This is a genomic window from Streptomyces sp. NPDC031379 (assembly GCF_055569615.1).
This window is the reverse complement of sequence record NZ_JBVIIT010000040.1, coordinates 1-56,838: the sequence shown is the minus strand read 5'-3', so window position 1 is coordinate 56,838 and position 56,838 is coordinate 1. Positions and strand designations below refer to the sequence as shown.

Annotated in this window: 49 protein-coding genes and 2 pseudogenes; 28 read left to right on the top strand and 23 right to left on the bottom strand. The window is 72.5% G+C overall.

Annotated elements, in window-relative coordinates:
- The first annotated feature begins 4 nt into the window (after window positions 1–4).
- The 5 genes and pseudogenes from ACZ5CW_RS38740 (at window position 5) to ACZ5CW_RS38720 (ending at window position 4,199) form a co-directional block, all read left to right on the top strand.
- Window positions 5–391 carry a hypothetical protein gene (locus ACZ5CW_RS38740; RefSeq protein ID WP_468610083.1) on the top strand — a complete coding sequence of 129 codons (387 nt, stop codon included), beginning with the start codon at window positions 5–7 and terminating at the stop codon, window positions 389–391.
- 266 nt (window positions 392–657) lie between these two features.
- A complete protein-coding gene (locus ACZ5CW_RS38735) occupies window positions 658–1,065 on the top strand; it encodes a hypothetical protein (RefSeq protein ID WP_468610081.1) in 408 nt (135 codons plus the stop codon).
- 203 nt (window positions 1,066–1,268) lie between these two features.
- A pseudogene (locus ACZ5CW_RS38730) lies at window positions 1,269–1,678 on the top strand (YciI family protein).
- 8 nt (window positions 1,679–1,686) lie between these two features.
- Window positions 1,687–2,833 (top strand): annotated as a pseudogene (locus ACZ5CW_RS38725) (RNA polymerase sigma factor).
- Window positions 2,834–2,972: 139 nt separating this feature from the next.
- On the top strand, window positions 2,973–4,199 hold the full coding sequence (locus tag ACZ5CW_RS38720) for a glycoside hydrolase family protein (RefSeq protein WP_468610079.1): 1,227 nt from the start codon (window positions 2,973–2,975) through the stop codon (window positions 4,197–4,199).
- 114 nt (window positions 4,200–4,313) lie between these two features.
- Here ACZ5CW_RS38720 and ACZ5CW_RS38715 read toward each other — a convergent pair whose 3' ends face one another.
- Window positions 4,314–4,823: a GNAT family N-acetyltransferase gene (locus ACZ5CW_RS38715; RefSeq protein ID WP_468610078.1), complete on the bottom strand. Its 510-nt coding sequence runs from the start codon at window positions 4,821–4,823 to the stop codon at window positions 4,314–4,316.
- Window positions 4,824–5,182: 359 nt separating this feature from the next.
- Here ACZ5CW_RS38715 and ACZ5CW_RS38710 point away from each other — a divergent pair, with 359 nt between their 5' ends.
- Entirely contained in the window at window positions 5,183–5,923 is a 741-nt protein-coding gene (locus ACZ5CW_RS38710; RefSeq protein ID WP_468610077.1) for an SDR family oxidoreductase, read from the top strand.
- 198 nt (window positions 5,924–6,121) lie between these two features.
- Here ACZ5CW_RS38710 and ACZ5CW_RS38705 read toward each other — a convergent pair whose 3' ends face one another.
- Window positions 6,122–8,587, bottom strand: coding sequence for a tetratricopeptide repeat protein (locus ACZ5CW_RS38705; RefSeq protein WP_468610076.1), 2,466 nt, complete (start codon window positions 8,585–8,587; stop codon window positions 6,122–6,124).
- 179 nt (window positions 8,588–8,766) lie between these two features.
- On the opposite strand from ACZ5CW_RS38705, the gene ACZ5CW_RS38700 reads away from it, so the two are divergent.
- From ACZ5CW_RS38700 to ACZ5CW_RS38670, 7 genes are all read left to right on the top strand, one after another.
- Window positions 8,767–9,222, top strand: coding sequence for a carboxymuconolactone decarboxylase family protein (locus tag ACZ5CW_RS38700; RefSeq protein ID WP_468610074.1), 456 nt, complete (start codon window positions 8,767–8,769; stop codon window positions 9,220–9,222).
- Between the two features lie 63 nt (window positions 9,223–9,285).
- A complete protein-coding gene (locus ACZ5CW_RS38695) occupies window positions 9,286–9,765 on the top strand; it encodes an iron chaperone (protein WP_468610072.1) in 480 nt (159 codons plus the stop codon).
- 356 nt (window positions 9,766–10,121) lie between these two features.
- Window positions 10,122–10,376, top strand: coding sequence for a hypothetical protein (locus tag ACZ5CW_RS38690; protein WP_468610070.1), 255 nt, complete (start codon window positions 10,122–10,124; stop codon window positions 10,374–10,376).
- Between the two features lie 209 nt (window positions 10,377–10,585).
- Window positions 10,586–11,407, top strand: coding sequence for a hypothetical protein (locus tag ACZ5CW_RS38685; protein WP_468610068.1), 822 nt, complete (start codon window positions 10,586–10,588; stop codon window positions 11,405–11,407).
- Between the two features lie 130 nt (window positions 11,408–11,537).
- A complete protein-coding gene (locus tag ACZ5CW_RS38680) occupies window positions 11,538–13,094 on the top strand; it encodes a glycoside hydrolase family 30 protein (RefSeq protein ID WP_468610066.1) in 1,557 nt (518 codons plus the stop codon).
- A gap of 72 nt (window positions 13,095–13,166) precedes the next feature.
- Window positions 13,167–14,474 (top strand): ThuA domain-containing protein, encoded by a 1,308-nt coding sequence (locus tag ACZ5CW_RS38675; protein ID WP_468610064.1) that lies wholly within the window; start codon window positions 13,167–13,169, stop codon window positions 14,472–14,474.
- A gap of 43 nt (window positions 14,475–14,517) precedes the next feature.
- On the top strand, window positions 14,518–15,597 hold the full coding sequence (locus tag ACZ5CW_RS38670; RefSeq protein WP_468610062.1) for a protein kinase family protein: 1,080 nt from the start codon (window positions 14,518–14,520) through the stop codon (window positions 15,595–15,597).
- Between the two features lie 82 nt (window positions 15,598–15,679).
- Here the strand turns inward: ACZ5CW_RS38670 and ACZ5CW_RS38665 are convergent, their stop codons facing one another.
- On the bottom strand, window positions 15,680–16,690 hold the full coding sequence (locus tag ACZ5CW_RS38665; protein WP_468610060.1) for a questin oxidase family protein: 1,011 nt from the start codon (window positions 16,688–16,690) through the stop codon (window positions 15,680–15,682).
- 299 nt (window positions 16,691–16,989) lie between these two features.
- Here ACZ5CW_RS38665 and ACZ5CW_RS38660 point away from each other — a divergent pair, with 299 nt between their 5' ends.
- From ACZ5CW_RS38660 to ACZ5CW_RS38640, 5 genes are all read left to right on the top strand, one after another.
- A complete protein-coding gene (locus ACZ5CW_RS38660; RefSeq protein ID WP_468610058.1) occupies window positions 16,990–17,613 on the top strand; it encodes a LuxR C-terminal-related transcriptional regulator in 624 nt (207 codons plus the stop codon).
- A gap of 105 nt (window positions 17,614–17,718) precedes the next feature.
- Entirely contained in the window at window positions 17,719–19,617 is a 1,899-nt protein-coding gene (locus ACZ5CW_RS38655) for a M6 family metalloprotease domain-containing protein (protein WP_468610056.1), read from the top strand.
- Window positions 19,618–19,665: 48 nt separating this feature from the next.
- Window positions 19,666–21,468 (top strand): S8 family serine peptidase, encoded by a 1,803-nt coding sequence (locus tag ACZ5CW_RS38650; protein WP_468610054.1) that lies wholly within the window; start codon window positions 19,666–19,668, stop codon window positions 21,466–21,468.
- A gap of 29 nt (window positions 21,469–21,497) precedes the next feature.
- Window positions 21,498–22,577 carry a ComEC/Rec2 family competence protein gene (locus ACZ5CW_RS38645; RefSeq protein ID WP_468610052.1) on the top strand — a complete coding sequence of 360 codons (1,080 nt, stop codon included), beginning with the start codon at window positions 21,498–21,500 and terminating at the stop codon, window positions 22,575–22,577.
- A gap of 35 nt (window positions 22,578–22,612) precedes the next feature.
- On the top strand, window positions 22,613–23,812 hold the full coding sequence (locus ACZ5CW_RS38640; protein ID WP_468610050.1) for a patatin-like phospholipase family protein: 1,200 nt from the start codon (window positions 22,613–22,615) through the stop codon (window positions 23,810–23,812).
- Window positions 23,813–23,908: 96 nt separating this feature from the next.
- Here the strand turns inward: ACZ5CW_RS38640 and ACZ5CW_RS38635 are convergent, their stop codons facing one another.
- The gene (locus tag ACZ5CW_RS38635) at window positions 23,909–26,032 is read right to left on the bottom strand and encodes a SpoIIE family protein phosphatase (RefSeq protein WP_468610048.1); all 2,124 of its coding nucleotides are present in this window, start codon (window positions 26,030–26,032) and stop codon (window positions 23,909–23,911) included.
- A gap of 213 nt (window positions 26,033–26,245) precedes the next feature.
- Here ACZ5CW_RS38635 and ACZ5CW_RS38630 point away from each other — a divergent pair, with 213 nt between their 5' ends.
- Window positions 26,246–27,034: a DUF427 domain-containing protein gene (locus ACZ5CW_RS38630; protein WP_468610046.1), complete on the top strand. Its 789-nt coding sequence runs from the start codon at window positions 26,246–26,248 to the stop codon at window positions 27,032–27,034.
- A 51-nt stretch (window positions 27,035–27,085) separates the two neighbouring features.
- On the opposite strand, the gene ACZ5CW_RS38625 is transcribed toward ACZ5CW_RS38630, so the two are convergent.
- Window positions 27,086–27,685: a TetR/AcrR family transcriptional regulator gene (locus ACZ5CW_RS38625; protein ID WP_468610044.1), complete on the bottom strand. Its 600-nt coding sequence runs from the start codon at window positions 27,683–27,685 to the stop codon at window positions 27,086–27,088.
- A gap of 116 nt (window positions 27,686–27,801) precedes the next feature.
- On the opposite strand from ACZ5CW_RS38625, the gene ACZ5CW_RS38620 reads away from it, so the two are divergent.
- The 3 genes from ACZ5CW_RS38620 (at window position 27,802) to ACZ5CW_RS38610 (ending at window position 33,671) form a co-directional block, all read left to right on the top strand.
- Window positions 27,802–28,593: an SDR family NAD(P)-dependent oxidoreductase gene (locus tag ACZ5CW_RS38620; RefSeq protein ID WP_468610042.1), complete on the top strand. Its 792-nt coding sequence runs from the start codon at window positions 27,802–27,804 to the stop codon at window positions 28,591–28,593.
- Window positions 28,594–28,713: 120 nt separating this feature from the next.
- Window positions 28,714–32,430 (top strand): WD40 repeat domain-containing serine/threonine protein kinase, encoded by a 3,717-nt coding sequence (locus tag ACZ5CW_RS38615; protein WP_468610040.1) that lies wholly within the window; start codon window positions 28,714–28,716, stop codon window positions 32,428–32,430.
- Window positions 32,427–33,671 (top strand): protein kinase domain-containing protein, encoded by a 1,245-nt coding sequence (locus ACZ5CW_RS38610; RefSeq protein WP_468610038.1) that lies wholly within the window; start codon window positions 32,427–32,429, stop codon window positions 33,669–33,671. The genes ACZ5CW_RS38615 and ACZ5CW_RS38610 overlap by 4 nt, the downstream gene beginning before the upstream one ends.
- Window positions 33,672–33,712: 41 nt before the next feature.
- On the opposite strand, the gene ACZ5CW_RS38605 is transcribed toward ACZ5CW_RS38610, so the two are convergent.
- Genes ACZ5CW_RS38605 through ACZ5CW_RS38595 form a run of 3 tightly spaced genes read right to left on the bottom strand, consistent with a single transcriptional unit; the run spans window position 33,713 to window position 36,072 of the window.
- The gene (locus tag ACZ5CW_RS38605) at window positions 33,713–34,411 is read right to left on the bottom strand and encodes a hypothetical protein (RefSeq protein WP_468610036.1); all 699 of its coding nucleotides are present in this window, start codon (window positions 34,409–34,411) and stop codon (window positions 33,713–33,715) included.
- A gap of 41 nt (window positions 34,412–34,452) precedes the next feature.
- Window positions 34,453–35,091 carry a DUF7019 family protein gene (locus ACZ5CW_RS38600; protein ID WP_468610034.1) on the bottom strand — a complete coding sequence of 213 codons (639 nt, stop codon included), beginning with the start codon at window positions 35,089–35,091 and terminating at the stop codon, window positions 34,453–34,455.
- A gap of 51 nt (window positions 35,092–35,142) precedes the next feature.
- Window positions 35,143–36,072, bottom strand: a complete 930-nt coding sequence (locus ACZ5CW_RS38595; protein WP_468610032.1) for a L,D-transpeptidase — start codon at window positions 36,070–36,072, stop codon at window positions 35,143–35,145.
- A gap of 138 nt (window positions 36,073–36,210) precedes the next feature.
- On the opposite strand from ACZ5CW_RS38595, the gene ACZ5CW_RS38590 reads away from it, so the two are divergent.
- Together ACZ5CW_RS38590 and ACZ5CW_RS38585 are read left to right on the top strand one after the other, a co-directional pair.
- Entirely contained in the window at window positions 36,211–36,726 is a 516-nt protein-coding gene (locus ACZ5CW_RS38590; RefSeq protein ID WP_468610030.1) for a SigE family RNA polymerase sigma factor, read from the top strand.
- Window positions 36,716–37,396, top strand: coding sequence for a L,D-transpeptidase (locus tag ACZ5CW_RS38585; protein ID WP_468610028.1), 681 nt, complete (start codon window positions 36,716–36,718; stop codon window positions 37,394–37,396). Before ACZ5CW_RS38590 ends, ACZ5CW_RS38585 begins: the two co-directional genes overlap by 11 nt.
- Here ACZ5CW_RS38585 and ACZ5CW_RS38580 read toward each other — a convergent pair.
- Complete coding sequence (locus ACZ5CW_RS38580; protein WP_468610026.1) at window positions 37,393–38,352, bottom strand: LysR family transcriptional regulator; 960 nt, start codon at window positions 38,350–38,352, stop codon at window positions 37,393–37,395. The genes ACZ5CW_RS38585 and ACZ5CW_RS38580 overlap by 4 nt on opposite strands.
- Before the next feature lie 57 nt (window positions 38,353–38,409).
- On the opposite strand from ACZ5CW_RS38580, the gene ACZ5CW_RS38575 reads away from it, so the two are divergent.
- Both ACZ5CW_RS38575 and ACZ5CW_RS38570 read left to right on the top strand, forming a co-directional pair.
- Complete coding sequence (locus ACZ5CW_RS38575) at window positions 38,410–39,195, top strand: NAD(P)-dependent oxidoreductase (RefSeq protein ID WP_468610024.1); 786 nt, start codon at window positions 38,410–38,412, stop codon at window positions 39,193–39,195.
- A 115-nt stretch (window positions 39,196–39,310) separates the two neighbouring features.
- Window positions 39,311–40,024 carry an LmeA family phospholipid-binding protein gene (locus tag ACZ5CW_RS38570; protein WP_468610022.1) on the top strand — a complete coding sequence of 238 codons (714 nt, stop codon included), beginning with the start codon at window positions 39,311–39,313 and terminating at the stop codon, window positions 40,022–40,024.
- Here the strand turns inward: ACZ5CW_RS38570 and ACZ5CW_RS38565 are convergent.
- Complete coding sequence (locus ACZ5CW_RS38565) at window positions 40,014–40,982, bottom strand: GNAT family N-acetyltransferase (protein WP_468610020.1); 969 nt, start codon at window positions 40,980–40,982, stop codon at window positions 40,014–40,016. The two genes, ACZ5CW_RS38570 and ACZ5CW_RS38565, sit on opposite strands and share 11 nt — an antisense overlap.
- Before the next feature lie 128 nt (window positions 40,983–41,110).
- Between ACZ5CW_RS38565 and ACZ5CW_RS38560 the strand changes: the two genes are divergently transcribed.
- Window positions 41,111–41,668: a DUF2243 domain-containing protein gene (locus ACZ5CW_RS38560; protein WP_468610018.1), complete on the top strand. Its 558-nt coding sequence runs from the start codon at window positions 41,111–41,113 to the stop codon at window positions 41,666–41,668.
- Window positions 41,668–42,507, top strand: coding sequence for a cytochrome c oxidase assembly protein (locus ACZ5CW_RS38555; protein WP_468610016.1), 840 nt, complete (start codon window positions 41,668–41,670; stop codon window positions 42,505–42,507). Before ACZ5CW_RS38560 ends, ACZ5CW_RS38555 begins: the two co-directional genes overlap by 1 nt.
- A gap of 192 nt (window positions 42,508–42,699) precedes the next feature.
- On the opposite strand, the gene ACZ5CW_RS38550 is transcribed toward ACZ5CW_RS38555, so the two are convergent.
- From ACZ5CW_RS38550 to ACZ5CW_RS38490, 13 genes are all read right to left on the bottom strand, one after another.
- Window positions 42,700–43,632, bottom strand: coding sequence for an L-tyrosine/L-tryptophan isonitrile synthase family protein (locus ACZ5CW_RS38550; protein WP_468610014.1), 933 nt, complete (start codon window positions 43,630–43,632; stop codon window positions 42,700–42,702).
- Window positions 43,633–43,926: 294 nt separating this feature from the next.
- Window positions 43,927–45,180 (bottom strand): cytochrome P450 family protein, encoded by a 1,254-nt coding sequence (locus ACZ5CW_RS38545; protein ID WP_468610012.1) that lies wholly within the window; start codon window positions 45,178–45,180, stop codon window positions 43,927–43,929.
- Window positions 45,181–45,189: 9 nt separating this feature from the next.
- A complete protein-coding gene (gene asnB, locus ACZ5CW_RS38540; protein ID WP_468610010.1) occupies window positions 45,190–47,016 on the bottom strand; it encodes an asparagine synthase (glutamine-hydrolyzing) in 1,827 nt (608 codons plus the stop codon).
- Between the two features lie 14 nt (window positions 47,017–47,030).
- Window positions 47,031–48,500: an MFS transporter gene (locus tag ACZ5CW_RS38535; protein WP_468610008.1), complete on the bottom strand. Its 1,470-nt coding sequence runs from the start codon at window positions 48,498–48,500 to the stop codon at window positions 47,031–47,033.
- A 23-nt stretch (window positions 48,501–48,523) separates the two neighbouring features.
- Window positions 48,524–49,327 (bottom strand): ABC transporter ATP-binding protein, encoded by an 804-nt coding sequence (locus ACZ5CW_RS38530; RefSeq protein ID WP_468610007.1) that lies wholly within the window; start codon window positions 49,325–49,327, stop codon window positions 48,524–48,526.
- The gene (locus tag ACZ5CW_RS38525) at window positions 49,324–50,352 is read right to left on the bottom strand and encodes a FecCD family ABC transporter permease (RefSeq protein ID WP_468610091.1); all 1,029 of its coding nucleotides are present in this window, start codon (window positions 50,350–50,352) and stop codon (window positions 49,324–49,326) included. The genes ACZ5CW_RS38530 and ACZ5CW_RS38525 overlap by 4 nt, the downstream gene beginning before the upstream one ends.
- A gap of 122 nt (window positions 50,353–50,474) precedes the next feature.
- Window positions 50,475–51,548, bottom strand: coding sequence for an ABC transporter substrate-binding protein (locus ACZ5CW_RS38520; RefSeq protein ID WP_468610005.1), 1,074 nt, complete (start codon window positions 51,546–51,548; stop codon window positions 50,475–50,477).
- A gap of 162 nt (window positions 51,549–51,710) precedes the next feature.
- The gene (locus tag ACZ5CW_RS38515; protein ID WP_468610003.1) at window positions 51,711–52,328 is read right to left on the bottom strand and encodes a sigma-70 family RNA polymerase sigma factor; all 618 of its coding nucleotides are present in this window, start codon (window positions 52,326–52,328) and stop codon (window positions 51,711–51,713) included.
- A gap of 239 nt (window positions 52,329–52,567) precedes the next feature.
- Complete coding sequence (locus tag ACZ5CW_RS38510) at window positions 52,568–53,245, bottom strand: hypothetical protein (protein ID WP_468610001.1); 678 nt, start codon at window positions 53,243–53,245, stop codon at window positions 52,568–52,570.
- Window positions 53,246–53,441: 196 nt separating this feature from the next.
- Window positions 53,442–53,963, bottom strand: a complete 522-nt coding sequence (locus ACZ5CW_RS38505) for a copper chaperone PCu(A)C (RefSeq protein WP_468609999.1) — start codon at window positions 53,961–53,963, stop codon at window positions 53,442–53,444.
- Window positions 53,960–56,398: a heavy metal translocating P-type ATPase gene (locus ACZ5CW_RS38500; RefSeq protein ID WP_468609997.1), complete on the bottom strand. Its 2,439-nt coding sequence runs from the start codon at window positions 56,396–56,398 to the stop codon at window positions 53,960–53,962. Before ACZ5CW_RS38500 ends, ACZ5CW_RS38505 begins: the two co-directional genes overlap by 4 nt.
- The gene (locus tag ACZ5CW_RS38495) at window positions 56,395–56,628 is read right to left on the bottom strand and encodes a hypothetical protein (RefSeq protein WP_468609995.1); all 234 of its coding nucleotides are present in this window, start codon (window positions 56,626–56,628) and stop codon (window positions 56,395–56,397) included. The genes ACZ5CW_RS38500 and ACZ5CW_RS38495 overlap by 4 nt, the downstream gene beginning before the upstream one ends.
- Before the next feature lie 116 nt (window positions 56,629–56,744).
- On the bottom strand, window positions 56,745–56,838 hold a 94-nt coding region (locus ACZ5CW_RS38490; RefSeq protein ID WP_468605579.1), incomplete at its 5' end, for a sigma factor-like helix-turn-helix DNA-binding protein.

Sequence of the window (56,838 nt, the reverse complement as noted above, 5' to 3'; positions counted from 1 at the left end):
CCTCATGCTTAACGCTCGACGTCACATGGCCCGCATCGCCGGTATTTCCTGCATCGCCGCACTGGCCGCTGGAGGCTTCGGTGTAGCCAGCGCCACGGCCGCGCCCATGAGCAACCACCACGCGGCTGCGCATTCTTCCAGCCACCACCAGCACCACCACAACAGCTCCTCCCAGCACAGCAACTCGTCCAAGAACAACAGCAGCTCGTCCAAGAACAGCAATTCGGCGAAGAACAACACCATGCCGAAGGGCGGCAACACGCAGGGCGGTACGCAGGGTGCCGGGAACGGCAACACGCAGGGCGGTACGCAGGGTGCCGGGAACGGCAACACCCAGGGCGGTACGCAGGGCGGCGGGAACGGCAACACGCAGGGCGGTACCCAGGGCTGACGATTGAGGAAGTCGGCATCCCGCGGAGGGCAACCTCTGCGGGATGCCGGCTTCGCTTGCGTACGCCGCTCCGCCCGCCCTTCCGGCTCCTACCGCGCCGTGGCCGATGAGACACGGCGCTCCCGCACCGCTCAGCCTCCTCCACCAGCCGACCGGCACGTCAGCCTCCCGCTCCACCGGTCAGGGGACACACGGCAGCGGCCGGACGAGCTGAACTTAATGACGCAAGCTCTTCCACCCCGGAACTGAGAGATAGAGGTTTCCTCATGCTTAACGCTCGACGTCACATGGCCCGCATCGCCGGTATTTCCTGCATCGCCGCACTGGCCGCTGGAGGCTTCGGTGTAGCCAGCGCCACGGCCGCGCCCATGAGCAACCACCACGCGGCTGCGCATTCGTCCTACCAGCACCATGACCAGCACGACCGGCACCACCAGGACAGCTCCTACCGGGACGACGGCTCCTACCGGCACCACCACGACGACAGCTCCTACCGGCACCGGCCCGACGACAGCTCGTACCGGGACGACGGCTCCTACAAGCACCACCACGACCATGACGGTTCGTACAGCGACAGCTCGTCCAAGCACGACAACTCGTCGAAGGGCGGCAATACGCAGGGCGGTACGCAGGGTGCCGGGAACGGCAACACGCAGGGTGGCACGCAGGGCTGATGGCGTCGCTGACGTACGTGGGCCGCGCGGCGAGTGCCGCGCGGCCCACGTCGCTTTGCCACAGCCGTGTGCGGGCTCGAAGGAACAGCCCGATGAAAAGGCCCGATGAAATGTCGGCCGGTGATGTCGAGAACGGGGGAGCGGCTCCGTCCCCGGGGTGAACGCGATCACCATGGGTCGGGTCGGCACCGAGGAGAGACACGATGGCCACGTACCTGCTGCTGAGGCATGACCGGGGTGCTCCGGCTCCGGTCGACGACGTGCCCATGGACCGGTGGACGCCGCAGGAGATCTCGGCGCACGTGCAGTACATGCGTCACTTCGCGGGCCGGTTGGAGCGGAGCGGGGAGTTCGTCGACGGGCAGGCGCTGGCGCCGCAGGGGGCGTGGGTCCGGTACGACGGGTGGGGGGCGCCCGCCGGTGACCGACGGTCCGTTCGCGCCAGACCAAGGATCTCGTCGCCGGCTGGATGGTGATCGACGTCGACAGTTATGAGCGGGCCGTCGAGCTGGCCGGGGAGTTGTCGGCCGCCCCCGGGGCGGGTGGGGGGCCGATCCACGAGTGGCTCGAGGTGCGTCCCTTCCTGGCCGCCTCGCCCACCGTCACGGAGTGACCCCGCACATGGACGAACCCCTGCTCCGGAGTCTCACGCGGGGCGTCCTCGCCGTCCTCGTCCGCCGCGGAGCCGACTTCGCGGCGGCCGAGGACGCCGTGCAGGACGCGCTGGTCGAGGCGGTCCGCGTCTGGCCGGCCGGCCCGCCGCGGGACCCGAAGGGCTGGCTGGTCACCGTGGCCTGGCGCCGGTTCCTCGACGCGACCCGGGCGGACGCCACCCGGCGCCGGCGTGAGGACCTCGTCGACGAGGAGCCGGCGCCCGGGCCCGCCCCCGCGGTGGACGACACGCTCCGGCTCTACTTCCTGTGCGCCCATCCGTCGCTGACGCCGTCGTCCGCGGTCGCGCTCACGCTGCGCGCCGTCGGCGGGCTCACCACCCGCCAGATCGCCCAGGCCTACCTGGTGCCCGAGGCGACCATGGCGCAGCGCATCAGCCGGGCCGAGCGCACCGTCTCCGGCGTGCGGTTCGACCGGCCCGGCGACGTCGCCACCGTGCTGCGCGTCCTCTATCTGGTCTTCAACGAGGGCTACTCCGGCGAGGTCGACCTGGCCGCCGAGGCCATCCGGCTCACCCGTCAGCTCGCGGCCCGGGTCGACCACCCCGAGGTGGCGGGGCTGCTCGCCCTCATGCTGCTCCACCATGCCCGGCGCGCCGCCCGTACCGCGCCCGACGGCAGTCTGGTGCCGCTCGCCGAGCAGGACCGCGGCCGGTGGGACACCGAGTCGATCGCCGAGGGCGTCGAGATCCTGCAGGGCGCCCTCGCCCGCGACCGGCTGGGCGAGTTCCAGGCCCAGGCCGCGATCGCGGCGCTCCACGCCGACGCGCCCACCGCCGAGGAGACCGACTGGGTGCAGATCGTCGAGTGGTACGACGAACTCGCGCGCCTGACCGACAGCCCGGTCGTCCGGCTCAACCGGGCGGTGGCCGTGAGTGAGGCCGACCGGACCGCGCGCGGGGCTGGCGGCGCTCGCGGCGCTGGACGACTCGCTGCCCCGCCACGCCGCGGTGGCGGCGTATCTCCACGAGCGCGACGGCGACCTGGCGACGGCGGCCCGGCTGTACGCCGAGGCGGCCCGGAAGGCACCCGACCTCGCCGAGTGCGACCACCTGACGCGCCAGGCCGCCCGGCTCAACGCCCGCCGGCGCCGGTGACCACCTCAAGTCGGCCTGGGGGCGAGCCGGTTCACGCTATTCAGGTATATGAACAATGCACATGTGGGTGTACGCGAAGGCCCCAACCGTGCCAGACTCGCTCAACGTCCTTGCGGCATTGATCAGTTGGAGGACATTCATGAGCATTTCCCGGCGTACTGTGCTGGCCGTGACAGCCGGAGCCACGGCAGCCGCGGCCTCACCGGCGCGGGCTGCGGGAGCGGCCGGTGACCACGACCCGGCGTCGGCTGCCCGGGTGCTGCGTGCGACGGCCGACTACGCGACGGAGAAGTTGCGCGCCGTCGCGCCGGGCGTGAGCGCCTTTCCCGTCGGGACGAAGTTCGAGAAGTGGGTCTTCTCCCAGAACGGCGACTGGGTGGGAGGGTTCTGGCCGGGCACGCTCTGGATGGCGTACCTCTACAGCAAGGACGACGCGTTCCGGACGCTGGCTCTCGACTCGGCCCGCAAACTCGCTCCCCGCCGGTACGACGCCACCACCCACGACCTCGGATTCCTCTTCTCCCCCTCCTGGGTCACCGCCTGGCGGCTGACGGGCGACGACAGCTGGCGCGCGGGTGCCGTGCAAGCGGCCGAGTCGCTGATCCGGCGATACAACCCGCGCGGCCGCTTCATCCGGGCATGGGGCGCACTCGACGACCCCCGCAACGCGGGCCGCGTCATCATGGACACGATGATGAACCTCGATCTGCTGGTCTTCGCCGGCCGGCAGACGGGTGACGAGAAGTACCTCGAGGTCGCCATGGAGCATGCCAGGACGGCGCAACGGGTCTTTCTCCGCCCGGACGGCTCGACCCCGCACGTGTACGACTTCGACCCCGACAGCGGCGCACCGATCGGGCCGAACACCGTCCAGGGCTACAGCCCCGCCTCCTGCTGGTCCCGCGGGCAGGCCTGGGGCATCTACGGGTTCACCACGATCTACCGCCGGACGGGAGACCAGCAGTTCCTGTCCACGGCACGCAGACTCGCCGACTTCGCGGTGGGAGCGCTCGGTGCGGACCACGTGCCCGTCTGGGACTACCGCGCTCCGCAGCAACCCCACGACATCAAGGACGCGTCGGCGGGCGCCGTCATGGCCTGCGGGCTGCTCGACCTGTCCGCCGCGACGGGCAGGCCCGAGTACCGCCGGATCGCGCTGCGGATCCTCGTCGCGCTGTCGGAGACCTGCCTGACGCGCGCATCGGCCCGCGCCGACGCGATCGTCGCCCGCTGCACCCGCAACCGGCCGGCCGAGGACGGGATCGAGATCTCCCTCCCCTACGCCGACTACTACCTGCTCGAAGGCATCCTGCGCGTCCTGCAGCCCCAGGACGTCGACCGGGCCATCGACCTGTCGACGCTCTGACGAACGCACCGCGCCTCCGGCACCGCGGCCCCCTCGGCATCGGGGCGGCCGCGGTGCCGGACAGCGGGCATCAGGCCGTCCGGGCGAGACACCCGCCTCGCTCGGCGGCGTGGATCAGATACCGAACGGCGCCGCGTAGTGGACGGTGCCGCCGGGCAGCGGACGGGCGTCGTCGAGGGTCAGGGCCATCAGGGCCTCGTCCGGGACGTCGATGCTCAGGCCGATGCCGTGGGCCGAGGCCCGGCCGAAGCCGAAGCGCGGGTAGTACGCCGGATGTCCGAGGACGACGACGTGGCACTCGCCCATGTCCCCGGCGGCCTTCAGTGCTGCGCGGACCGCTGCGGAGCCGGCACCGGTGCGCTGATGGGCGGGGTGCACGGCGACGGGCGCCAGACACAGCGCGGGGGCGTCACCGATGTGGCAGCGGGTGAGCAGGGCGTGGCCGACGACGGTGCCGTCGCCGTCGGTGCTGAGGAGGGAGAGGCCGTCGATCCAGGAGGGGTCGGAGCGCAGGGCGTCGACGAGGTCGGCCTCGGCCGGAGTGTCGAAGGCGGCCCGGATGATCTCGCGGACGGCGGGGATGTCGCCGGGCGTCTCGGCGCGCGTGATCCAGTGGTGGTGCATGCGGGCGTGATGCATGGCAGAGGGAAACCCGTTTCGAAGATGTCCGTTGTGGGATGCCCGGCGGACTCACGCTCCCGGCCAGGGCGTTTCAGGACGAGGTCAGGCCACGGCCCGGGACGTGAGGGAGACCCGGACGCGACAGACGGTGGCCCTGAGCGCGGTCATCGACCTCACCTCCCTGATTCCTCGACTCCAGCCGGCACACGAACATCCGGAAGTCTACACAGGGCTGGGCTCTCCGCCTCGGCTGTCACCGATCCGGCCGCTGCCCCGTCCTGCTGATGTGCGTGTCGCGCACCGGGTCCGGCGAGATCGCCGGTATCCGTGGGAAAGAACCAGTCAGCGAAACGGAGACAGTGATGAAGATCGTGGTCGTCGGCGGTACCGGGCTCATCGGCTCGCAGGTGGTGGCGCTTCTGCGCGACCGTGGTCACGAGGCGGTGGCGGCCTCCCCCTCCACGGGCGTCGACACCCTCACCGGCGAGGGGGTGGCGCCGGCCCTCAAGGGCGCGGACGTGGTCGTGGACGTGTCGAACTCCCCGTCCTTCGAGACCGAGGCGGCGCTGGACTTCTTCACCCGCTCGGCGCGGAACCTGTTCGACGCGGAGCGGGAAGCCGGTGTCCGCCACCACGTGACGCTCTCCATCGTCGGCGTCGACCAGGTACCCGACTACGGCTACTACCAGGCCAAGGTCGCCCAGGAGGACGCTGTGCGCAGCGGCGGCGTGCCCTACAGCATCGTGCGCGCCACCCAGTTCTTCGAGTTCATCGCTCCGGTGATGAACATGTCGGCCCAGGGTACGGAGGTGCACCTGCCTTCGACACGGCTGCGTCCGATCGCCTCCGCCGATGTCGCCGCCGCCGTCGCCGAAGCGGCGCAGGGTGAACCGTCGTACGGCGTGCGCAACATCGCGGGCCCCGAGGTGCAGCGGCTGGACCGACTCGGTGAGATCACCCTGGCGGCGAAGCCGGACGGCCGCTCCGTCGTCACGGACGAGTCCGCCGGGCTGTTCGCGGGCATGCCCGACGGGGTCCTCGTCGGCGACGACACCGTGCACGTCGCTGCCACACGCTACGAGGACTGGCTGCAGGAGAACTGACCCGGCGCCGTACGCGGACCGTGCGCGCGTGTCGTCCATGCCCTGCGCGACATCGCCGCGCGAGCGGCCGGGGCTCGTCCATGTCGACCGTCGTCCCGTCCGACCGGCGTGCCTCCGGCGCGCGGACATCCGCCGGGTGCGCTCCTACGGCGGTCACGCCGGGAGAACCCGGTACGTCTGCCTCGCGGCCGCCTCGGGTCACGTCCGGGAGGCGAGGTGCTCCAGGAGGGACTGTCCCGCCGCGCGGTGCTCGGCCGCCCCTGCCGGGTCCGTCTCCTCCAGCACGGTCGCGATGCCTTCGTGGGCCAGGGCTTCCGCGTACCGGTTGCCCAGCCTCGGGGCCAGCTCCAGGGCCTGCCGGTGCAGCCGCAGGGCCTCGTCGGGGAGGCCGGCGAGCCGGCAGGTCTCGCCGTAGCCGTTGAGGAAGTGGATCTTCCAGTGTTCCTCGAACAACTCGTCGAGCAGCGCGAACGCCTCCCGGTGGCCGGCCAGCGCCTCCTCGTACCGGCCCATCTCCCGCAGCGCGACGCCCAGGCAGTTGAGGCACCACGCCTGGTTGTGCAGGTGTCCGTCCTCGCGGGCCAGCGCCAGCGCCTGGTACAGGTGCTCCGCCGCCTCGTCGCCTTCCCCGCGGGCGATGGCCACGCCGAGCGTGATCCGGGCCGTGAGAGCGGGCGGCCAGGCGGGGTCGGTGTGGGGGACGTCCAGCACCTCCCGGGCCCGGTGCGCCGCCTCCTCACGGTGTCCCAGCTGGAGCATCGCCCAGGCCTCCGACGCGGCCGCGTACGCCGTGCCCGTCGGGCAACCGGCCTGCTCGTACAGTTTCCCCGCCTGCCGGAAGAGCGCGAGCGGCTCCTCGACAGCTCCCGTGTCCCAGCTCAGGTAGCCGCGGCGCAGGGCCAGCTCGGCTTCCGCCCGCGCGTCGCCCGCCTGGGACAGCCGGACTCCGGCCGCCTCGTACGCGGCGGCGGCCTCGGTCATCCGGCCCGCGTTGTACCGCGCGAAACCCAGATCGCTGTGCGCCTCGGCCAGGGACAGCGGATCACCGAGGCGCTCCGCCGCGGCGAGCGAGCGCTCGAAGAGGACGTTGAGGTGCGTCGTGCCGCAGCGCCGGGCGAAGTAGGCCCGCAGGAAGCGGGGCAACTCGCACACGTGGGCATCGGCGCCGACGGCCGCCGCCGTCTCGAAGGCGGCGATCAGGTTCGCGTACTCCGCGACGAACCAGCCGAAGGCCGCGTTCCGGTCCGTGAACCGCGGCAGTTCGGCCGGGGGCCGGCCCGCGGAGGCGGCACGGCCGGGCGACACGAACGGCATCGCGGCGTCGGCGGCGGCCGCCGCGTGCACGTAGTAGTCGAGCACCCGGCCCAGCGCCCGCTCCCGCTCGGCCGCCGGGTCCTGTTCCGCGGCGGCCCGGCGCGCGTGCTGGTGCACGAGGTCGTGCAGCCGGTAGCGGCCCGCCGTCGGCTGCTGGACGAGGTGGGCGTCGAGCAGGTCCTCCAGCATCGCCCGGGCGCTGTGCAGCGGCACGTCCGCCAGGGCCGCCACCACGTACTCGTCGAAGGACTCCCCGGGCAGCAGGCCCAGCATCCGGAACAGGCGGGCCTGGGTCCGGTTCAGCTGCCGTACCGACATGCCGAACGCCGCGCTGAACGCGGCGTCGAACTCGCTCGCGCCCTGCGCCATCCGCTCGACGAGGATGCCCACGGTCCACCCCGGCCGGTGGCGCAGCCGTGCCGCGGCCAGCCGCAGGGCCAGCGGGAGACGGCCGCACAGCCGCAGCACCTCGGCGGCGGACTCCGGATCGCGGGCCAGCCGCCCGTCGGGGCCGCCGGGGTCGCCGCTGGCACGGGCCAGCAGCTCAGCGCTCTCCTGCGGGCTCAGCACGTCGAGCGAGACCGGGGGCACCTCGTCCAGGCCGAGGAGCCGGTTGCGGCTCGTGATCAGGGCGACGGAGGGGCCGGCGCCGGGCAGCAGCGGGCGGACCTGGTCGGCGTCGGCGGCGTTGTCGAGGACGACGACGACCCGTCGGCGGGCCAGTTCCGACCGCCAGCAGGCGGCCAGTTGCTCGATCCCCTCCTGCGGGACCCGCTCGGACGGGACGTCGAGCGCGCCGAGCAGCATCCGCAGCGCCGAGTCCGGGTCGAGCGGGGGCCGGCCCTCGGTGAACCCGTGCAGGTCCACATAGAGCTGGGCGTCCGGGAAGTCGGCGGCGAGGCGGTGCGCGGCGTGCACGGCAAGGCAGGTCTTGCCGACGCCCGCCATGCCGTCGACGGAGACCGCCCGATGGCTGTCGACCGCGGTGAGCACGGCGGCGAGCTGGGCTTCGCGTCCGGTGAAGTCGGGCGCGTCGCGCGGCAGATCGTTGCGGGGCACCGGCCGGAACTGGCGGCTGCTCTTCGGCGGCGCCGGCAGGGGGTGGGAGGTCCGGTCCCACAGCGGGCGCAGGGGGCGGGGGTCGCGCTTGACGAGACGGCAGAGGGCGACCACCGCGGGCCAGGGCGGCACGGTCTGCCCGTTGAGGTAGCGCGAAAGCGACGAGGAGCTGAGGCCGGTGTCCCGCGCGAGGGCCCGTACGCCGAGCCCGGACAGTTCCTGGAGCAGCCGCAGCCGGGCCGCCAGCTCTTCCTGTGGGGCGGCCTTCGCCGTCCGCGCCTGCACGTCCACCGTTCCCCCGCCTTCCGTCCCGCCGCGGCAGCAGTCTCCCGAGCCAAGTAGCCCCTGGTCAAGGTCGTTTCAGCTGTCCCAGGGTGTCCCATCGCCGTGGTCGTGGCCGGCCGGCCCGGCTGTGATGGGGTCACGCCCCGACGGAACGGGGCACCGCCCCTGAAGAGGAGAGATCCGAGATGCAGTCCCGTATGCAGAACCCCGCCGTCGTCCTGTCCGACGCCATGCAGCCGATCCAGCAGCTTCTCAAGTCCGCGCACTCCGGTGGCGTGGACGGACAGACCCTGGAGCTGGTGCATCTGCGGGTGAGCCAGATCAACGGCTGCAGCGCCTGTGTCGACGGCGGCGCCAAGACGGCCCGCAAGGCCGGAGTCGGCGACGAGCGCCTGGCCACGGTCGCCGCCTGGCGGGAGGCCCCGTACTTCACCGAGGAGGAGCGGGCGGCCCTCGCGCTGGCCGAGGCCGCGACGCGGCTGGCCGACCGTCCCGACGCGGTGAGCGACGAGGTCTGGGACACGGCCGCCACCTACTTCGACGAGAAGCAACTGGCCGCGATCGTCCTGATGATCGGCGTCACCAACCTGTTCAACCGGCTCAACGCCACGACCCGCCAGATCGCCGGCGCGTGGGGGTGATGTTCCGGCCCCTGACCCGCCCGGCGATATGACATCCAGATCCGCGCAGAGGAGAAACCGGTCATGACGAACGCACGGAAGCCCGCCAAGACCGCCACGGCGACCGGCAGGACGTCCGAGAGCTTCACGCACGAGGAGCGCGCCGCGATGAAGGAGCACGCCCAGGAGCTGCGGGCTTCGGCGCGGCGGGGATCGCGCGCCGGCAAGGCGGCCGAGGACGAGGCCGCCGTGCTCGCGAAGATCGCCGAGATGCAGGAATCGGACCGGGTCATCGCGGAACGGCTCCACGCCGTCGTCAAGGCGAGCGCGCCGGACCTCGCGCCGAAGCTCTGGTACGGGATGCCCGCGTACGCCGAGGACGGCAAGGTCGTCTGCTTCTTCCAGAGCGCTCAGAAGTTCGGCGCGAGGTACGCGACGCTCGGTTTCAGCGACCGGGCGAACCTCGACGACGGCACCCTGTGGCCGACGTCCTACGCCCTGACGCGGCTGACCGCCGACGACGAGGCGAGGATCGGGGCGCTCGTACGGAGGGCGGTGCACTGACCTGCCACTTTCTCGCGACGGAGAGCCCACGGACCAGGCTCTCCTCGCGCCCTTGCGGGCGGCGACCGCACCGGCGTGAGCGCCCCCCGTCGCGAGGGGCACCCGGGCCGCGGCCGGTGCGGCCCGAGATGCTGGGTGGTCGAAGGGCGGCTAGCGTGTGAGGAAAGGGCCGCGTTCCGGGGGGTACGCCCGCCGCCGCAGGCGAGGGCCCTGCTCATCGGGTCCGACAGCCCGCGTACGCGAGCCGTACTTCCCGTCCCGACACGGCGGCACCCACAGCCGTGTCCTCCCTTGTGCGGCCCCGGTCATGCCCCTCGATTCGTAACCCCCACGAGGGGTGGAAAGAAGGTAGGCCCATGAAAGGTCAGCGCGTCAGGCGTCTTTTCGCCGCGTCTGCGGTCAGCGTTCTCCTGGCCGGTGGCACCGCCGTCGGCCTGGCAGGCACGGCCTCGGCAGCCACTCCGGCGAACGCCCCCACCAACAACGGCTGCTTCAATCGCGGTGGCTGGTGGTTCGGCCACTGCGACGGCTTCGGCAACCGTTTCGACCGTGGAGACTTCTTCCGCAGCGGCTTCCTCAACGGTGGCGTCGTGGTGATCGTGGTGGGCTGAAAGCGGTAGGAAGGAAAAGCAGCAGCACTACGTCCGCCCTCGCCGCGCCGCACGGCCCCTACCGGCCGGCCCGGCGAGGGCGGCAACCGCTGTGGGCACAGCGTCCGTCGTACGTCCGGGGCGCGTCGGCGTCCTGGGACGTGGCCGTCGGCTGCCGAAGAAGGGACACCACAGGGGGGAAGGGGTGTCCGCCGAGCAGGGAGTACGGCATGACGGGTGGCAAGGCGCGGTTCGACGACATCTACCGGCGGCCGGACCCGCGCGCGTACTTCACGCGGCTGGCCCCCCTGGAGTACGAGATACCGCACCACGCGCAGCCGGTCTTCCGGCGGGTGGCCGCCGAACGGGCCGCAGCCTACGACGGCCTGCCCGGCCGGCCCGTGCTGCTGGACGTGTGCTGTTCGTACGGCATCAACGCCGCCCTGCTCAATCACGACGTGACGCTCGCGGAGCTGTACCAGCGGTACACGTCCGAGGCGGCCAGGAAGCTGACGACGGCGGAACTGGCCGCGTCGGACCGGGAGTTCTACGCCGTGCGGCGGCGGCCCGACGCGCTGCCGGTGTACGGGCTGGACGTCGCCGGGCCCGCGGTGCGCTACGCCCAGGAGGCCGGCCTGCTGGAGGACGGCTTCACCGACGACCTGGAGCAGGCACCGCCCGGCCCTCGGCTGAGCCGCGCGCTGGCCGACGTCGGGCTGATCACGCTGACGGGCGGCGGCAGCTACGTCACCGAGCGGACGTTCGCCGCGCTGCTGGACGGGGCGCGGCGCCCGGTGTGGGTGTGCGCGTTCGTCCTGCGGACGGTGGCGTACGAGCCGGTCGTACGGACGCTGGCCGGGCGCGGGCTGCACACCACCGTGGACACCTCCCGCACCTACCCGCAGCGCCGGTTCACGGACGAGCGGGAGCGGCGGTTCGCGATCGAGGCGGTGCGGGAACTCGGCGGTGATCCGGCCGGACGGGAGGAGGCCGGGCGGTTCCACAGCACGCTGTACGACTCCCGCCCGCAGCACGCGTCCACCGGCTCCTGAGCCGTCCGCCCGGTCGACGGCTCCCTGGCCCCCAGGCAACGGCTCCCTACTACCGCAATAGCTTTACTTAAGTCTTGACTTAACAGGCGAGCGTTGCTTGGATCCACGGATCGAGGAGACAGGAGACGCTGTGAGCCGTTCCCTCACCGCCGCCACCGCCCTTGCGGTCACGACCCTGACCGCGCTGCTGGGCACGGGCCCGGCCGCGCACGCGGACAGGGCGGGGGCCGCACCGCACGGACCCGGACAGCTCGTGACGGGCACCTACTCCACCGGCGGCGCACACGCCTGGCAGCCGCTGCCGAGTGTCCGGATGACGGCCGGCACGGGCGGCGCCGCCGACGCCACCGTCGTCGTCGACACCGGTGCGGTCAGGCAACGCTACGCGGGCATCGGCTTCTCCCTGGACGAGACGAGCGTGTCCAACCTGTGGAAGCTCACTCCCGCCAACCGGGAGAAGGCCATCCGGCTGCTGGTCGATCCCCGCCACGGCGCGGGACTCGACCGGTTCCGGCTCACGATCGGCAGCCCCGACCTCATCGAGCACCTGCCGTTCTGGTCGGAGGACGATCTCCCGGCCGGCGTCGACGAGGACTTCGGCCTGAAGCACTTCTCCGTCCGGCGGGACATCGACCTGCACATCATCGACACGATCAAGCTCATCCAGCGCTACAACCCGAAGGCCACGTTCTTCGCCTCGGCGTGGAGCGCACCGGCGTGGATGAAGACGAACGACCGGTTCACGGGCGAGGTCGCGCTCAAGCCCGGCAGCACCACGGACTACTACCAGGTCGGCAAGTTGCGCGACGACTGCATCGACGTCTTCGCGCGCTACTACGTCAAGTTCGTCCAGGCGTACGCCCGGCACGGCATCCAGGTGGACGCCCTGACCCTGCTCAACGAGCCGGGCATGGACGTGGTGTACCCCGCCATGGACATCAGCGTCGCCCAGCAGCAGAAGCTGGCCCTGGCGATCAAGCGGGAACTCCGCGCCGCCCGGCTCGACACCCAGCTGTACGTCCATGACTTCAACTTCTGGGACTGGCGCGACCCCGACAGCACGGCCACCAAGAACTACCACCGCATCTTCGACGACGCCCCCGACGGATCGGTGACCGGCCAGCAGGTCCGCGGCGCGGCGGACGCCATCGCCTTCCACCCCTACTGGGGCGACCCGCGGGTGATGCGGGACGCCTACGAACAGACGGGAAAGCCGGTCCACCTGACCGAGACCAGCGACCTGTCCCCCGCCACCGTGCTCGACGACTTCCGTCTGGACGCCGCCTCCTACATCTTGTGGGCCCAGACCACGGACCAGGACGGCGGGACCCTGCACTGGACGCCCGCCCGCGACAACGACATCGACTGGGCGAAGGTCGGCGCCACGACCAAGTGGCCCGACCGGCTGGTCACCGTGGACACCACCAGCAAGGACTTCACCGTCCGCGACGAGCTGTACCAGCTGGGCCAGTTCGCCAAGTACCTCTCCCCCGGCGCCGTACGCCTCGAGTCCAGCGCGGCGGAGCACGGAGTCGGCAACGTCGTCTTCCGCTCGGGCGCCCACGCCTTCACCGCCGTCGTCGGCAACAGCACCGACGCCGACCGCAGGGTCCGCGTCGTCGTCGCCGACCGGTCGTTCGTCGTGACCGTTCCGGCGGGCTCCTTCGCCACGTACCGGTGGAAGTGACGCACGACCACCTCATCGTGAAGCCGGCGCATCCTCCCTCGTCCCCCCACCTCCGTACGACAGGAGCGACACGTGCACACTGGCAGAGCGTCCTCCCCCTCTCCCATCCCCTCCCTGTGCCTGCGGCTGCTGCTTCTGCTGGCCGTACTGACCGGCCTGGCCGCGGCACCGGCACAGGCCACGCCCCGGGCCGCCGCCGCTCCCTGCAAGGTGCTGGCCCTGTACAACGGCACGTGGGACGCGGCGCACATCAGCTTCGTCAAGGAAGCGAACGAGTGGTTCCCGAGGCAGGCCGCGGCCAACGGATTCACCTACACCGCCAGCAATGACTGGAACCTGCTCGCCGACGGCGGGGTGAACGCCTACCAGGTGGTGCTCTTCCTCGACGACCTGCCGCAGACGGCGGCCCAGCGCTCCGGGTTCGAGCAGTACATGCGCTCCGGCGGGGCCTGGATGGGCTTCCACGTCTCGGCGTTCACCACGAACGCCTCCGGCTGGCCCTGGTACCACAACCAGTTCCTGGGATCGGGCGACTTCAGGTCCAACACCTGGGGCCCGACCACGGCCGTGCTGCGCGTGGAGGACCGCACCCACGCCGCTACGCGGAACCTGCCGGTTACCTTCACCTCGTCGGTGAGCGAGTGGTACAGCTGGTCCAACGACCTGCGGCAGAACCCCGACATCAGGATCCTGGCCTCCGTCGACCCCAGCAGCTTCCCGCTCGGCACCGACCCCGACCAGACGTGGTACGGCGGCTACTACCCGATCCTGTGGACGAACACCAAGTACAAGATGCTGTACGCCAACTTCGGCCACAACGCCATGGACTACGCCACCGACACACCGCTGTCCTCGACCTTCGCCAGTGAGACCCAGAACCGGTTCGTCCTCGACGGACTGAGGTGGCTGGGCGGAGCGGCACAGACCGAGCCCCCGTCGGGGCCCGTCTCCGAGACGTCCTGGTACACGCTCCGCAGCAGCGGCAACGGCACCTGCGTGGACGCCCGCGCCGCCGCCACCGCCAACGGCACCGTGGTCCAGCAGTACACCTGCAACGGCACGACCGCCCAGCAGTACCAGTTCCGCTCCACCGACAGCGGCTACTTCCGCATCACCAACCGCGGCAATCCCCAGCAGGTCGTCGACGTCACCGACCGCTCCACCGCCGACGGCGCCCCGCTGCAGCTCTGGTCCTACTCCGGCGGCCAGAACCAGCAATGGCGTGCCGACCGGCAGCCCGACGGCACCTATCACCTCGTCGCCCGGCACAGCGGCCGATGCCTCAGCGCCGCCGCCACGGCCGCCACCGGCGTCCAGCTCACCCAGCGGACCTGCGACAACTCCGCCGCCCAGAGCTTCGGCCTCGTCGAACAGCCCTGACCCTGCCGTCACGGGGGGACGTTCAAGGGTACGGTCGGTCCCGATGGATGAGACCAAGCCGCTGTCCGCCGCGCGCGTGTCCGCTCACGCGACCGTGGGAGAACGGCTCTCCCTGCTCAGCGACCGCAGGCTCGGCGCTGCGCTGGCCGCCGCGCCGATGCTGGGTTCGGGCATCGGTGGCAGACGGACGGAGATCGAGGTCGCGGGGACACCCGTGTTCGTCAAGCGCGTTCCGCTGACGGACATCGAGTTGCGGCCGGAGCATGTGCGCTCGACCGCCAACCTGTTCGAGCTGCCTCTCTTCTACCAGTACGGCGTCGGGTCGGCGGGATTCGGAGCCTGGCGAGAACTGGCCGCGCACCTGATGACGACCGCGTGGGTGCTGAGGAACGAGTACACGGGTTTCCCGCTGCTGTACCACTGGCGGGTCCTGCCGGACCAGCCTCCCACCGGCTTCGCCGACGCGTTCGGCGGCGTCGAGGGGGCCGTCGCGCACTGGGAGGGATCGCCTGCCGTGCGCCGTCGGCTGGAGGCCATCGGCAGGTCCTCCTCCAGCCTGGTGCTCTTTCTGGAGCATGTGCCCCTCACGCTCGGGGCCCGGCTCGGCGAGACCCGTGCAGCGGCCTGGGCGGAGCCGGGAGGCGACCGGTCCTACCGGTGGGCCGAGGACGCGGTGCTGCGCGGGACCGCGTTCATGAGTGCGCGGGGGCTGGTTCACTTCGACACCCACTTCGCCAATCTGCTCACCGACGGCCGTCAGGTGTACTTCGCGGACTTCGGGCTCGCGCTGAGCCGCGACTTCGCGCTCTCGGCGCAGGAGGCCGCCTTCCTCTCCGACCACCTGGTGTACGACCGCAGCCACGCGCCCGGCCACCTGCTGCGCCACCACCTGCCCGAGGCCGTGCGCGGCGGCATGGAACACGGGGCCTTTCTGCGTGCGTGGGTCGCGGGCCACCGCCCCGACGGCGTTCCCCCCGGGATCGGCGCCCTCATCGACCGCCATGCCCCGCACGCCGTCGTCCTGGACGATTTCCATCGCCGGCTGCTCACGGAGAGCAAACGCACGCCCTTCCCCGCGGCCGAGATCCGGCGGGCCCTGGCGAGCACCTCGGCAGCGGGCTGAGAAGGGGTCGCCCCGGCTCCCTGCGCCGGGCCGCCGGGCCTTCTCCCCCACACCACGGCAGCGTCGCCCGCTTCACCGCCTCCTACCCCAGCGGTTCGCTCAGGTCGATGGCGCGCAGTGCCGACGCCAGCGCCCGCTCGTCGCCCACGTCGAGGGCGGTGTCGGTCAGTTTGACGACGTGTTCGTCGCCGTGTGCGAGGGCGCGTTCGACGACCTCTTCCGGGGTGAGGGTGCCCGGTGGGGTGTAGGCGACCGGGGTGTCGGGGGCGTACATGGCGGTCACCGCCGCGGAGGCGGTCCAGGCGGCGTGCAGGCCGGGCACCCACAGGGCGCGCGGGAGCGCGGGCAGGGTCCGCAGTACGGCGTTGGGGGCGGTGGCCGCGTGGACCAGCATCGTCTCCTCGCCGTGCCCGTGGGTGGCGTACCGGTGGGTGGCCGCTCGTACCAGTTCGGTCAGCCGTCGGTGCGCGGCGTCCGGGTCCGTGACCGCCGCCGCCCACCGAGGAAGGCTGCGGACGCGGGCGAGCCGTGCGGGGAAGCCGCCCTCCCGTGCGGCGACGGGAGTCACCGCGTCCAGGGCGGCGGTGGCGCTGTCGGCCGCGGGCAGCAGGGCGATGCCCGTGACGGGGCGGTGGCGGGCGGCCCAGTAGCCGAGGCCGTGGGCGAGTTCGGCCAGGCGCGGTTCGGTGCTCTCGCCGGAAAGCAGGGTGCGCACGGCATGGCCCACCCGGATCACCGGATGGGTGGAGCCGCCGTACATGCCGGGCAGCAGTCGGGGCCACCACCGCGCGAGTACGTCGCGCCAGGGGTGCGCGGCGATCTCGCGGTCGAAGAAGCCGATCCAGTCGGCCGCGCGGCGGGGGTCACCGAGCGCGAGACGCCAGTTGGCGGCCGTGACCGGCTCGACGCCGGACGGGAACTCCTCGAGCTTGCGTGCGTACCGGTCGAGCCACGAGTGCACGGCGTGGGCCTGTCCGCGCGCGGCGAGGGCCTCGACAGCCATCGGAGCGTGATTGGTGAGCCGCCCGAGCCGCTCGGGTCCTGTGCGGTGCAGCCGCTGGAGCGCCTCGTCGAGGGCGCCTGTCGTATCCATGGCGGGGACGGTAGGCGGAACACCGCGTCGGCGTAACCGGCCAGGGGCTTAGGTCCCGGCCTAGGTCCGGGCCATGGTCCCGGCCTGGACAGCACCGCCGGGCCCGGGTCCCGCCCCGGAAGGGCCGGGCGGGCGTCCCGCTATCCCGGCCCTCCGCGACGCGGGTCAGTCACTCCTCCGCCTGGCGTGCCGCCCCGCTCTCCGGCGCCCCGGCATGTTGGACTGCCGTGGAGGATCACGACTGAAGCTGTGAGGCCATGCCGGCACACGGGCGCCGGCCCGGCCGGAGTGAGGCGCCCATGAGTGCGGAATTAAGACGTGTGGCCGTCGTCGGCGACTGCCCGCTCCTGCGCAGGGGCGTGGCCCATGTCGTCGAGGACGCCGACGGCCTTGCGCTCGCCCTCGCCACCCCGTCGGCGGACGAGGCCGCGCGCGAACTCGGCCGGGGTGACATCGTGCTCGTCGACCTCACGGTGCCGCCCTCATGCCTGTCGGAGGTGGTGGGACGGCTTGCCGCCCACGGCGTCTCGGTGCTGGTCCTCTGCTCCGGCCTGGACGACGCCGCCCTGCCCGCCATGCGCGCCGGAGCCCGCGGCTGCCTCAGCCGACAGGCCGACGAGCGGGAGCTGCTGGCGGCGATCCGGCTCGTGGCCGCCGGCTCCTCGTACGTCTCCGCGGATCTCGCCGTACGCCTGGACACGGAGCCGTGCTGCCATGTCACGGACCGCGAGCGCCAGATCCTGGAGCTGATCGCACATGGGGAGACCGACCACGGCATCGCCGTCCGGCTGGGCATCAGCGAGCACACCGTGCACTCCCACCTGGACCGGCTGCGCGACAAGATCGGCTCCCGGCGACGGGCCGACCTGACCCGCTTCGCCATCACGCACGACATCATCCCCGTGGCGTCCTGGCAGGGGTAACGCTACCCCTGCCCGGCGTGGGTTCTTCTGCCCTGTGCGGCTCCGCCCCCGCCCTTCACACTGAGGTCGAGCCCCCTCGTGCACCGTTCCGGGAGGTACTTGGCGATGAGTGGCATCTTCGGGGACACCCTGACCTTCAGCCAAGAAGAGGGCGGCGGTGTCGAACTCGTCGCCTTCGGCGACGACAAATACGCACGATACGAGACCGTCGACGGATACTCCGCCGTCTACGACGCCGACTACGGCGCCTACTGCTATGCCGAGACCGACGGCGCCGGCGCCGAACGCCGGTTCGTCTCCAGCGGCATACCCGTCTCCCAGCCGCCGCCCGAGGGGCTGCCACGCCATCTGAGAGAGGGGCAGGTCTACCGGAGAGAGGTGGTCAAGGGCCGGGTCCTGCAGATGATCCCGGAGGAGGAACGGGCCACCACCGACCCCGACTCGCTGCTCACCTTCGGCCCGGTCAAGGGCCTGCTCCCCGGCTTCGCCCTGACGAAGGGCGACGTCACGGGCCTGACGATCCTGGTCGACTTCCCCGACACACCGACGCAGGTGACGGTCGACGAGGTCTCCGCCCTGCTGAACAGCCCCCACTTCACGGCCAACGGCAACCGCTGTTCCGTGAAGGAGTACTTCCGCACCATGTCGACGGACAAGCTCAGATTCACCAACACCGTCGTCGGCCCGTTCCGCATGAGCCGGCCCCGGCTCGCGTACGGGCTGGCGCGCAACAGGGGCAAACTCGTACCCGAGGCGCTGCAGGCGGCCGCGGACGCCGGTGTGGACTTCAGCCGCTTCGACTCCCTCGGGCGCGGTGTCGTCGACTCCGTCTGCATCATGTACGCGGGCCAGACGGAGTTCCGGGAGGATCTCTGGCCGCACAACTCGCGTTTCCCCGCCGAGATCGACGGCGTGCGGACGGACTTCTACACCATCACGAGCATCGGTGACACGGCGGCCGATCTCAGGATCGGCACCTTCTGCCACGAGAGCGGGCACCTGCTGTGCAGATTTCCCGACCTCTACGACTACGGAACGGTCGAACGCGAGGGTGACGACTTCACCAGCGCGGGCATGGGCACCTACTGCGCCATGTCCGCCGGCGACCATCTGGGCGACGGGTTCCTGCCGTCCGCCGTCTGCGTCTACCTGCGCCGTCTGGTGGGCTGGACGCGGGACGTCGACATCTCCGCACCCGGCTCGTACGACGCCAGGCAGGGCGAGTACGACACGGCGCTGATCTACCACAACCCGCAGCGCAGGGACGTCGAGTACTACCTCGTCGAGAACCGCAGCCGGCTCGGCTTCGACTCCGCCCTGACCTCCAGCGGGCTCGCCGTCTACCACTGCGACATCAAGGGGTCGAACGAGTTCCAGCAGGGCAACTCGGTACGCCACTACCAGTGCGCGCTGCTGCAGGCGGACGGCCACCTCGATCTGGAGACCGGCGGGAACTTCGGCGACGGCTCGGACCTGTACGGACCGACGGCCGGCACCGCGGTCTCGCACAGCAGCCGCCCCGCGTCCCTGTGGTGGGACGGCAGCGAGGCCGGGCTCACCATCTCCCGCATCGGTCCTCCGGGTGAGGTCATCAGCTTCCGCACCGGCGAGCAGGGCGTTGCGGGCACGCTGGTCAGCGGCCGGTCGGCCGCGGACGCCGCGATCCCCGACGAGGAGGTCGGCGGTCTGACCGACGCGATCTCGCTCGAAGGCGAGGGCACGGTCAGGGACCTGACGGTGACGATCGACATCGAGCACGGTCGCATCGGCGATCTGCGCGTGGTGCTGCTGGCTCCCTCGGGCCGCCGGGCCGTGATCCACAACCGCGCGGGCGGCGATACCAAGAACCTGCGGCTCACTCTGACGTCGACCCCACCGTCACTGCTCGCCCCACTGGTCGGTGACGCGGTGACGGGCAGCTGGAAGCTCAAGGTCACGGATGCGGTCCAGTCCGCCGCCGGCACCCTGCGCAGCTGGGAGATCGCCATTCACACCAACACCTGACCGTCCTGCGCCGGGCGCGTCGGGGAGAGCCGACCGGAGTGAGCCCCGATGGACCGAAAGAGACTCGAGGAACTCTTCTACGGGAAAGGTCCGAGACCCGTTCCGTGGGCGACGGACTGCCCGGTACGGTTCGACGCCCTGCTGGCTCTCGCCCATCCTCCCGAGACGGGTCCGGAGTCGCGGGAGGATCTGATCCTCGCCATCAACGAGGAACACGGTGTCCTGCGGGTTCTCGAGCGCTTCAAGATCCTGAACATGATGCTCGACTGCCAGCCGATCGCCTCCGGCAGCTTCGTGGCGGCGAAGCTGACGCTGCGCGAACTCGTGCAAGGCGTCCTGCCGATGACCAACCTCTACGGCGTCATCCGCGACGGGCAGGAGCTGGCGAGCCGGCAGGGGGGTGCCGGCATCCAGGACGCGCTCCGGGAGGACCCCCGGACGGTGCCCCGGCCCAGCGACATCCCCGACTGCTCCGAGCGCCGTCACGAGCGCAACCGGCACCTGCGGTGGTTCCTGAGACTGATGGCCGTCATCGTCGCGGAGTCGGATCCGGCCCGACGAGGCCCACAGCAGGCCGGTCCGTGGATCAGCGCACAGGTGTCCGACATCCTGATCAAGGTTCACCTGGACCCATCGGTGAAAGGGCCGCCGAACACCGCGGCCAGGGTCGTCATCGACCGCAGACAGCGGTATCCGGTCATGTCCGTGACGACCAACCGGCAGGCCTCCTCGGCGGTCACCCGGTCCCGTGCCACCATCAAGGCCGACGCCGCCGAACAGGTCTTCTCCGTGGACTGCAGCTCGATTGGCTGGGCCGTGGTCGACAGTGGCATCGACGCGGAGCATCCCGCGTTCTACGACTGGGACACCACCGCCACGCCGGAACCCCTGCAGCTGCAGTCCCGCATCACGCGCGCCTTCGACTTCATCGGCGTACGCAAGACACTGTCGCTCGACGCCCTGGACGACGACGGGCGCGTCGACTGGCCACGCGCCCTGCCGTACGTCGAGATCGCTCTGCCCACGGCGCCCGCCGCGGCTCAGCATCCCGGGATCGAGCGGCACGTGGACTACAAGACCCCGTCCGACCAGCACGGCACCCACATCGCCGGAATTCTCGGCGGCTGGTGGCCGCGTCCCCACCGTGACTTCCGTGGCATCTGTCCGAGGATCCAGCTGTACGACTTCCGGGTCCTCGACGACGAAGGGCTGGGATACGAGTTCTCCATCGTCACCGCCCTTCAGGCCATCCGGTACATCAACGAGCAGGCGGGACGGTTCGTCATCGCCGGCGTCAACATGAGCCTGTCCGTACCGCATGACGTGGCCAGCCACTCGACCGGCTGGACGCCCGTCTGCATCGAATGCGACCGTCTGGCGCGCTCGGGTGTCGTGGTCGTCGCGGCGGCCGGGAACTCCGGATACGCGGGAGCCGTACGCACCCTGGGCGAGGACTACCGCGGTACCAGCATCTCCGATCCCGGGAACGCGGACTCCGTCATCACGGTCGGCTCGACACATCGCTCCAATCCGTACCGCCATGGCGTCAGCTACTTCTCCAGCCGCGGTCCCACCGGCGACGGGAGGCCGAAGCCCGACCTCCTGGCGCCGGGTGAGGACATCGACGGCCCCGTTCCCGACCGGGGCATCGCCGCCCTGCACGGCACCAGCCAGGCGGCGGCGCACGTGAGCGGAGCCGCCGCCATGCTCCTGGCACGCAACCGGGAACTGCTGGGGAGGCCGGAACGGGTGAAACAGATCCTGTGCGGGACGGCGACGGATCTGGGCCGGGAGCGGCACTTCCAGGGGGCCGGGCTGGTCGACGTCCTCCGTGCGATGCAGTCCGTCTGAAGCGGGAGGGGTCCGGAAGGGACCGCGCCATGTTCACTTTTGACTTCCTCAACGCCCTGCACGGAGACTGCTTCCTGGTGCGGTGGGGGACGGCGAAGGAACGGGTCATGCTCGTCGACGGCGGGCCGAACCCGGTCTACGAGACATCGCTGCGCGACCGCTTGTCACAGCTCGCGCCGGGCGCCGACGGCATCCCGAGGATCGACGTGGTCTGCCTGTCCCACGTCGACGACGACCACTGCGCCGGACTGCTCGCCCTGCTCCGCGAGATACAGCACGCGAGGGACGACCAGGAACCCGATCCGTTCACCGTGAAGAGGGTGTGGTTCAACTCGGTGGACGAACTGGTGGACCACAACTCGCCCGGGCTGAGCGCCTCGACCCGGCAGGTCGTCGACCGTGCCGCGGAAGGGAACTCTGCCGTCAGGGCCAGTTACAACCAGGGACGTGCCATCCGGGACGCGGCGGCCGGACTGGGGCTGGAGGGCAATCCCTCGTTCGACGGGCCGCTCGTCTCGGGCGGGGAGGCGACCCTCGACCAGCTGCACGTCACGGTGGTGGCCCCGGACACCGAGGCCCTGGGGCAACTGGAGGAGCGCTGGCTCGCGGCACGCAGACGGGGGGACCCGGACGTCATCTCGGCGGCCTACACGGACGGCTCCATACCGAATCTCTCCAGCATCGTTCTGATGCTGACCCACAAGGGCCGCACCGCACTGCTCACCGGAGACGCCCGAGGTGACCGCATCCTCGCCGGACTGCGCGCCACAGGGCTGCTCGACGGCTCGGGGCCGCTCCATGTCGGCCTCCTGAAGCTGCCCCACCACGGCAGTGACCGCAATGTGGAGAGCGACTTCTTCGACAGCGTCCACGCCGATCATTACGTGATCTCCGCGGACGGGGTCAAACACCACCATCCCAGCGAGGAGACGCTGCGCATGCTCGTCGGTTCGAGAGACCGCGACGACGAGTACACCATCCAGCTGACCAACCGGATCGGCTTCGCCGACGACACCCTCAGGAAGCTGCGGAAGAACCGGCACTTCACCGTCGAGGTCCGGCCGCCCGCGGCTCCCGCGCTCGTCATAGAGATCGGTGATGAGTCATGAACCCGTCCCACCGCGTCGGAAGGAGCCGCTGGGCCGTGGACTCCCCCGCCGTGGGCACCGGCCTGCAGGCCCGGCCCTGCGGTGACACCCTGCGTCCGGCCGCGCCCGCCCCCGTGGACGACCCGGTCGCCGTCGCGCTCTCCGGAGGCGGCTTCCGGGCGACGCTCTCCGGGCTGGGCGTCGTACGACTGCTCGCTGACGCGGGCATCCTGTCCCAGCTCAGTTACGCGTCGTCGGTTTCCGGAGGGTCGATCGCGGGCGGCTTGCTCGCCACCGCCTGGCCCGCGCTGAAGAAGCAGGGCTGCACCACCGCGGCGGTCGACGAACTCGTCGTCGAGCCGGCCGTCAGGCGGATCAGCTCCCACTCGCTCAGGAAGGCACTCCTGCGGGGGCTGTGGCGCACGGCGGGCCCGCTGACCCGTACGCAGCTCCTCGCCCAGCTCCTCGACGAGTGGTTCTTCGACGGAGCCGTGCTGGAGGACCTGGACCCGCAGGTCCGCTGGATCCTCAACGCGGCGAACCTGACCACCGGTGTCCGGTTCACCTTCGAACGCGATGTGTGGGGCGACTACACGATCGGGCTGGCTCCGACGGCCGGTACCGGACTGAGGCTGAGCGTCGCGGTCGCCGCCTCCGCCGCGGTGCCCGGGGCGTTCCCGCCGCTCGTCCTCGACCCCGCGAGCTTCCCCTGTGCCACTGACGCGCCCGCCCTGCTGGACGGAGGCACGTACGACAACACCGGCACGGAGTCCATCGACGGCGAGCGCTACCGCGATGTCTTCCTGGTCGTCCTCAACGCCGGCGGCCTGCTGCGCCCGGGTGTGTACAGCGGGATTCCCGTGATCCGTGACCTCGCGCGCGCCAACTCCCTGTTGTACCGGCAGAGTACGGCTCTGCGCACCCGGCTGATCGTCGAACGCTTCCGGCGCGGTCGGGCCGTGGGCGCCGACGAGCCGTTGCCGCCGGGTGCACGCAGAGGAGTCCTCGTGGGCCTGGCCACCGACTTCCCCGAGGACGCCTCCGGGCGGCTGGACCTGTGGCGGGGGACTTTCACCGAGCACCGGACGTACGACGGCCATGACCTGTCGCTCGTACCGACCGTCTTCGACCGGCTCGACGAATCGCTGTGCCGCGCACTGGTGTACCGCGGCTGGTGGCTCGCGGGCGCCGCGCTGGCGGCCTACCATCCCCACCGTCTTGCGGACATCACCTCGCTCCGGCCGCCGCCGCTGTGAGACGACGGGTTCGCCCCGCGTATCGCGCCGTCAGGGACCGCCGGGTGCGGTGTGCCTCCGGTACCCGTGCGAGGTTCGCGCCGACCGGCACCGCTGTCAGCGGCGCGCCGCGTGGTGCACGTAGTGCAGCACGAGCAGGGCGATGTCGTCGGTGCGCTGGCCGCCCGGGCCCGCCTGCCCCACCAGGGTGTCGATGAGCGCGTCGAGGTCCCGGTCGTCGGCGTGGGCGAGATGCCGTGCGAGGGCGTCGATGGAGTCGTCGAGGTCGACTCCCGGGACCTCGACGAGTCCGTCGGTGTAGAAGGTGAGCATGAGCCCGGGGGTGAGCGGGATCTCGGTCATGGGAAAGACGGCGTGCGGGTCGATGCCCAGGAGCGGTCCGGGCGGCACCGGGAGGGGACCGGTGCCGCCGTCGGGCAGACGCAGGATCGGTGGGGGGTGACCACCGCTGGCCAGGACCGCCCGGCGGCCGGCGAGGTCGAGGTGGGCGTAGAGGCAGCTGGTGAACAGGTCGGTGCCGAGATCGATGAGGAGCCGGTTGGTCCCCGAGAGCACCTGGTCCGGGGTCGTGCCCAGGGCCGCGTGGGCGTGGACGGCGGTGCGGACCTGCCCCATCAGAGCGGCGGCGGCCGCGTCGTGGCCCTGGACGTCGCCGATCACGGCCGCGACGACGCTGTCACCGAGCGGGATGAGGTCGTAGAAGTCTCCGCCGATGTCCATGCCCCGGGTGGCGGGCAGATAGCGGGCGGCGACCCGCAGGCCGGTGATCGCGGGCAGGGCACGCGGGAGCAGCGCCTGCTGCAGACCGTGCGCGAGGTCGTGCTTGGTGTCGTACAGGCGGGCGCGGTCGAGGGCCTGGGCGATGAGGCCGGCGAGCGAGGTCATGACGGCGCGGTCCTCGGCCGGGAAGGGGTGGGGCCGGTTGTAGGACAGGATGCAGCAGCCGACCGGACGCCCGGAGACGACCAGTGGCAGGAACGCCCAGGCCTGCTTTCCGCTGATCAGCGGCGCCTCGGGGTAGACGCGCCGCATCTCCTCCGCGTCGTCGAAGAACGCCGGGACTCCGCTGCCGAGGACCTGCCCGGCCGGAGTGAAGGCGGTGTCGAGGGGCAGGCCGTCGAGACGCTCGATGGTGTGGGGGTCGTAGCCGCGGTACCCGGTGATCCGCAGGCGACCGCCCTCGGCGGTGGACAGGACCAGGCTCTGGGCACCGAACGCCGGCATGATCTGGTCGGCGACCAGATCGATGACGTCCTGGACGCTGACGACCTCGGTCAGCGCGGCGGCCAGGTGCATGAGCTGGTAGAGCCGGCCCGCGCGGGCCGGTGTGGCGGTGCGGCTGGTGCGCCGGGAGGCCGGTGTGGGCGGACCCTCGCCTCCGCTCGGGACGATCCGGACACTGATGCCGCTGGCGTCCGGGTACATGTGGAAGTCCAGCCAGCGGTCCGGCGGGCGGCACGCCGTGAACGCGACGGGCTCGCGGCTGATCACCGCGGCGCGATAGCTGTCCTCGTAGACCGGGTCGTCGAGCCAGCGCAGGGCCTGCCACGGAACGGTGCCCAGCAGGTCACCGGCGTCCCGGCCCAGCAGCTCGCAGGCGCATGCGCTCAGGTAGGAGAAGCGCCCCTCGAGGTCCAGCGCGCAGCTGCCGCCGGGCAGCCGTTCGATGAAGTCGGCGGCGGCCATCGCCGGGCTCGCGGAGCGGCGGCCCCTTCCCGCGGGGAGTACGCGCGGCCGGTCGGCGGGGGCGGCCGGCGTTCCGTTCTCCGGGGCTTCCTCCAGCAGCCTGGCGAGCTGGCCGCAGCTGGCCGCGACGTGCCCTCGCTCCCGCTGGGTCATGTACGGCGGACGGGTGGCCGGCCACATCAGCACCAGGGCTCCCCACCGCCGGACGCCGGTGACCGGTGCGGCGACCAACGCCAACGGGTACGGCAGCGCCATCGCGGTGCGCGGATAGGTGCGGGCCAGCTCCTCCTGGCTGCCGACCCACACCATGCGATCGTCGCGTACGGCTTCGGCCACCGGCACCGGAGCGCCCAGCGGAATCGTCGCCCACGGCGCGGCGAAGTCGGTCGGTACCCCGCACATCACGTCCAGCAGCAACTGCTGCTCGTCGGGTGCGAGCAGGTACAGGGCGCCGATGGAAGCACCCGTCTGGCGCATCGTCTCCACGAACGCGGCATCCCGCGCGTCGGTGGCCGCCTCACCCGCTCCGGTCACGCGGCACCTCCAGCCTGGCAGGGGCGTCTCCCGGCACCGTCACACGAGTCATGGGCCCGCGCCGCCCGCCGCACCCGCGCCCGGCGCACCCGACCTCGCTCATATCGGGACGCTACGCCCCCGCGCAGCGCTCGGCACGCGGTCCGGCCCGCCCCGGGAACCTCGTGGAGGATGTGAGGGTGTGCGCACGCCGAGGGCGAGGGAGAACGGGACATGACCACGCTGAGCACCGCCGCGTCCCTTCACGGCACCCCGGAAGGCCTCCTCTGGGAGCCGAGCGAACGCTGGGTGCGCGGCCGTAAGGGCGAGGTCACGGTCGTCGACAGCCGTCATCCGGTCCTCGTGTGGGAGCCGGGCGTCCCCGTGCCGCTGTACGCGTTCCCGCGCGAGGAGGTCCGCGAGGATCTGCTGCGCCCTGCGCGGAACCCGCCCACCGGCGCCCACACCGGTTCGACGGTCTTCTACGACCTCGCGGTCGGGGGCGCGTTGCTTGAGAACGCGGCCTGGACGTTCCCCGCCGCCGACCTGGCCGGCCATATCGCCTTCGAGTGGTTCCAGCGCACCGGCAAGGGCCTCGACCACTGGTACGAGGAGGAAGAGGAGATCTTCGTCCATCCCCGTGACCCGCACAAACGGGTCGACGCCGTCCCCAGCAGCCGGCACGTGCGGGTGGAGATCGGCGGCACGGTGGTCGCCGACACCCACCGCCCGGTCCTCCTCTTCGAGACGGGCCTGCCCACCCGCTACTACATCCCCCGCGAGGACGTCCGTCTCGAACTCTTCGTCCCGACCGACCATCACACCGGCTGCCCCTACAAGGGCACCGCCGCGTACTGGTCCTGGCACGGCGAGGCGGACGTCCCGCCCGACGTCGTGTGGAGCTACCCCGATCCGCTGCCCGCGGTGGCCGCCGTGAAGGGGCTGCTCGCCTTCTACAACGAGGCGGTCGACATCACGGTGGACGGCCGGCGCCTGGAACGTCCGGTCACCCACTTCATGTGAGAAGCGCTGTGCCGTCGGCCGGCGTCCGTCGCCGTCGTGCGGCCGAGGGCATCACGCCGCAGGACCCTGCGCGGGCGAGCGGCCGGCCGCGCCGCGTACGAGCAGCAGCAGGGCGTCGACCAGGTCGTCCACGGGGCTGCCCGTGGCCAGCCGCCGCAGTTGCAGGCCCATCACGAGGGCGACGGTGGTGGCGGCCAGGCGTTCCGCGTCCGGGACGCCCAGTGCGGTCAGGATCTGGGTGGCGAGGCGGTCGTAGGCCCGGAACGCCTCCGCCGCCGCCTCCCGCAGCCGCTCGTCGCGCCCGGAGTGGAGGTACAGCTCGAACGGGGCGAGTTGGGCGCTGTCCAGTGCCGTGCCGCAGGCGACCTGGCCGGCCAGGGACGCCGCGTCCTCGATGTCGAGGCCTTCCGTCTGGCACTGGTCGGCCAGCTCGGTGAAGTGCCGTGCCTCCTCGCGCACGAAGTGCAGCAGGCTCTCCCGCAGCAGATCGTGCTGGGTCTCGAAGTGGTACGTGACCGACCCGAGGGACACTCCGGCTTCCTTGGCGATCCGCCGGTTGGTGACGGCCGCGACCCCGTCCTCGCCGATGATCCGCAGGACGGCTTGGATGATGCGCTGGCGCGTCGGGGCGGCGAGGGCGGCGTTCGGCATGTCCTTCATTGTTCCACCAGCGCTCGCCGGTCCCGGATCCGGCCGGGTCGGTGGACAGGCGCTCCCGCCAGTCCCTATTGTTCGTTCGAACGAACAATAGGGACTGGAGGACAGACGTGCACATCGCTGGGGCAACTGTTCTGCTCACCGGAGTCACGGGCGGTATCGGCAGCGCGCTCGCCGCCGAACTGTCCGCTCGCGGGGCGCGCCTCGTGCTCACCGGCCGGCGGCGGGAGGCGCTGGAACCCCTCGCCGACCGCTACGGCGCGCGGACGATCCTGGCCGATCTCGCCGAGCCGGACGATGTGCGCCGCCTCGCCGAGGAAGCGGCCGGCACGGACGTGCTCATCGCCAACGCGGCCCTTCCCTCCAGCGGCGACGTGCTGGACTACACGCCGGAGCAGATCGACCGGGCGCTCGCGGTGAACCTGCGGGCGCCCGCGATGCTCGCCCGCCTGCTCGCTCCCGGCATGGTGGCCGCCGGGCGCGGACACATCTGCTTCGTCGGATCGCTGTCGGGGATGGCGGCCACCAAGTCCTCGTCCCTGTACAACGCCTCGAAGTTCGGCCTGCGCGGCTTCTCGCTGGCTTTCCGCCAGGATCTGCACGGCACGGGCGTCGGCGTCTCGATCGTGCAGCCGGGGTTCGTGCGCGACCTGGGGATGTTCGCGAAGACGGGTTCAGCGACGCCCGGCGGGGTCCGGACCGTGTCGCCGGAGCAGGTCGTCAAGGGCGTGACGCGGGCGATCGAGCGCGATGTCGCCGAAATCAACGTGGCGCCCGTCGAGTTGCGGTTCCTCACGAAGATCGCCTCGCAGTTCCCGGGCTTCGCGGAGCGGGTGCAGCGACTGGCCGGGGCGGAGCCGGTCATGAAGGCGATCGTCGCAGCCCAGCGGTCGAGCCGCTGACGGGCCGGTCCACGGCGGCACCCTGACGTCCGGCCGCCTGGGGCGCGGGCGCCGCGAGGGGTGTGCGGGCCGAGCGTGTCGAGGTTGTCAATCCGGCTGCGGCCACGCATGGTTGACGGCATGGCGATGGGGAACTGGCGGCGCGGGGACGTCGTCCTCGGCCTGTACGAGGTGCTCGATGTCCTCGACGGCGGCGGCATGGGCCTGGTGTACCGCGTCCGGCACCGTGACTGGAACACGGATCTCGCGGTCAAGGTGCCGCGCCCCGAACTCGTGGCCACCGCGGCCGGGCGCGGCGGCTTCGAGACCGAGGCGGGTACCTGGGTCGGTCTGGCCCTGCATCCGCATGTCGTCGGCTGTGCCTACGTCCGCCGGGTCGAGGACCTGCCGTGTGTGTTCGCCGAGTGGGTCGAGGGCGGCTCGCTCGCCGAACTCGTGGGCGGCGGACGGCTGTACGAGGACTGCGGGCCGGACCCGGCGGGCGTCCTCGCGCGGATCCTGGACGTGGCCGTACAGATCGCCTGGGGCATCCACCACGCTCACCGGCAGGGCCTGATCCACCAGGACGTCAAGCCGGCCAATGTCATGGTCGACACGGGCGCCGCCTGGACCGCGAAGGTCACCGACTTCGGTCTCGCGGGCGCCCGCGCAGCGGCCGGCGAGCGCCCGGTCGTGCCACCGGGGAGCAGCCTGCTGGCCAGTTACGGCGGGATGACACCGGCGTACTGCTCACCGGAGCAGGCCGACGCGGGGTACGGCGCGCCGGTCTCGCTCACCCGCGCCACCGACGTCTGGTCCTGGGCGCTGTGCGTGCTGGAGATGTTCGTCGGCTCCCCACCGTGCCGGTACGGGCAGACGGCACCCGAGGTCTTCGCGAGCTTCCTGGAGTACGGGCGGCCCGGCCCGGGGGCGCCCCCGCTGCCCCCGGCCCTCGCCGATCTGCTGTGGCGGTGCTTCGAGGTCGACCCGGCGCGGCGCCCGCGCCGACTCGACGAACTGGCCGGGACCCTGACGCGGCTCTACGAGGAGGTCGTCGGCGCGCCGTACCCGCGCGTGGCGCCGCAGGAGGCGCGTCTGCTCGCGGCGGGCCTGAACAACCAGGCCCTGTCGCTGCTCGACCTCGGCCGTACGGACGAGGCCGAGGAGCTGTGGCGCACGGCCAAGGACGTCGACCCGCATCATCTGCCCACGGTCTACAACTGGGCCGTGTACCGCTGGCGGCGGGGCTCGCTGTCCGACGAGGACGTGGTCTCCGACCTGCGCACGACGCGGGCCCTGCACAGCGAGCCCGCTCAGGTGGACCAGTTGCTCGGCCTGGTGCATGTCGAGCGGGGCGACGACGAGGCGGCCCGCGCGCTGCTCGCGGACGCGCCGGACACCCTCGAAGCGGTGGCCGCACGCGCGGAGCTGACACGCCGGGGGCCCACTCGGCCGTGCGAGCGGCTGGACGAACATCAGGGTTCGGTGCGCGCCGTCGCCGTGAGCGCGGACGGCTCGGTGGCGGTGACGGGCGGCGAGGAAGGCCGCCTGCGTGTGTGGGAACCGGCCGGCAACCGCTGCCGGTACGTGCTGCCCCTGGAGCCGGGTGACGAAGCGCTCGCGCCGGTCACCGCGGTCGCGCTCGCTCCCGACGGGCGTACCGCGCTGGTCGGGCGCCGCAGTGGCTCCCTCGAACTGTGGGACGTGGCGGCCGGAAGGCGCCTGAGCGTCTTCGCCGGGCACGCCTCGGCGGCCGTCGCGGTCGCCCTGAACGGCTCCGGCGGTGCCGTGGTCGCTCATGACGGCGGACCGGTCGAGGTCTGGGAGCTGAGTCCGGAACGGGACGGAGCGGGCGGGCAGGCCGAACGGCTCGGATGGGACGGACGTGTGGTGCGCGCGCTCGAGCACCCGCCCGCGACGTTCCAGAAGCTGGACCCGGTCACCCGACGCGTCCTGCCCGAGATCCACAGCAGCCCTTCCGTCGTCTCCGCCGTCGCGCTCACCGAGGACGGGCAGGTCGCGGTGTCGGCGTCGAACGAGGAGGGCAGCGTGGTGTCCTGGGAGGTGGCCACCGGCCGGCCGCTCGGCCGCCTCGTGAAGTCGGCCGACATGCACGGCACCGGAATCGATCTGATCGCGCTCAGCACGGACGGAACCTACGCACTGCTGAGCGGCCGCCTCCAGGCCATGGTGCGCATCTGGGAGACCCGGACCGACCGGGTCCGGGACACCGTTCCGGACAAGCTCGGCGACTACTGCCGGGTGGCCCTGAACAGTGACGCGAGCGTCGGCGTCTCCATACCGTCCGGGAGCGCCGACCGGCACATGCGTGTCTGGGAGACGCGTACCGGCCGCTGTGTCCGCACGGTCCTCACCGAGGCCGTGGTCGAACCCGTCACGGGGATGACCCTGCCGATGCAGCTCAGCGGTGTGGCCGTCAGCGGTGACGGCCGGGTCGTCGTGCTGGGCGACGAGTGGGGCGGTGTCCAGTTCCACCACCTCGCCCCCGGCGGGTACCGGGCCCCCTGGAGCTACGCGCGTCCGCGGACCGCCGTCGCCCTCACGGACGACGAGACCCGGGTCGACGGCATGGTCGAGCGCGCGGCGGAACTGGCCGAGCAGGGCAGGGTGCGGGACGCGGCCGAACAGGTGCGGGCCGCACGCGCGGTCCCCGGCTTCGAACGCCACCCGGAACTGCGGGCGATCTGGGCGCACCTGGGCGGTTCGGCGGGCCGGCGCACGGACGTGCTGAGCATCTGGCAGCGCTACGACCTCAGCGGCGGTCTCGTCCTCACGCAGCAGGTGAGCCTCGGACTGAGTCTCGACGCGGAACTCGCCGTGACCGGCGGGTCCGACGGCCGCGTCCGGGTATGGGAGCTGCAGACCGGGCAGCAGGTTCACACGTTCGCCGAGCGGGTGGCCAACACCCACACCGTGCTGATCGCGGAGGACTGCCGTCTCGCCGTCACGGCCGACTGGGGCGGGGCCGCGCACGTGTGGGACTTCGAGAGCGGCACGAGACGTGCCCAGTTGTACGGCGACCAGGGGCACGTGAAGGTGGTCGCCATCGACCGGAAGGGGGAGCACGCGCTGGTCGGCGACCAGGGCGGAGCGTTGTGCCTGTGGTACCTCCGCAGGGCCGACGCGGATCGTACGGCCGTCGCACCCCACCAGGGCCGCACCATGCTGGCGCACGACGGTCCCGTCGGGGTCGTCCGGCTGAGCGCCGACGGACGGTTCGCCGCCTCGGCCGGGCTGGAGGACCGCACCGCACGGCTGTGGGCGACGCGAACCGGCGTCCCGCTGCTGACGTGCCCGCTCGACGGACTCGACCCCGAGCTGAGGTTCTCCCCGGACGGCGGCCGGTTGTTCGTCAGCTGCGTCGGCACGCTGTCCGCGTGGGACGTACGCACCCGGCGACACCTGTACGACCGGCAGACCGGACACGGCCCGCTGGCGCTCAGCGCGGACGGACGCATCGCCGTCAGCCCGGGCCTGCTGAAGGTCGAGGTGTGGGACACCGGGTCCGGGAGAACCGTGTGCGAACTGCCCGAGCACGGCTCGACGTTCGACGTGAGCCCCGACGGGCACTACGTCGTCACCGCCGGCCACGACCGGAGCCTGCGCATGTGGGACGTGCGCAGCGGCCGGTGCCTGCACACCCTCGAAGGACACCCCGAGTCCCTCACCCTCGTGTCCTTCACCGCGGACGGCCGCAACCTCGTCTCCGCCGATCTCCGGCCGGGCATCAGGCTGTGGGAGCTGGACTTCGACTACGACTTCACGGACGGCGGCTCCACGGGCGACGGCTCCACGGGCCGCCCCGGCGCCGAGCAGGAAGGTGCCGGGGGCCGGTGACCGCACAGGTGACCGTCTCCGTGCACACTCGCACCGGGGTGCTGGAGTACGGCTTCAGCGAGCCGGTGACGTGTGAGGTGGGCCGGTCGGGAGAGTGCCGGATCCGCATCCCCGAGGACCACCGTGGCGTGTCCCGACGGCACTGCCGACTGGACCTGGACCCGCCGCGGCTGCGCGTGCGCGACCTGGGCAGCAGCTACGGCACCCATGTCAACGGCGAGCGCCTGGGCGCCCTCGTCGAGCGGCCGCTGGCGGACGGCGACGAGATCCGCGTCGGTGACGTACGGCTGCTGATCACCGTCACGGAGCCGCCTGAGGGCACGACGGCGGCCGGCCCCGAGGAGCCGGCCCGCCACGCACCGGTGCGGATCCCCGGCTACGCACTCGTCCGGGAGCTGGGTCGTGGTTCCCAGGGAGTCGTCCACCTGGCCCGGCATCTGACGTCGGGGGAACTCGTCGCGCTCAAGCAGATGTCGGCCCCCCGGCCGGTGGACGACAACGCGCGTTTCGCGTTCCGCCGCGAACTCGTCGGCATCCGCGCCCTGCGCCATCCGAACATCGTCGCGTTCCGCGGCGGCGGCGACGAGAAGAACGCGTTCTACTTCGCCACCGAGTACTGTCCCGGTGGCAGCCTCGAGGACTGGGCGGCCCGGAACGGGGGTGCGCTGCCGGTGGAGCGGGCGCTGGCCGTCGTCCGGCAGGTGCTCTCGGGGCTGGCCTACGCCCACCAGGCCGAACTGCCTTCGCCGCGGCAGCCGGACGGCACGGTCGCCCTGGCACGCGGCCTGGTGCACCGGGATGTGAAACCGGCCAACATCCTGTTGGCGGAGCCGGCCGCCGACGGCCTGCCTGTGGTCAAGCTCGCGGACTTCGGGCTGGCCAAGGCGTTCGAGCGCGCGGGGCTGTCCGGGCACACCCGCACCGGCGCGCTGGGCGGGACGATCCCGTTCACGGCCCGTCCCCAGCTGATCGGTTACAAGTACGTGGGCCCCGAGGTCGACGTATGGGCCGCGGCGGCCTGCCTGTACTGGATGCTCACCGGTGCGACCCCGCGCGACTTCCCTCCCGACCGCGACCCGGTCATGGTGGGGTTGCGCGAGCCGGTCGTCCCGATCCGGGACCGCGCCCCGTCGGTGCCCCGGCGCCTGGCGGAGGCGATCGACGAGGCACTCGTCGACACCCCGGACATCCGGGTGCGGACGGCGACCGCACTGGCCCGGTCCCTGGCGGACGCCATGTGACGCACCGTCGGCGTCACACCGCCCCCCGGCCTCGGAGTACTTCAGCCGCCGCTGTCCCGGATGTGCGCTCCGCCGACGTTCATGGTGAATCCGGTACGGCCCTGTTTCTTGAACCCGCCCTTGAACGTGAGGGCCCGCAGGGCGTCGTCGTGCACGGCCCGCTGCCTGCCCGAGAATCCGCTCCTGTCGATGTCGAGCGTGGGAACGACGGACACCAGGGCACTGCGGAACTGCTCGGAGGCCCGGGCGACGTTGGCCTCGTAGTCAGGGTCGTCCGGGTAGCTCAGCGACACCGTCACGGGCGGTTCGGCACCGAGCCGTTCGGCCACGGTACGCAGGGAGTCCGCCAGTTTCTCGAGCGCCATCCGGAGCGCTCCGCTCAGGTCCATGTCGCCGGGGGCCCGCACGTACACCGGCGGCGCCGCCTCCGGCACGACGTAGCGCACCACCACCCGGCTGTGCTGGAACCGCACGAGCAGGGAGGGCCAGGGCCCGCCTCCCTCGACCGTGAAGGCGGGGCGCTCCGGGTTGTGGTAGAGACGCAGCATGACGTGATCGACCGTCTCCATCGCCTCGGGCGGCAGGTTGTCCGGCGTGTACGGTCCCCGGCTGCGCCGCCGTAACGCGGTCTCGTCCATCATGGCGACCATGCGGGCGGTGTCGGCGTCGATCTCCAGCATCAGCGGGTCGACGGCCAGCTCCAGGATGAGGTGACGGGCCGCGTCGATCCGCGACGACACCGCCGGCCCGGTGCCGTCCGTCCGGTTCCCGCCGCGCCACCTCATTCGGCCAGGGCGACGTAGAGCGGGCTGCCCAGGAGGACCGCCCTGTCCTCGCCGGGGTACAACTCCGGGTACGGGCACGGCCCGTGGAGCATCCGCTTCGCCACGAACTCCACGAGCTGTACCGGACCGCGCAGTGCGGAGTTGGCCCGCACGACGGCGCCCAGTGCGTCGGGGCCGGGGTCGTCGTCGCCCGAGGCCAGGGTGGCCAGCTGGGGCAGCAGGACCGGCATCAGCGAGGCGCTCATGCGGCGCCCGGGCGGGGCCTCGCCCGGGGCCGTGCTCAGGACGTGCGTCGTCGAGCCCCCGAGGCCGACGATCGTCCGCTCGCTGTGCCCGCCGAAGTACACGGCGTCCCCGTCGCCGATGGGGCCCCACTGCATCGGAAGCACCCCGTGCACGTACTGGCCGGGCTCGTCGACGTCTCCCAGGTCACCGTGGTCCGCCAGGTGGTGCAACACGCGTTCCAGACGCGCGAAGCGGTCCGGGCCCCCGCTCTCGACGCTGTGCTTGGCGCCGACCATCTTCAGGCCGACGCTCAGCTCCGTGACGCGTTTGTGCGCCCACTTCGGATCGATCTGCGACAGCAGCATGTCTACTTTGACATCGCTGACGTACAGGTAATAACGGAAGGACACATCCGCCCCTCTCCCCCGAGCCGACGCCCCCGATGCTACCCGGCCGAGAGGTCACCCGAGGGCGCTGCCGGCCCGCCATCGGGCCCAGTCGACGTTCCAGTCGCCGTAGCCGTTGCCCGGCGCGACCGTCTCCTTGGATCCGACCACCTTCACCACGTCGCCGGGGATGACCTCTTCGTAGAAGCGCTTCGCCGTGCCGTCCGTCGCGAGGCCCACGCAGCCGTGGGTGACGTTCTGCCGGCCGGCGAACGTGTCGGCCTTGGGGTTCTGGTGCAGGTAGGTGCCCGAGGCGGTGAGGTGGACCGCGTAGGAGTAGTAGCCCGCGTAGGCGTCGCCGTAGCCGACGGTCCGCGAGTCCATGAAGACCTTGGTGGCCTTGTCGGAGACGACCATCGTGCCGTTCCAGGTGTCCATGCCGGGGGCGCCGGCGGTGATGGGCACGGTGCGCGTCGCGCCGTCGTGGACGATTCTCATGGTGTGGGTGCGCACGTCCACCGTGGCGACGAGCGAGCGGCCGACCGTGAAGTGCCGGGTGATGCCCGAGCCGGCGCGCACGGTGACCCTCGTGCCCGGCTTCCAGTACGTGCGGGGCCGGAAGTCGACGCGCTGGCCGTCGAGCAGGTTGCGGTCCTTGACCCAGCTCCAGGCCCCTTCGGTGTCCGTGTCGACCTTCAGCTGCCGCTCGACGTCCGCCCGCCGGCCGCTGGGAACGGGGTGGCTGAAGGTGACGGATATGGGCATGCCGACGCCGACGGTCTGCCCGTCGGTGATGTTGACGCGCGCGCCGTCGAGTCGCCTGAGCGGGACGGCCGTCGGCTCGGGCTCGGCGGAGGCCGTCGACCCGGGCCGCGAGGGTGCCTCGGCCCGAAGGTCCTCGTCCGGTCCGGCGGTCTGCGCGCAGCCCGCGAGTGCCACCAGTACGCTCACGGCCGCACCCGTCCGCGCGAGTCCGCGGCGGCGGTTCCCGGCTTGGCTGGTCATCGTGTTCCCCCTGAAGGTGTGCTTCGATGTGCGATGTACGGGACCTGTACGCACGGGGGTGGCCACCGGGTTGCACCGCGATCCCCGGAATTTCGCGAGGACTTGTGGCACGGCCATGAGCGGGCACGTGGCGGGGGCATGACCGAAGAAGAGTTCGACGCGTTCTACGCGGCTGCGTTCCCCCGACTGACCGGCCAGCTCTACGCGCTCACCGGGGATCACGGCGAGGCTCAGGACGTGGTGCAGGAAGCGTTCATCCGAGCCTGGGACCGACGCGGTGAACTCCTCGCCGACGGGGCGCCCGAGGCGTGGATCAGGACCGTGGCCATGCGGCTCGCGGTCAGCCGCTGGCGGCGGGCGCGGCGCTGGCTGGACATAGTGCGCCGTACTCCGCCGCCGGACCACATGCCGGGCCCGGATCCGGATCGTGCCGCGCTGGTGGCCGCCCTGCGCGAACTGCCCGAGGCGCAGCGGATGGCCCTGGTCCTGCACCATCTGTGCGACCTGAGTGTGGAGCAGGTAGCCTCCGAGACCGGTGCCCCCGTGGGGACCGTCAAGGCGAGGCTGGCCCGCGGCCGGGCGGCGCTGGCCCGCGAACTGGCCGCCGGCGAAGGGGAAACGGAGAGGGAGAGGGAGGACGACCGTGTCCGATGACCTCACCACGGGACTGCGCGAACTGGCCGAGTCCGGGCAGGCGGCGCCGTCCCTCCCCGGCACGGAGATCCGCCGCCGCTCGGGCGCGCGCCGACGTCGGCGTCGTACGGCCGCCGTGCTCGCCGGTGCCTGCGCCGTGGCCGTCCTGGGCGTGACGCTGCTGCTCGGTCACCCCGGTCCCGGCGCCGACGACCCTCCCGTCACTCCGGCCGCGCCCCCCACGTCCACGCCGAGCGCCCGGTCGGCGCCCTTCGCCACGGTGGACCTGACCCGGCGGGTGCTCTCCGCGGGAGGCCGCGAACTCGGCGTCTCCGCGGGCAAGTCGGGGTCCGCCACGCCGGTCGGGCGGCTGACGGTCACCGCCCGGGAGAGGTCCCTGTCGGTCTCCGACGAGACGGTCGGCTTCAAGGACGGCTACCGCCTGAAGATCCCGTGGGTGGTCGAACTCCGCGCGGCGGACGGCAGCAGTACCTTCCTGGGCGGCCTGTTCTACAACACCGAAGCGCTCGGTCGTTATGACGCGACCAACGGCTGGATCGGCCTGGCCCCCGAGGACGCTCAGTGGCTGTACGGGCAGGTGCGGGTGGGGGATGTGATCGACGTGAAGGACGGCGTGCGGCGGACGAAGATCCCGCCGCAGACAGGAGGAGCCGGCTCCGGCTCCGGCTAGAGCCTGGCCGGGCGGTCGGGGCTCGGCGACCCGGCAGGGGCGGGAACCTGGGCGTCGGAGAGCCTCGTGCCCACGTCCCACTCCCCCAGCAGCCCGGCGAACTCCAGTGCGGCGGCCAGGGGTTCGTCCGGCAGCGCCACATGGACCTTCCGGGTGGGGCCGTGCTCGAGCAGTGGTCGCAGCACCACATCGGCCGGTACGGCGCGCGCGGCCAGCTCGGGCACGAGTGTCACGCCGAGACCGGCGGAGACGAACCCGAACTTGCCCGTCCATTCCGCCACCCGCAGCCCCCTGCGCGGCGTGAACCCGGCCGCGGCGCAGGCCACGGCGAGCTGCGTGGTCCGGCCGCGCGGCGCCGCCTCGATCCAGGTCTCCTCGGCGAGGTCGCGCAGGTCGATGGCGTCCTGCGCGGCGAGCCGGTGCGTGTGCGGCAGCGCGACCAGCATCCGGTCCTCCAGCAGCAGCCGTCCCCCGACCGGCAGCCCGGCGGGGTAGTCGCTGACCACGGCCACGTCCAGCGCGCCTGCGTGGAGCCGGTCGAGCAGGGTCGCGCTCAGTGCCTCGGTCATCCGCAGCTCGACGCGTGGGTGCCGGGCCGCGAAGGCCTTCATGGCGGCGGGCACCAGATCGACGTTGGCCGTGGCGAACGCCCCGACCCGCAGGGTGCCGCCGCTGCCCGCGTGGATGGCCGCCAGTTCCTCCTTGGCGTGCTCGAGCCGGTCGAGTACGGCGACGGCGTGACGGCGCAGCGCGGCTCCGGCCGGCGTCAGCCGTACCCCGCGCGCCAGGCGCTCGAAGAGGGGGCCGCCGGCGGCGCGTTCGAGTGCGGCGACGCGGCGTGAGACCGCCGACTGGGTGTAGCCGAGCAGTTCGGCGGCGGCGGTGAAGGAGCCGCTCCGGGCGACCTCGTCGTAGAGGCGGAGTGTGGCCGCGTCAAAGACATTCAGATCATGCATGGCTGCCATGCAATCTAGTCGATTGTGGAATGCCCCGGCCGGGAGTTGACTGCTCGCATGATCGCTTTTCTTGGACAGGGACGCATGGGTGCTCCCATGGCACGGCGGCTGGCCGAGGCCGGGTACGAGGTGACGACGTGGCGGCGGGGCACGGGGGTGACGGCCGCCGAGGCCGTCGCGGGCGCGGACCTGGTGATCTCCATGCTCAGTGCCCCCGACGCGGTGCGCGAGGTGCTCACGGCGGCACTGCCGGGGCTGCGCCCGGGTGCGACGGTGGTGGAGATGTCCACGATCGGGCCGGAGGCCGTCGCCGGGCTGCGGGACCTGTTGCCGGGCGAGGTCCGGCTGGTGGACGCGCCGGTGCTGGGCAGCGTGGGCCCGGCCGCCGACGGCTCGCTGGTCGTGCTGGCCGGCGGCGAGGCCGGACCGGTGCGCGAAGTGCTGTCGGTCTTCGGCACGGTGCGCGCGTGCGGACCGCTCGGCGCGGGTGCCGCGCTGAAGCTGGCCGTGATGAGCGCGCTCGTGCCCGCTCAGGTGGTGCTCGCCGAGACGCTGGCCTATGGCGAGGCACACGGCGTCGACCGGACACAGCTGGTCGAGGTGCTGGCGCGGACTCCGCTGGGCGGCCTGGCGGCGCGGGTGGCCGATCCGGGGACCGAGACCCGTTACGCGCTCGGCCTCGCGGCCAAGGATCTGCGGCTGGCGGCCTGGCCGGGTGCGCCGACGACGGCCAGGGCCCGTGCGTGGCTGGAGGAGGCGGAAGCGGCCGGGCTCGGCGACCGGGACCTGACGGCGATCGCCCGCTTCGTCGCACTCGAGGGCAGGGCGGCGGCTGTCGCATAGACCGCAGAACGGCCCAACTCGCCCACAGGACTGTCGTACGCGCCGCAGCCCGTGCATGATCGGTCTGCGCACCGATCATGCACGGGTCAAGCACGAGGCAATACGGGGAGCGGTCATGAGGCGTCGCTGGGTCAAGGTCTTGACGATCACGGTCGTGGTGCTGGCCGTACTCTTCACCGTGGCCGACCGGATCTCCGTGCACTATGCCGACAAGGAGGCCGCTCAGCTCGCCAGGGAGAAGTACGGCTACGGCAACACCACCGACGGCCACCTGGACGTCTCGATCAAGGGCTTCCCCTTCCTGACGCAGGCGCTCGGCCAGGACTTCGACCACGTCGTCCTGACGGCCGGTCAGTTCTACGTGGACACCACGACCAACGCGCCGGGCGGTTACCTGCACATCCAGGACCTCCACCTCGACCTGCGCGATGTGACGGTCACGTCCCTGACGGCCCGCAGCGCGGAGGCGAACCTGGCCACCGGCACCCTGACACTGTCGTACAAGGAGCTGTCCGGTGCGGTGACGCGGCTGGCGGGCAACGGCGGGCCCCTCCAGGTGTCCCGGGCCCCGGGGTCGGCCGGCCAGGCCGCGCGCCTCAAGGTCACGGGCACGGTCGACGGGACGGAGCTGAACAGTACGGGCACCCTGCTCGCCCAGGGCACGGAGCTGACCCTGACCGTTCCCGGTGCCGAACGGGCCGCCGCCGTGTGGCGCGTCCAGCTCCCGGAGAACGTCGGATTCAGCGCGGCACGGGCCACGGCGGACGGGGTCCAGATCGACCTGGTCGGTCACCAGGTGAACCTCGGCTCCTCGCGCTTCACGAGGTGAGGCCGCGCGGCGGGGTCGTCGCGGGTCCGGGCGGACGCCGCTCGACGGTGAGCGGCTTGCTGTAGACCGTGGAGCTGCGCTGGACCGTCATGCCGATCCGCTCGTAGAGCGAGAGCGCGCCCGTGTCCGTGTGCGTCCACAGCGTGCAGGTCCGCTTCCCCTGGTGGTAGAAGGTGCGGAACGCCTCCCGCAGCAGCGTACGGGCGATTCCCCGGGTGCGATGGTCGCGTCGTACCGCGACCCGCTCGACGTACCCTTCGTCGCTGCCGGGGACGTCCGAGGACAGCACCACGCCGACCATCCGGCCGTCGGCGAGGGCCACGGGTGAGGCGGCCGGCCGGAACGTGGCACGTTCGACCGTGAGACGGGCCCACTCCTCGTAGGACTTGCGCCGCTGCTGCCACTCGTCGAACGCGTCCTCGGTGACCTGGTACGCCGCTTGTTCGTCACCGGCGCGGAACGGCCGGACCGTGATGCCCGGCGGCGGTTCGGGCACCTCCGGTTCGACCGGCATCGTGATCGCCAGCAGCCACTCGGTGACGAGCGGGACGTATCCACTGGAGCGCAGGAGCGCACTCGCCGCGGGATCGCTGTCGGGAACCGACTGGGACAGCCGGTCGTTCCCCAGCTGCCGGGCCCGCGCCTCGGCCCAGTCCAGGAGCGAACGGCCAAGGCCCCGCCCCCGGTGCCCGGGGTGGACATGCACCCTGGCCCGCCGCCCTCTCACCCAACCCCAGCCGGCCGGTTCCCCCTGCGGGCCGAGCACGAGCACGGTGTCGGGCTTCGGTTCCCGGTCCGGCAGGGCGAGATCGGCGGCGATGTCGTCGAAGCCGGTCACCGCGCGGCCGAGCAGCTCGCGCTCGCACTCGGTGACCAGGCGGTGAACCGCGATCGCGTCGGCCGTGGTGGCCGGCCGGCTCCGGTAACCGACCGGCCACGGCTCGGGGAGATCAGTCATGAGGTGAACCCTGCGCCATTCCGGCTGCCCTGTCGACCTGGTGGATATGGCCGAGGGTGGTACGGCGGCGGGGGCGGGGAACTGGTAGTCCCTCATAGGGACAGCCGACGCCGACGGAGACGAGGGTCATGACAACCAGGGTGAGCGGAACGAGGGCCGAGACCGCGCCGAGTCTTCAGCTGCCGGGGATCGTGCTGGGTGTGGGGCTGGGCGGGTTCGCCGACGGCATCGCACTGCACCAGCTTCTGCGGTGGCACCACATGCTCACCAGCACCGACCACGATCACATCGGCGTGAAGTACTACGACCCGCACACCGTCTCCGGCCTGGAGATGAACACCGTGTGGGACGGAGTCTTCCACACCGTGTGCTGGATCGCCGTTCTCGTCGGCCTGGCGATCCTGTACTCACGGGTGACGACCGACCGGCGCCGGGTGTGGGCCTCACGGGTCCTGTGGGGCTGGATTCTGGCCGGTTGGGGCATTTTCAACCTTGTCGAGGGCATCCTGGACCACCAGATCCTGGGCATCCACCACGTCCGCGGCGGGCCGCACCAGCTGTGGTGGGACATGGGCTTCCTCGCCTTCGGGGCGCTGCTGATCGCGGGCGGCCTGCTGCTCCGGCGCGGTGCACGGCCGGTCGCTCCTACGGCCCCGGGCGACGGACGCACCGGGCGCGGCGCCTGATGCACGGGGGCACACCGCACATGCATCACCCGGCGGACGGCGGCCCGCCGGCGATCCAGGTCCTGCTGTCGTCGCTGGCCCTGCTGGTCTGTGCCGTCGGCTATGTGCTGCTGGCGCGCCGAGCGCGGCAGCGCAACCCGGCACGGTCCTGGAGTCGCTGGCGTGAGGCCGGATTCCTCTCCGGCCTCGTCCTGTTGTCCGTGGCGCTGTCGCCGCCCGTCGCGTCCCTGGCCCACAGCGACTTCCGCGGCCACATGGTCCAGCACATGCTCATCGGGATGTACGCCCCCCTCGCGCTCGTGCTCGGCGCCCCGGTCACCCTCCTGCTGCGCGTCCTTCCCGCGCCTCGCGCCCGCCGTCTGACGGCCGTCCTGCACAGTCGCCCGGCGCGTTGGCTCACTCACCCGGCCGTCGCCCTGCTGCTGTCCACGGGAAGCCTCGCGGTTCTGTACTTCACACCGCTCTTCACCATCGTCATGGCCCACCCGGCCGGACACCGGCTGCTGCACGCGCACTTCCTGCTGTCAGGATGCCTGTTCGCCCATGCCATCGCCGGTACCGACCCCGCCCCGCGCCGCCTCGGCGTGCGCGCCCGGCTGGTCTTCCTCGGCTGCGCCATCGCCGGGCACTCCGTCATGGCGCAGCTGATGTACGGCGGGTTCTGGGTCGACATCCACGCCCCCATCCCCGAGGTCCAGGGGGGCGCGGAGATCATGTACTACGGCGGCGACATCGCCGAACTCCTCCTCGCCGTGGCCCTCGTCGCCACGTGGCGCCCCGCACCTGCCGCCCGCCCCGCCGCGACGGCGTCATCCTCCCGCGGCCCGGCACAGGCATGACGCGCACCCCTCGCCCAACGCCCGGCCGACACGCCCTCCGGTACGAGGAGGAGCAGTTGCTGCCCACGTCGCCGGGACCAGGGTCTGTAGGGCCGTGCCGAACGCCGTGCGCCCGGGGGTTCTTCACCTCTGTTTCGCCGTCCGTCATGGACTTCGCCGATCACCGCGCATGCGGCGGCCCCGGCCCTTCCTTCAACGCTGCCGGAAGTGGCTCGGTCTGCCCTCGACGGTCACCAGCTCGCCGAGTCGCGCGGCACGGGCACGCGGCAGCAGCGTCCACGATCCGTCGGCTCGCTGCACGGCGGCCGAATGCCATGGCGTGGTCCAGACGTCCGGGGCGTCGAGGAGACGCATGCCGAACTTCGCCGCGCCGACCGGCTGGGGATGGATGGACAGGCGGACGGCGGACGGGTGGTGCTCGGCGATCAGGTCGCCCCAGGCGCGGCTGCGCTGGATGACGCCGTACGCCCGCCGTCGGCACGCCCGTTGGAGTGCGGAACGGCTGCCCGGGAAGTCTGCCGTGTCCTCGACGAGGAAGCGCGTGATGCCCCGGTAGAGGGCGCGGGTGTGGTCGTCGGCATGTATCTCCGCGCGCAGGGAGTCGAGCGTGGGGGCGTAGCGCCGCTGGACATGCGCACGTCGGGAGTCGTGCGGGACGTCCCCGAGGACGTCCCGCAGATCGAGGACCGACAGCCTGCCGAGGCCCAGTCTCCTTATGAGGAGGCGCAGTTCGTCGGCGTAGGCGTCGATGTGCGGGTCCGGGACGTGGATGAGGTCGCCGAAGACATGGCCGTCGGAGCAGATGACGATCCGGGCGCCGGGCGGATAGACCCGCTCGATGTCCCTGCACAGCGCGTCCAGAAAGCCGAGGGAGAGGCGTTCGCCCTGGTCAGGGAGGTGACCGAGCACTTTGGCCGGATTGGGTGACTTGCAGGGAAAACCGGGGAGCGTGAAGACGACGGGGGCGTCGTCGCGTACGAAGCGGGCGATGCGGCGCAGTTGAAGGGGGAACGCCTCCGCGCGGGCGGTGGTCCGGTCGGTGGTGCGGTGGTGGGGCAGGAGCAGGTTCAGGACGGCGGCGCCGATGCGTGCGGGGCGGGTGTCCTGCGGGGTCGTGAGGGGCATGGCGGATCTCCTGGTGGCGTGGGGGCATGACGGCATGACGGCATGGCGCCGCGGCGGATGTGGCCGGGCGCCGTCGCTTCTTCGGCGTGCGCTTCCTGTGCGTGCGCACCTCTTGGCGGACCCGCTTCCTGGCGTGCGCACCTCCAGGCGTGCGCTCTTCCTGGCGTGCGCGCCTTGGGCAGGCGCGTTTCCCGGGCGGGCGGCCGGGGCGGGTGTCGTGCTGCCCTGGTGGTCCGGTCGGCCGGGTCCGGCTGTGGTGCTTGCCCGCGTGGGCCCGTCAGCCGGCCGGCGGTGTCAGAGGCGTCGGTCGTAGCCGACCGGCAGGTGGTTCGTGCCGCGGCCGAGGACCGCCGGGATCCACTCGATGTCCTCGTCACCGATGGCCAGGTGCAGACCGGGCAACCGGGCGAGGAGGGTGCCGAGGGCGATCTGGAGTTCGGCGCGGGCGAGGGCGGCGCCCGGGCAGAAGTGGATGCCGTGCCCGAAGGCGAGGTGCGGGTTGGGGCTGCGGTCGAGATCGAGGGTGTCGGGATCGGGGAAACGGCGCGGATCGCGGTTGGCGGCGCACAGGGAGACGATCACGGAGTCCCCGGCCGGAACCTCGGTGCCGTGCAGGTCGCTGTCCTGGGCGAAGAAGCGCCAGGTGGTGAGTTCGAACGCGCTGTCGTGACGCAGGAGTTCCTCCACCGCGCGGGGCAGCAGAGCCGGGTCGTCGCGCAGCCGGACGAGCTGGTCCGGGTGGCGGAAGAGGGCGATCAGCGCGGTGGTGAGCTGGTTGGTGACCGGTTCCTGACCGGCGACGAGGAGCTGGAAGATCATCGAGTCCAGCTCCTGCTGGGACAGTTCACGCCGGTCGCGGGCGACGACGAGCCGGCTGAGCAGGTCGTCCTCCCCGTGGGCGGACTTGTGGGCGACGACGTCGGCGATGTAGCTCTGCAGTCCGTGCAGCCGCGCCTCGTACAAGGGGCGTCCCGGGTCGGTGGGGCCGACCGGCTGGACGACCTTGCCCCAGTCGCGGTCGAAGCGGGCGGCCAGGTCCGCCGGGAGGCCGATCACCTCGGCGAGCACCCGGAAGGGGAAGTGCGCGGCGAAGCCGCCGACGAGGTCGGCGGGCCCGGTCTCCGGCAGGCCGTCGACGAGCTGGTCGGCCAGTTCCTGGAAGCGGGGACGGAGTTGTTCGACCCGGCGCGGGGTGAAGGCGTCGGTGACGTAGCGCCGCATGCGCGTGTGCTTCGGCGGGTCCTGGTGGAGGAGGTGGACCTGGAGCTGTGAGTGCTGCGGCTCGGGCATGATGGAGGCGCGGGCGCGCCAGCGGTCGTTGCCCCGGTCGTGGTTCTTGCCGAGCCGGTCGTCGCCCAGGGCGGCGTGCGCGGCGTCGTACCCGGTGACGAGCCAGGCCTGTACGCCACTGGGGAACAGGACGCGGTGGACGGGTCCCCGCTCGCGCATCCGCTCGTACAGGGGGTAGGGGTTGCTCTTGTAGGGGCAGCCCAGCAGGGGGACGGGGTCGGGGAGTTCCTTCTCCGACAGTGGCTCACGGGTGGTCAACGGGTCTCCTCAGAGGCTGAGTTCGGGCTGGTGGTGGTCCAGCCACAGGGCGAGGTCCACGACGCGTTCGAGACGCAGGCGGTGGCCCCACCGCAGTCGGTCGGGGGGAGTGTCGAGGCAGGGCTTGAGGCGGGTCTCGTCGGCCAGTGCGCGGACCTGGGCGGTGGCCAGGGCGGCGCGGGCCATGTCCTGCAGGCCGCGGTTGTAGTCGGGGTGGTGGGTGGCCGGGTAGTGGTTCTTGGGCCGCAGGAGGACCGAGTCGGGGGCGAGTCCCGCGCCCATGGCCCGCAGCAGGCTCTTCTCCCGGCCGTCGAAGCTCTTCAGCGACCAGGGGACGTTGAAGACGTACTCGACCAGCCGGTGGTCGCAGTAGGGCACACGCACCTCCAGCCCCTGCGCCATGCTCAACCGGTCCTTGCGGTGCAGGAGCTGGCGCAGCCAGCGGGTCAGGGACAGGTGCTGCATCTCGCGCTGCCGGTGCTCGGCGGGGCTCTCGCCGTCCAGGTGGGGGACGGCGGCGAGGGCACTGCGATAGGTGTCGTCGCGGAACTCGGCGATGCGCAGGTCCAGTTCGGGGTTGAGGGGCATGGCGGCCTCGTCGCCCGTCACCAGCAGCCAGGGAAAGGTGCCGGCGGCCAGCGCCTCGGGGTTGTGGAACCAGGGGTAGCCGCCGAACACCTCGTCCGCCGCCTCGCCGGACAGAGCGACCGTCGAGTGCCGGCGGATCTCGCCGAACAGCAGGTAGAGCGAGGTGTCCATGTCGCCGACGCCGATCGGCGAGTCCCGGGCCACGACGACCGCCTTGCGGTGCTCGGGGTCGAGCAGGGCGCGCGGGTCGAGGACGACCGTGCTGTGGTCGGAGCCGATGAACGCGCCCGCTTCGACGGCGTACGGGGTGTCGTGCCCCGTACGCAGTTCGTCCCCCCGGAACCGCGTCGCCTGGTCGCTGTAGTCGACCGCGTACGAGCGGATCCGGGCGTCCGGGCCTTCGCGCAGCCGGAGTTCGTCGGCGAGCAGAGCGGTCAGCACGGTGGAGTCGATGCCGCCGGACAGCAGGCTGCACAGGGGCACGTCGGCCTCCAGCCGGCCGCGTGCCGCGGCGCCGACCAGGTCCCGGACCCGGTCCACGGTCGTGGTCCGGTCGTCGGTGTGCGGTGCGGCCTCCAGCTGCCAGTAGCGGCGCTCGCGCACGCCGTCCCGGTCCAGGACCAGCAGCCCGCCGGGCTGCACCTCCCGCACTCCCGTCCACACCGTCGGCCCGGTGTTGAACAGCAGGCTGTACGCCTCCCGCAGCCCGTCGGCGTCCACCCGCGGCCGTATCTCCGGGTGGGCGAACAGCGCCTTCGGCTCCGAGGCGAAGGCCAGCCCGCCCGCCACCCGCGCCCAGAAGAGGGGCTTGACCCCGAGCCGGTCCCGCACCAGCACCAGACGCCCGGCACGCTCGTCCCACACGGCGAAGGCGAACATGCCGTCCAGGTGCTCGGCCACCGCCTCGCCCCACTCCGCGTAGCCGCGCAGCACCACCTCCGTGTCGCTTCGGGTGCGGAAGTGGTGCCCGCGGGCGCGCAGTCGGGCCCGTAGGTCGTGGTGGTTGTAGATCTCGCCGCTGTAGGCGAGGACGAGGGCCGGTTCGTCGGGCCGGTCCGTCATGGGCTGGGCGCCGCCCTCGAGGTCGATGACGGCCAGCCGGCGGTGACCGATCGCGGCCCGCTCGCCGAGCCAGACGCCGCCGGCGTCCGGCCCGCGGGGCGTGAGCGTGGCGGTCATGGCCTCGATGACCGGGACCTGGGGGCGGGCGTCGCCGTGGAAGGACGCCCAGCCGGTGATTCCGCACATGGGGAACTCCTGGGTCAGTGGGGGACGGTGTCGGTGGTGTCGCCGGTCACGGTGGCGTGGCGTCCGCCGGATCGCGCGAGCAGGGGCACGGCCAGGCATGCGGCGACGGCCGCCAGGGCGAGCGCGGCGGATGCGCCGTGGGCGGGTCCGGCGAGGCCCCAGACCGTGGTGGCGAGGGCGGGGCCGAGGGCGAAGCCGAGGCTGCGGGCGAGCTGCACGGTGGAGCCGACAGCGGCGATCCGGTCCGGTGGGGCCGCGCCCATGACCAGCGCCTGGGTGGGGCCGCCGTTCAGGCCCATGCCGATGCCGGCCAGTCCGAGCCGCCAGGCCACCTCCCACGGGGACCAGCCCTCGCCCAGCGGGAACAGCAGAAGCAGTCCGGCCGCGGTGAGCGCGGCGCCGGTGACGGCCACCGGCCGGGCGCCGCCGAGTGATCCCGTGCCGGCGCGGGGCCGGGCGGGGCGGAGGTCGGCGAGGCGTCCGCCGAGGGGCCCCGCAAGGCCCATGCCGAGCGGGAACGCGAGCACCGTCAGCCCTGTCGTGGTCGCGCTGAAGCCGCCGTCGCGCTGGAGGTGCAGGGCGACGACGTAGTGCATGGCGGCGAAGCCCGCGGCCAGCGCCAGTACCGCGCCGTGCGCCCGCAGCAGCCCCCGGGCGCGCAGCATGCCGACGAGCGGCCGGGTGCCCGGGCCGCGCGCCCACCACCACAGGGGCGGGAGGGCGGCGACGCCGAGCACCAGCCGGACCGGGTCGTGCGCCCCCAGGGTCAGCGCCAGCAGGAGCAGCGCCACCGCGGCCGCCCCGCAGCCGGCCTCCGCCAGGGACCGCCGGTCGTACGGGCCCGGCCTGCCCCCGTGTCGCGGTGTGCCGACCGCCTGCGGTCCGCCCTCCCCCGCCGTCGGCCTTCGCACCGACGGGATCGCCATCAGCGCCAGGGCGAGCGCGCAGAAGGGGAGTTTGACCAGGAAGACGGAGCGCCAGCCCAGGTGGTCGAGCAGCAGCCCGCCCACGGCCGGTCCGATCACCGCGCCGAGCGGCCCGAGGGTGGCCGGCACGCTCATCGCCCGCCCGCGCAGCTCCGGCCGCACCGAGCGGATCGCCAGCACCGGCATCAGCACGAAGAGCACGGCCCCGAAGGCGCCCTGCGCGAGGCGGGCGGTGATCAGCCAGGCCGCGCCGGGGGCGGCGGCGGCCAGCGCGCTGCACAGTGCGAAGCCCGCCGTCGCCGCCGGCACGGCGGTCCGTGTCCCCACCCCGTCCAGCCAGTGTGCCGCGGGCAACAGCAGGGCGACGACCGGGAGCTGGTAGGCCAGTACCGCCCACTGGGCGGTCGCGGCGGGCACCCGCAGTGCCTCGGCGATGTCCGCGAGGGCCACGTTCACGATGTTCATGTCGAGCATCGCCACGAACGACAGCAGGCCCGCCACGGCCACCTGCGGCCAGTTGTTCCCGCCGGCGGGCGGGTGACCGGGCTGTCCCGTCACGGGACTGTGCCGGTGCGGTCTCCTCAACACGGTGACGGTGCCTCGCACTTCGCGTCGGCCGGTGCGCGGTGGTCGAACGCGATCAGCGGGTCGCCGGTGAGCGGGTGGTCGACCACGGCCGCCCGTACCCCGAACACCTCCGCCAGCAGCGCCGGCGTGAGGACGTCGCGCGGTGCCCCGGAGGCGACCACGGAGCCCGCGTGCAGGACGTGCAGCCGGTCGCACACGGAGGCCGCGGCGTTGAGGTCGTGCAGCGAGACCAGTGTCGTACGACGCTGGGCGCGCAGCAGGGCGAGAAGGTCGACCTGGTGGCGGATGTCGAGGTGGTTGGTCGGCTCGTCCAGCACCAGCACGTCCGGGGCTTGCGCGAACGCGCGGGCCAGCAGGACGCGTTGGCGTTCGCCTCCGGACAGGGCCGTGAACCGCCGCGCCGCGTGGCCGGCCATGCCGACGTCGGCGAGGGCGCGCGCGACGACGTCCCGGTCGGTGGCGTCCTCGCCCGCGAACGCCCGCTTGTAGGGCGTCCGGCCCATGGCGACGACCTCGCGCACCGACAGTTCGAAGTCGCTCCCGCGTTCCTGCGGCAGGGCCGCGACGTGCCGGGCGGAGCGGGCCGGGGCCAGCTCGCGGATGTCGGTGCCGGCCAGCAGGACCCGGCCCGCCGAGGGCTTCAGGTGCCGGTAGACCGTGCGCAGCAGGCTGGACTTGCCGCTGCCGTTCGGGCCGACCAGGCCGGTGATCTCGCCCTCGGCCGCCACCAGGTGCGCGGCCGCCACGACCGTACGTCCCGCGTAGGCGACGTGCAGGTTCTCGATGTCGATCCTCAACTCGTGCTCCCCAGGCGTCGGTCCAGCAGGTACAACAGGACCGGCGCCCCCAGCAGGGACGTCACCACGCCGACCGGCAGCTCCTGGGTGTCCATGGCGGTACGGCAGACGAGGTCGACCACGACCAGCAGCAGGGCTCCGGCCAGTGCGGAGAGGGGCAGCAGGCGCCGGTGGTCGCCGCCGACCAGCAGCCGGCACACGTGCGGCACCATCAGCGCGACGAACGCGATCGCACCGGAGACGGCCACCAGGACGCCGGTGAGCACGCTGGTCACCGCGAACAGCTCGCGGCGCAGCCGGGTGACGTCGACGCCGAGCCCGGCCGCCGTCTCGTCGCCCATCAGCAGGGCGTTCAGGCCACGGGCGCGGGCCTGCAGCCACAGCCAGGCGCCGGGTACCGCGAGGGCGGGGAGCACGAGCAGGCGCCAGTCGGCACCGCTCAGGCTGCCCATCAGCCAGAACAGCACGCTGTGGGTCTGCTGTTCGTCGCCCGCCTGCAGCACCAGGTAGCTGGTGAAGCCGGACAGGAACTGGCCGACGGCGACCCCGGCCAGCACGAGGCGCAGCGGCGCGAAGCCTCCGCCGCGCCGGGCCACCGCCCACACCAGTGCGAAGGTGCCCAGCGCTCCCGCGAACGCCGCGCCGGACAGCCCCAGTCCCAGGGCTCCGCCCGCGCCCAGGCCGAGCACGATGGCGGCGACGGCGCCGAGGGAGGCGCCGTTGGAGATGCCCAGCAGATAGGGGTCGGCGAGCGGGTTGCGCACCAGCGCCTGCACCGCCGTGCCCACCAGGCCGAGCCCGGCGCCGACGAGGGCGGCGAGCAGTGCCCGGGGTACCCGGAGCTGCCAGACGATCAGGTCGTCCGTGCCGGTCCGCGGAGCCTCGCCGCTCAGCCGGCGCCAGACCACGCTCCACACCTCGGCGGGCGGGATGGACGTGGACCCCCGGGCCACGGCCGCCGTGAGCGCCACCAGGAGTGCCGCGCCCAGACCGAGGGCGAGTACCGCGGCGCGCGGACCGCGCACGTCCTCGGCGGCGACGGTCTCCTTGTCGCGCCGCGGGAGCCTGCGCTTCCTGCCCGCCGGGACCGTGCCCTCCCCTTGCGGCGTGTCCGCGCCTTTGCGGCGTGCCAGGTCGGCGCGCACGGCTACTTGACCTTGCCGGGGTAGAGGGTCTTGGCGATCTCGCGGACCGTGTCGGCGTTCGCCACGCCGGCGATGGTGGTCCGCTCGGAGCCGAGACGCAGGAAGTGGCCCTCCTCGACCGCCTTCAGGCCTTTGGTGGCGGCGTTGCTCCGCAGCCACTGCTCGGCCTCGTCGAACGCCTTCTCGTTCGCCGCCGCACTCCCCCGGTCGCGCACCCCGAGCTGGATCCAGTCGGGGTTCTCGGCGATGACGTCCTCCCAGCCGACCTGCTTGTGGTCGCCGTCGCAGTCGGCGAAGGCGTTGCGGGCGCCGGCCAGGGTGATCACGGCGTTGGCGATCTGGCGGTTGCAGACGACGGTGGGCTGCTTGGTGCCGGCGTCGTAGTCGAAGAAGAAGTACGTCGGCCGCGCGCTCTGGGGTGTACCGCCGACCGCCTCGCGGACCGCCTCGACCTTCCGCCGCATGCCGGCGACGAGGTGCTCGGCCCGCGTGCTCGTGCCGGTGACGGCGCCGAGGGAGGTGATGTCGGCCTCGACCGCCGACAGATCGGTGACCGGCTTCTCGCTCTGCGCGGCGCAGGCGGTGGACTTGAGGAAGACGTGTCTGATCCCGGCCGCCTCGAACTCCTCCTCGGTCGGCGCGCCGCCCATCCCGCCGCCGCCCATGCCGCTCATGGCAGCGAAGGTGTCGATGTAGAGGTCGGCGCCGGAGCCGAGCAGTTTCTCCTTGGGGATGACGTTCTGGCTGAGCACCTTCACCTGCTGTGCCCGCGCGTCCAGCGCGCCGGGCAGGGTGCCCTTGCCGGGCGGGAACCCGGTGCCGACCACCTTGTCCCCGGCGCCCAGACGCAACAGCAGTTCCAGGCTGGAGGCGTTGCTGGTGACGATCTTCCGGGGAGCCTTCGAGAAGGTGGTCCGGGCGCCGGCGCAGTCGGTGACGGTCACCGGGTAGGCACCGGAGACGGACGCCCCCGTGCCGTCGTCCGCCGCGTCCTCCTTCGTACCGCCGCCGCAGCCCGCGGCCAGCAGGCCGCCCAGTACGACGGCCGCCGTACCGCCCCACACACGAGAACGCATCGAACAACTCCCGGAATCCACTCGGTACGCGGGCGAACCTCCGTCACCCGGTCCAGTAGTCGGGGCGCAGCCGCCGGGAGTTCCCGCGCGCCGGCGATCCGGCTCGGGGTGGCGGCGCCGGCGTGCGGCGGGCGCCGCCACCCTCCCCTGATGTGCGACGGCTCAGGCCGCCAGCGCGGCGGGGGGCTGCTCCGCCGCGGCGAGCAGGTCCATCAGGGCCGCCCGGGCACGGGCCACGCGGGAGCGGACGGTGCCGACGGGGCAGTCGCTGAGCCTGGCCGCCTCGGCGTAGGGCAGGCCGAGCAGTTGGGTGAGGACGAACGCCTCCCGGCGCTCGTCGGGCAGACAGGCCAGCAGGTCCAGCAGGGCGACGCCGTCGTCGAACCCGGGCAGGCCCCGCGGCTGTGCCGACTCGACCGCCAGTTGCCAGTCCGGCACGTCGGACAGCTTGGGCCGGGCGGCCGCGTGGCGGTAGCTGTCGATCACCGCGCGGCGGGCGATGGACAGCAGCCAGGCGCGTGCCGAGGAACGGCCCTCGAAGCGGTGCAGGCTGCCGAGGGCGCGCAGGAAGGTGTCCTGGGCCAGGTCGTCGACGGCCTGGGGATCGGTGCACAGGTGGGCGACGTAGCGCTGGACGTCGCGGTGCAGGGCACGGACGAAGTGCTCGACCGCGTCGGGGTCGCCGCCGCGGGCGGCCAGCGCCCAGGCGGTTATCGACTCGTCGGCGGATGCCGTCCGGTCGTACGCGGTCCGCGCTGCGGGCAGGACAGGAGTGATCACCTGGTGTCCTTCTCGGGTCAACCGTGACCGGGCCGGGGCACACGTGAGCGCGGGCGGTCCGGTGAATGAGGAGACGGCCCTACGACGCGCGGCGCGGCGGCGCGCAGCCGCCACGGCACCGCCGGAGCACCGGGTCCGGCGCTACGGGAGTGTCAGGGCGTGGTGACGCCACGGCAGGCGCGCGGTCGTACGACCGTGGCCCGAGGCGCACAGGGGCGGCCCCGGGATACCGGCTGTCTTCAGACGACAGCGGTCCCCACGGGCGGCCCGCGCGAGGTGATCGCGTGGATGAGCAGATCGAGGGTCGGCACCCGGTCCGAGCGGGGCCGGCGCGGCCCGGGGTCCGGCCGGGCGCCGGCGACGGGCAGGGCCAGCAGCAGCCGCAGCGGCGCGGCCAGCCTTCCGGCCACGGCCCGCAGGATGCGGAAGGCGGCCTTCTCGCCGTACGCCAGCCAGAGGCCGGTGAGGAGCGCGGCCAGCAGGTGAGCGGCCGGCATCCCGTACGAGGAGCCGCCTCCCATGGCGTGCCCCACGTCGTGCATGTGTCCCATGCCCATGTGGGCCATGCCCATGTGCCCCATGTCCATGGAGTCCATCGGCATCGATCCCATGTCCATGGACATGGCCGCGTGCCCGGACGCGCTGGACGTGGTGCCGTCGGACACCGACTGGGCCAGGGAGAACGCCGAGTGCAGCGCGGTCTGGGCGGCGACCACGAGCGGGACGATCAGCGCCGGTCCCCGCTCACGGCCCGTCAGGCACCAGCCCGCGCCGCCGGTCGCGGCGAGGCCGGCGGCCAGCGCCCACGCGGGTACGTCCCGGCCGGACATCATGACGTGGCCCAGGGCGGCGAGCACGACACAGACGGCCGCGAACACCGCGGCCCGTACCGTGCGCGAGCACCACCCTGCTGTCATGGCGCCCCATCCTCCCATCCCGGCCCCGGTCGTCATGCGGAGGTACGGAAACTTCCCCTGCCCCGCACTCATGCGCGCCGCGGTGATACAAGTCACGGCCACAGCCCGGGAACTGAGCGGGACCCACATCCGACATCTGCGGGAGGAGGGCCCTGGCGAGTGGTCGTTTCCGAGGCGGCACGGACCCGCGGAGCGCTCAGGACGCACGGTCGCCCGGACGGACCACGACCGCCAGAACTCCGACCGGGCCGCTGTGTTCGAAGTGCAGGGTGAAGGGCACGAGGTCGCCCGCCCGCCATCCGCGCTTCGCCCGCAGCGTCACGGCCGTTCCGCGCGGCGACATGGCCACCGCGCCGCCGGCGGGGACGCGGATCGACCCCACGTCGTCCCGGTAGGCGGCCGCCCGGCCGCTCATCCGGTGCCGGCTGAGACCGAGGTCCCCGCCGGTGCCGGTGGACGTCACCCCGACCAGCCGGTCGTCCGCGCCGCCGGTGTTGGAGACGAGGAAGTAGGCGGCCGTCTCCGCGGTGTCGCCGTAGGGCAGGAGGACCCGGCCGGACGTGACGGCGATCCGGGCCGGCCGGCCCGCCTTGCCCGCCGTCACCCAGGTGGTCAGGCATGCCAGCGCGATGGCGCAGGCGGCGACGGGTACGAGGGCGGCGAGCAGCGCGTCGGCCGCCCGGCGGCGCGTCGGGCGCCATGACGTGCGGGTGGTCACAGGGCGGCCTTCCGGGGGCGGGGCGACGGCTGCCAGGCGCGCAGGCGCAGGCTGTGGCCGACGACGAGCAGGGAACTGGCGGACATGGCCGCCGCGGCGAGCATCGGTGTGAGCAGACCGGTCATGGCGAGCGGTACGGTGACGGCGTTGTAGCCGAAGGCCCACCCGAGGTTGACGCGGATCGTGCCGAGCGTGCGCCGGGCCAGCCGTACCGCGTCCGCGAGGGCGTCGATGTCCCCGCGTACGAGGGTCACGTCGGCGGCGCCGATCGCGACGTCCGTGCCGCCGCCCAGGGCGATGCCGAGGTCGGCACCGGCCAGGGCGGCGGCGTCGTTGACGCCGTCACCGACGACCGCCACGCGGCAGCCCTGCTCCTGCAGGGTGCGGACCAGTTCCGCCTTGCCCTCGGGCGTGCAGCGGGCGTGCACCTCCTCGATCCCGAGAGCCGTCGCGACGGCTGCGGCGGGCCCCTCCCGGTCTCCGGTGGCGAGCACCGGCCGTATGCCCAGGCGCCGCAACCGGTCCACGGCCCGGTAGCTGCCGGAGCGTACGACGTCTCCGGCCTCGATCAGGGCCTCGGCCACGCCGTCCACACGGACGAGGACGGGCGTGTGGCCGGCGCTGTCGGCGGCGCGCAGCGCGTCGGCGAGTACGGCGGGCAGTTCCCCTTCCGGAGCGACGACTTCGACGAGCCGCCCCTCGACCCGACCCCGTACGCCGTGCCCCGCCACGGCCCGGAATCCCGTCACCTCAGGCACCGCGACGCCCTGTTCGACCACAGCGGCATCCGCGTCTTCCCGCGCGCCGGGACCGAGATCGCGCACGCCGAGAGCCGATTCACCCCTCGGTCCGGAACCGCGCTCACCCGCGCCGAATCCCCTCTCCTTCCCCCGCCCGCGACCGCGTTCGCCCGTGTCGGGTGCCGGTTGCGTCCCCGGACCGGGTGGGCTCGGGCGGGGGTGTGCGGCGATCGCGCGGCCCAGGGGGTGTTCCGAGCCCCGTTCGACCGCCGCCGCGAGCCGTAGCACGGTCTCCTGGCCGAGTCCGCCCGGTACGGCGGTCACCCCGGTCACGGTCATACGGCCCGTGGTGAGGGTGCCGGTCTTGTCGAGGACGACCGCGTCCACGTGCCGAAGTCCCTCCAGGGCCTGCGGGCCGGTGACGAGGACGCCCAGCTGCGCGCCCCGGCCCGTCGCGGCCATCAGCGCGGTCGGGGTCGCCAGCCCGAGCGCACAGGGGCAGGCCACGACCAGCACGGCCACGCACGCGGTGACGGCCGCCTGCGGATCGGCCCCGGCACCCAGCCAGAACCCCAGGGTCGTGACGGCCAGCGCCAGCACCACCGGCACGAAGACACCGGCCACCGCGTCGGCGAGCCGCTGCGCCCGCGCCTTGCCGGCCTGCGCCTCGGTCACCAGCCGGGTGATGTGGGCGAGTCGGGTGTCGGCGCCGACCGCGGTGGCCCGTACGAGCAGCAGTCCGCCGCAGTTGACCGCGCCGCCGACCACGGATGCGCCCGGACCGACCTCGACGGGCTCGCTCTCCCCGGTCACGAGGGAGAGGTCCACCGCGGAACCGCCCTCCGTCACCTCCCCGTCGGTGGCGACCCGCTCGCCGGGACGCACGACGAAGACCTGTCCGACTCCCAGCTCCTCGACCGGCACGAGCCGTTCGGCGTCCCCCTCCCGGATCGCCACCTCCTTGGCCGCGAGCCGGGCGAGCGAGCGCAGCGCGGCGCCGGTGCCGCTGCGGGCCCGCGCCTCCAGGAAGCGGCCCGCCAGCACGAACAGGGGGACGCCGACGGCCGCTTCGAGGTAGAGGTGCGCCGCGCCCTCCGGCGCGGACGGGACCAGGCTGAACGGCATCCGCATCCCGGGTTCTCCGGCTCCGCCGCGGAACAGCGCGTACGCCGACCAGGAGAAGGAGGCCGCCACTCCGAGCGACACCAGCGTGTCCATGGTCGCGGCCGAATGCCTCAGCCCCCGTACCGCGCGTACGTGGAAGGGCCAGGCTCCCCAGACGGCGACGGGCGCGGCGAGGACGAAGCAGAGCCACTGCCAGTTCCGGAACTGCCAGGACGGCACCATCGAGAGCGCCAGCACCGGCACCGCCAGGAGTGCGGTGATCAGCAGCCGGTGCCGTTCCCGCACGGCGGCGGTCGCATCCTCGTCGCCGTCGTCCTCGCGGCGCCGTCCGCTCACCGGTGCGGGCAGGGTGGCGGTGTATCCGGCCTTCTCGACGGTCTCGACGAGTTCGGCGGGTGTGATCCGCGGGGGGTGGTTCACCCGGGCGCGTCCGGTGGCCAGATTCACGGTCGCCGTGACGCCGTCGAGCCTGCCGAGCTTCTTCTCGACGCGCCGCACGCAGGCCGCGCAGGTCATGCCGCCGATGGCCAGGTCGGTCGTCACCAGGGGCGCTGCCGCCATGCCCGTCATCGCGCCGCCCCGTGCATGCCGCCCATGTCCGTGCCGCCGTCGCCGTCGCCTTCCCGGCCGGCTCCGCTGCCGTGCATGCCGGGCGCGACCGGGCCGGCGGCGGCACCGACGGCGTACGCCACGGCGAACAGCGCCGCCAGCAGCAGGAGGAAGCCGCAGAGCGCGGGCGGCGGTACGGGCTTGCGCCCCATGCCGCCCGCGCCCGAGGAGGTGTGCCGGGACTCGTCCATCAACCGCGTCTCCTGGTCGTGTCGTGCGGCGTCGGCCGGATCGCGCCGCAACGTCTCAGGAGTCGGGTCGGGCAGAGGTCGAGTTCCAGGCGGTCACTGTGGTGCCGGTCACCACGTCAGCGGGTGGTCAGCAGGCCTTCCCTGAGTCGCTTGAGGGTGCGGGAGAGCAGTCGTGACACATGCATCTGGGAGACCCCCAGACGCTCGCCG

What these genes read in the sequence shown, in the direction of transcription:
- ACZ5CW_RS38615 (WP_468610040.1), top strand. Translation starts at nt 28,714, where the DNA reads ATGGCGATGGGGAACTGGCGGCGCGGGGACGTCGTCCTCGGCCTGTAC.
- ACZ5CW_RS38655 (WP_468610056.1), top strand. Translation starts at nt 17,719, where the DNA reads ATGAGTGGCATCTTCGGGGACACCCTGACCTTCAGCCAAGAAGAGGGC.
- ACZ5CW_RS38695 (WP_468610072.1), top strand. Translation starts at nt 9,286, where the DNA reads ATGACGAACGCACGGAAGCCCGCCAAGACCGCCACGGCGACCGGCAGG.
- ACZ5CW_RS38720 (WP_468610079.1), top strand. Translation starts at nt 2,973, where the DNA reads ATGAGCATTTCCCGGCGTACTGTGCTGGCCGTGACAGCCGGAGCCACG.
- ACZ5CW_RS38665 (WP_468610060.1), bottom strand. Translation starts at nt 16,690, where the DNA reads ATGGATACGACAGGCGCCCTCGACGAGGCGCTCCAGCGGCTGCACCGC.
- ACZ5CW_RS38645 (WP_468610052.1), top strand. Translation starts at nt 21,498, where the DNA reads ATGTTCACTTTTGACTTCCTCAACGCCCTGCACGGAGACTGCTTCCTG.
- ACZ5CW_RS38595 (WP_468610032.1), bottom strand. Translation starts at nt 36,072, where the DNA reads ATGACCAGCCAAGCCGGGAACCGCCGCCGCGGACTCGCGCGGACGGGT.
- ACZ5CW_RS38560 (WP_468610018.1), top strand. Translation starts at nt 41,111, where the DNA reads ATGACAACCAGGGTGAGCGGAACGAGGGCCGAGACCGCGCCGAGTCTT.
- ACZ5CW_RS38660 (WP_468610058.1), top strand. Translation starts at nt 16,990, where the DNA reads ATGAGTGCGGAATTAAGACGTGTGGCCGTCGTCGGCGACTGCCCGCTC.
- ACZ5CW_RS38740 (WP_468610083.1), top strand. Translation starts at nt 5, where the DNA reads ATGCTTAACGCTCGACGTCACATGGCCCGCATCGCCGGTATTTCCTGC.
- ACZ5CW_RS38510 (WP_468610001.1), bottom strand. Translation starts at nt 53,245, where the DNA reads ATGACAGCAGGGTGGTGCTCGCGCACGGTACGGGCCGCGGTGTTCGCG.
- ACZ5CW_RS38700 (WP_468610074.1), top strand. Translation starts at nt 8,767, where the DNA reads ATGCAGTCCCGTATGCAGAACCCCGCCGTCGTCCTGTCCGACGCCATG.
- ACZ5CW_RS38495 (WP_468609995.1), bottom strand. Translation starts at nt 56,628, where the DNA reads ATGGACGAGTCCCGGCACACCTCCTCGGGCGCGGGCGGCATGGGGCGC.
- ACZ5CW_RS38565 (WP_468610020.1), bottom strand. Translation starts at nt 40,982, where the DNA reads ATGACTGATCTCCCCGAGCCGTGGCCGGTCGGTTACCGGAGCCGGCCG.
- ACZ5CW_RS38500 (WP_468609997.1), bottom strand. Translation starts at nt 56,398, where the DNA reads ATGACGGGCATGGCGGCAGCGCCCCTGGTGACGACCGACCTGGCCATC.
- ACZ5CW_RS38570 (WP_468610022.1), top strand. Translation starts at nt 39,311, where the DNA reads ATGAGGCGTCGCTGGGTCAAGGTCTTGACGATCACGGTCGTGGTGCTG.
- ACZ5CW_RS38735 (WP_468610081.1), top strand. Translation starts at nt 658, where the DNA reads ATGCTTAACGCTCGACGTCACATGGCCCGCATCGCCGGTATTTCCTGC.
- ACZ5CW_RS38685 (WP_468610068.1), top strand. Translation starts at nt 10,586, where the DNA reads ATGACGGGTGGCAAGGCGCGGTTCGACGACATCTACCGGCGGCCGGAC.
- ACZ5CW_RS38625 (WP_468610044.1), bottom strand. Translation starts at nt 27,685, where the DNA reads ATGCCGAACGCCGCCCTCGCCGCCCCGACGCGCCAGCGCATCATCCAA.
- ACZ5CW_RS38710 (WP_468610077.1), top strand. Translation starts at nt 5,183, where the DNA reads ATGAAGATCGTGGTCGTCGGCGGTACCGGGCTCATCGGCTCGCAGGTG.
- ACZ5CW_RS38590 (WP_468610030.1), top strand. Translation starts at nt 36,211, where the DNA reads ATGACCGAAGAAGAGTTCGACGCGTTCTACGCGGCTGCGTTCCCCCGA.
- ACZ5CW_RS38550 (WP_468610014.1), bottom strand. Translation starts at nt 43,632, where the DNA reads ATGCCCCTCACGACCCCGCAGGACACCCGCCCCGCACGCATCGGCGCC.
- ACZ5CW_RS38580 (WP_468610026.1), bottom strand. Translation starts at nt 38,352, where the DNA reads ATGCATGATCTGAATGTCTTTGACGCGGCCACACTCCGCCTCTACGAC.
- ACZ5CW_RS38715 (WP_468610078.1), bottom strand. Translation starts at nt 4,823, where the DNA reads ATGCACCACCACTGGATCACGCGCGCCGAGACGCCCGGCGACATCCCC.
- ACZ5CW_RS38650 (WP_468610054.1), top strand. Translation starts at nt 19,666, where the DNA reads ATGGACCGAAAGAGACTCGAGGAACTCTTCTACGGGAAAGGTCCGAGA.
- ACZ5CW_RS38690 (WP_468610070.1), top strand. Translation starts at nt 10,122, where the DNA reads ATGAAAGGTCAGCGCGTCAGGCGTCTTTTCGCCGCGTCTGCGGTCAGC.
- ACZ5CW_RS38555 (WP_468610016.1), top strand. Translation starts at nt 41,668, where the DNA reads ATGCACGGGGGCACACCGCACATGCATCACCCGGCGGACGGCGGCCCG.
- ACZ5CW_RS38630 (WP_468610046.1), top strand. Translation starts at nt 26,246, where the DNA reads ATGACCACGCTGAGCACCGCCGCGTCCCTTCACGGCACCCCGGAAGGC.
- asnB (WP_468610010.1), bottom strand. Translation starts at nt 47,016, where the DNA reads ATGTGCGGAATCACCGGCTGGGCGTCCTTCCACGGCGACGCCCGCCCC.
- ACZ5CW_RS38670 (WP_468610062.1), top strand. Translation starts at nt 14,518, where the DNA reads ATGGATGAGACCAAGCCGCTGTCCGCCGCGCGCGTGTCCGCTCACGCG.
- ACZ5CW_RS38575 (WP_468610024.1), top strand. Translation starts at nt 38,410, where the DNA reads ATGATCGCTTTTCTTGGACAGGGACGCATGGGTGCTCCCATGGCACGG.
- ACZ5CW_RS38520 (WP_468610005.1), bottom strand. Translation starts at nt 51,548, where the DNA reads ATGCGTTCTCGTGTGTGGGGCGGTACGGCGGCCGTCGTACTGGGCGGC.